This window comes from Allobosea sp. 2RAB26, assembly GCF_052115465.1.
Lineage (GTDB): Bacteria > Pseudomonadota > Alphaproteobacteria > Rhizobiales > Beijerinckiaceae > Allobosea.
This window is the reverse complement of record NZ_JBFRGS010000014.1, coordinates 1-57,671: the sequence shown is the minus strand read 5'-3', so window position 1 is coordinate 57,671 and position 57,671 is coordinate 1. Positions and strand designations below refer to the sequence as shown.

Sequence of the window (57,671 nt, the reverse complement as noted above, 5' to 3'; positions counted from 1 at the left end):
GCGAACGCTGCATCGAACTGCTCGATCAGGTCGGGATACCTGATGCGGCGCGGCGCCTGGACGATCATCCGCACCAGTTCTCAGGCGGGATGCGCCAGCGCGTCATGATCGCGATGGCCATCTCCTGCGAGCCGGACCTGCTGATCGCCGATGAGCCGACGACGGCGCTCGACGTCACCGTGCAAGCGCAGATCCTGCGCTTGCTCCTGCGGCTGAAGGAGGAGCGCGGCATGGCGTTGATGCTGATCACCCATGATTTCGGCGTCGTGGCCGGCATGGTCGACCGGGTCAATGTGATGTACCGCGGCGAGATCGTCGAAGCCGGAGCGATCGAGAGGGTCTTCGCCGCGCCGCAGCACGCCTATACGCGCGCCCTGCTCGATGCCGTGCCGCGTCTCCAGAGCACCGGGCCGACGCGATGACCGCTCATGATCCCGCCGCACTCGCCGAGGCGCTGCCGCGGCCACTGCTTCAGGTCCGCGATCTGTCGGTGCGCTTTCCCGGCAGGGGCGACGGCAAGGCGCTGAAGGCGGTCGATCGTGTCTCCTTCGATATCGGACCCGGCCAGACGCTCGGGCTCGTCGGCCAGTCCGGGTCGGGCAAGACCACGACCGGCCGGGCGATCCTGCAGCTGCAGAAGACATATTCGGGCTCGGTGAAACTGCTCGGCGAGGAATTGACTACGATGCCGGCCGCACGATTGCGGCAGATGCGGCGCCATATGCAGTTCGTGCTGCAGAATCCGTATTCGAGCTTGCACCCGCGCATGACGATCGGACAGATCCTGCGCGAGCCGCTCCAGGTGCATCGCTCGGTGCCTCCTGCCCGGCTGCAGGACCGTGTCGCTGAGCTTCTGGACCTGGTCAGCCTCGACCCGGGCATGATGCAGCGCTACCCGCACGAATTTTCCGGCGGGCAGCGCCAGCGCGTCGTCATCGCCCGGGCACTGGCGGTCAGCCCGGATTTCATCGTCTGCGACGAGCCGGTCTCGGCGCTCGACGTCCGCACCCAGGCGCAGATCGTGGACCTGTTGCAGTCGCTTCAGGTGAAGCTCGGCCTGTCCTATCTGTTCATCGCGCATGATCTCGCGATCGTTCGCGAAGTCGCCCATCGCGTAGCGGTCATGTATCGCGGCCGGGTCGTCGAAATGGGCAGCGCGGCTCAAGTCTATGACAGCCCCGCCCATCCCTATACGCGCGTATTGCTGGATGCGGTGCCGGTGCCCGATCCCGTCCGCCAGCGCGAACGGCTCCGGCGGCCGCCGCCGGATCTGCGCTTTCTCGAAGGCGATGGCGGCGGCTGTGTCCACGGCGACGATCACGCGAGCAGCAACACTGCGGAGTGGCACGAAGTCGCGGCAGGTCACGGCGTCTCGTGCCGCTATTGGCCGCTCCGAGAAGCGCTGTCTCGTGAGCCAGGCGAGGTCGGGAATACAGGTTTGCCGGTCCTGTGAAGATCGGAGCGGTTTCTTCTTGCGAAACAGGGAATCCTTGACCCGAAATAGCGCCGTCAGTACGGTTTTCCCATGTTTTCGCGCGTTGCGGCAGGTTCAACCGGCGTGAGCGCTCAATAACGAGGTGTGCGACCCATTGAGATCGCCTTGCCGTTGCGGCTGGCGAACCGTCGTTTTCCGGGAGGAATTCTGTGCGCCTGGCCTTGATTCACATTGTGCAGGAAACGAACGACTTCAATCCTGTACCGACCACGCTCGCGGATTTCGAGGCATTCGGCTTGTATGAGGGGGCCGAGATCGCGCGTCAGTTCGGCGAGATCGGGCAGATCGGCGGTCACTATGCAGCGGTGGCTGAATCCGGCCTTGCGGTCGAGACGATCCCGATCATCAGGGCCTGGAGCGTCGCCGGCGGCCGGATCACGCGCGCGGCGTTCGACTTCTTCCAGGACAAGATCCGGACCGGGCTCGCGGCTGTCGGCCCGATCGACGGACTCGTCCTGCAACTCCACGGCGCCGCTGCTGCCGAGGATATCGACGATGTCGAAGGCGAGCAGGCCGAGCTCTGCCGTTCGATCCTCGGATCCGAGGTCCCGATCCTGCTTGGCCTCGATCACCACGCCAACATCACCCGCAAGATCATGGCCAATTGCACGGCGATCGTCGGGCATCGTACGCAGCCGCATGACGTCTTCGATACCGGCAAGATCGGGACGGCTCTGTTGCTCAAGATTCTCGCGGAGAAGCGGCGGCCGGTGATGGCCTGGCGCAAGATTCCGCTGCTGTCGCATCAAGAGCAGTTCCTGACGTCGAAGGGGCCGATGAAGCGCTGGTTCGATCGGGCCCGCGAGCTGGAGGCCGATGAGCGCGTGCTGCAGGCATCGAACTATCCGATGCAGCCCTGGCTCGATGTCGCCGAGGGCGGCTGGTCGACGATCGTCGTCACGGATGGCGACCCGTCCCTGGCCGAGACTCTGGCGGATGAGCTCGCCGACCTCGCCTGGTCGATGCGCGATGATTTCCAGATCCGCGAGGCGGTCTCGGTCGACGAGGCCGTGCGCAAGGCCGACGCTGCCGAGCGCGGCATGGTCGTGCTCAGCGACACCGGCGATACCGTCTTCGGTGGCTCCGCCGGCGACAGCAACCTGATCCTGGAATCGATCCTCAGGCTCGGCATCGGCAGCCGCGCGCTGATCCCGCTGATTTCGCCGCAGGCCGTCGCGACGCTGGTCGCGGCCGGCGAGGGGGCACGGGTGACGCTGCCGCTGGGCGGCGATGCGGCGCCGGCCTTCTTTACGCCGCTCGAGGTCAGCGGCACGGTCCGGCGCATCGGGGGTGGGCCCGTGCCGCTGATCTACAACCACCAGAACGAGGTCGATATGGGCCGGGTCGTCGTTTTCGACGTTGGGCCCGTGACGCTCCTGATCAGCGAGTTGCGCGGTGTCGCTGGCAATGTGCCGGGCGTCTACGAAGCCTTCGGCGTCGATCTCGCGGACTACAAGATGGCTGTCCTCAAGACGGCGTCGAATTTCCAGTATTTCGCGCCAATCTCCTCGCAGGTCATTCGTGCCGACACGCGCGGGCCCGGGCAGTCGGACGTCTTCACCTTGCCCTGGGCGCGGATTCCGCGCCCCGTCTATCCACTTGAAACAATAAGCGACTGGCGGGCGCATTCGACCCAGCCAGGAGCGGGGACGAGCTGACACGAAGACCAACCAAAAAGGGGAGTGTGCCGGATGACCACCGTATCGCGACGTCAATTCTGCATGGGGGGCATCGCCCTGGCTGCAGCGGCTCCCCTGACGATGTCACTCCCAGCCATCGCTCAGCAACTGAAGGGCGGCCCCTTGCGTGTCGCCGTGCTGAGCGAACTCGCCAATTACGATCCGCAGCAGCTCTCGACCGTCAATTTCCATGTCATCAAGAACCTCTATGACAGCCTGATCGAGTATACGCCCGAGGGGAAGCCGGAGCCGAGCCTAGCGACTGAGTGGACGATCGCGCCCGACAAGTCCTCGGTCAGCGTGAAGCTGCGCGACGGCGTGACCTTTCACAGCGGCACGCCGTTCAAGGCCGATTCCGTGCTGGCGACGCTGCAAAAGGGAGCCGATCCCAAGCGCGGCAAGAACGTCTTTTCCACCATGTCGATCGTCAAGGACTGGTCGGCGCCCGACGACCGAACCGTGGTGATCAATTTCAAGGCCCCGGTTCCGGAACGGCAGATCCTAGACCTGCTGCAGTTCCTGATCCCGATCGAGGCCAAGGGCATCGATACGGTCGAGACGGTTCCCGCCGGCACCGGCCCCTTCACCCTGGTGAGCCGCGCAGTCGGGCAGGGCTTGCGCCTCAAGGCCAATCCGAACTACTGGCGCGAGAAGCAGCCGATCGTGCAGGACCTCGTCTTCACGGTCTTCAGCGAGGATGCGGCGGCGAGCGCGGCGCTCGAGTCGGGCGCCGTCGACATCATCTATAACGGCTCCTCGCGCAGCGCCGCGCGCCTCAAGAGCGCCGGCTATCAGGTCTTTTCCGGGCCCGGAAAGCTCGTGCAGGTCTTCCGCATCAACTCGACGCGTGGCCCGTTCCGCAACAAATCCTACCGCCAGGCCTTCAATCACCTGATGGATCGTGCCGGCATCCTGCGCGTCGGCTATGCCGGCATGGGCGAGATCGTCGCGCAGCCCTGGGCGCCGGCAAGCCCCGCCTTCGACGCCAGCTACGCGAAGGCCTACGCCTACGATCTCGACAAGGCGAAAGCCTTGCTCGCAGCCTCCGGTCTCTCGGCGGCCGAGATGAAAGACTGGAAGATGCTGGTCAATGGCAGCGACGAGGCCTCGGTCCAGATCAGCCAGATCGTACAGGCTTCGCTGGGCAAGGCCGGAATTCCGATCGAGCTCGATATCCGCCAGGGTGCCGAATTCGTCACTGCTTTGCTGGGCGGCGATTTCGCCGCGGTCTTCGGCGCGGTCGGCAATGTCCAGAAGTTCCCCTCGCGCGTGACGACGAACTCGATCTATCGGACCTCCCAGAATCCGATCCTCAAGGACCCGCACCCGCATCCGGCCTATGTCGCGGCGATTGCCAAGGTCGATGGCGCCTCGGGCGGAGCAGCCGAGGTCAAGGCATCCTATGACAACCTGAACAAGGTGCTGGTGGACGAGGCCTTCGCGATACCGACCAACTCCTACGAGGTCGGTCTGATCGTCGCTTCCGACAAGGTTGGCGGCGTGACGCTCGAGATCGACAACCTCTTCGTCGCGCGGACGATCGGGTTCAAGTAATGCGGAGCGGCGAGGCGGGACGTCATCGCCCGGCCGCAACCGCGGCGTCACGCAGCCCTCGGATGCGTGGCGCCATGCGATGAGCGCGGCGTTGGGATCGACCCTGCACGTGCTGCGCCGGCTTTCCGCCCGTCGTGGCACGTCGTTGAGTTTCGCCTTCCTGCTGCTGGTGGCGCTGGCGGCGGTGTTTGCCGATCTGCTCCCGCTGGACCCGCTGACGCAGAACCTGGCGGACTGGCTGATGCCGCCATCGGCTTCCGCCTGGTTTGGCACCGACGAGCTTGGGCGCGATATCCTGGCGCGCGTGGTCTATGGCGCGCGGACGTCGCTCGTCACCGCCTTCGGTGCCGTGGTTATCGCCGCGCTGATCGGGGTGCCGGTCGGGCTCGTCGCCGGCTTTTTCGGGGATTGGCGCGATTCTGTGCTGATGCGCTGCATCGATGTCTTGCTGGCGCTGCCGAACATCCTGTTCGCCATGGCGCTGATCGCCGTCCTCGGTCGCAGTCAGGCGGCGGCCCTGGTCGCTGTCGGCATTGCGGGGATACCGAATTTCGCTCGGATCGCGCGGGCGCAGGTCATGGCCTTGCGCCAGCTCGATTTCGTCACGGCGGTGCGCAGCTTCGGCGGCGGCTCGTCCTACATCATGTTCCGCACCATCCTGCCCAACGCGCTGAGCCCGCTCGTCGTGCAGGCGATCGTGCTCGCCTCGGTCGCGATCCTGCTGGAGGCGGCACTCGCCTTTCTCGGAGTCGGCGTGCCGCCGCCGACGCCGAGCTGGGGTGAAATGCTGCGAACGGGGAAATCCTATCTGCACGAGGCGCCGAGCTACGCGGTGCTGCCCGGTCTCGTGCTGACTTTGACGATCCTCTCTTTCGATACGATTGGCCGCGCCCTGACCGCCCTGCTCGACAGGCATGAACCCGGTATTCCGGAGCGCAGGGGCCGATGACGGGCTATTTGTTGCGCCGCCTTTTGCAGATGCTGCCGGTGCTCTTTCTCGCGTCCTTCGCCATATTCGCGATGATCTACGCGGTGCCGGGCGGCCCCGTGGCGGTGCTCGTTGGTGAGAACGCCTCGCCGGAGGAGATCGCGGCCACGATCGCGCGCTATGGCCTCGATCGGCCGATGCTGGTCCAGTATCTCGACTGGCTCGGCCACGCCGTGCGCGGCGATTTCGGCCTTTCGCTGCATAGCCGCCAGCCGGTTCTCGGGTTGATCGGGGAGAGGCTGCCGGCGACGCTGCAACTGGCGGTCGCTGCGATCCTGGTGGCGTTGGCCGTCGGCATACCCGTCGCAATTGCCAGCGCCGTGCGCCCCAATTCCTGGCTCGACCGCCTGCTGAGCGGGTGGAGCGCGCTGGCGCTGGGTGTTCCGACCTTCTGGCTCGGCATCCTGCTGATCCTGCTCTTCGCCGTCGAGCTCCGCTGGCTGCCGTCCGCCTCGCGCTACGTGCCGTTCTGGGAGGCGCCGGTGGATGCGTTACGCAGTCTCATGCTGCCGGCGCTGACACTGGGCATCTATGTCTCCGGCATCTTCGCGAGGTTCCTGCGCGCGTCGCTGATCGGCGAAGCGAAGCAGGATTATGTCCGCACGGCGCGGGCCAAAGGTTTGCCGGAAAGCCGCGTCGTCGGCCTCCACATCATGCGCAACGCGCTGCTGCCCTTCGTCACGATCGTCGGCTTGATGATGGCGAATTTCATCGGTGGTGCCGTGGTGACGGAAGCGGTCTTCACCTATCCGGGGCTCGGACGTCTGGTCATCCAGGCGATCAGCACCCGCGACTACCCGCTGATCCAGGGCTGCATCATGGTGATCCTGGTCGGCTATATGCTGGTCAACCTGATCATCGACCTGCTCTATGCGTGGATCGATCCACGCATCGAATATCATTGACACCGCTCCGCAGCGCGAGGTCCCGCACGGGCCTGCGTGTGCAGGGCTCGCGCCGGCCATGCCTGTCAGGCGGAAACGATGGGGTCCTGCGAGCCGAGATGGCTCGAGATATGCGCGGCGACCTCGCGCAGCCGCATTCCCGCCTTCGCGGCGAGTGGCCGCGGCATTCGCATCAACGGCGCCGAGATACTGAGGGCCGCCACCGGGTAATGATTGTCGTCGAAGATCGGCACGCCGACGCACATCGCCCCGTCTTCGTTCTCGCCGATTTCCGTTGCGTAACCGAGCTTTGCGACCTGTCGAAGCTGGCGCTCGATCTCTTCGCGCTCGAGCAGCGTGCGTCCGGTTCGCTCGGTCAAGGGCAGGTCGAGCTGGCGCAGCTTTTCCGCTTCGGGGAGAAAGGCCAGGATCGCCTTGCCCAGCGCGGTGGAATGCATCGGATGGCTGTCACCGATCCGCGCCTGCATGCGCAGCGAGCGGTTGGCCTCGATGAGGTCGATATAGACGATCGTGCCGTTGCCCTTCACCGCGAGATTCACGGTTTCATTGAACTCGTTCATCAGTTCGACCATCGCCGGGCGTGCGAGCTGCCGGATCTTGCTGAAGCTCGCATCGGCACGCGCGATCGAGCGCAGCAGCGGCCCGAGATTGTATTTGTCGGTCTCGCGGTTGTGGCTGACGAAGCCGGCTTCCGTCAGCGTTTGCAGGTAGCGGAAGGTCGTCGTCTTCGGAATCCGCAGCTCACGTCCGACGGTCGTGAGCGCGATCTCGTGACCATGGCGCGCGACGAATTCCAGCACCTTGAGCGCCTTCATCACGGGCTGCACGACGTAAGGGTTGCCCGATTTCTTCGGCATGGTCGCCCCGCATCCTCGCTGTCGCGAGACTTCGCATAGCGGGTCCCTCTGAATTCCGCAAGACGAAACCCGTGTTCCTTTACATGGGATGGGGGCTCTGGTCTGCTTAAAATACCGGCAGTGGAGAACAGGCACGTGCGAGCGAACGGAAGCGGACCAGCAGCAACACTGCGTTTTGAGGAATCGGCGCGGCAGATCGCTGCGAATGCGCGCTACATCGCTGGCGGCGTGAACAGCAACTTCAGGTTAGGCATGGCGCCGGGCCCGCTCGTCTTCGAGCGGGGCGAGGGCGCCTATCTCATCGATGTCGATGGCAACCGCATCATTGATTATTACTGTGGGATGGGGGCAACGGTGCTCGGCCACACCCCGGCTCGCGTCATCGAGGCGGTGCAGCGTCAGGCGGAGTGCGGTATCCTGTTTGCCGGCCAGGCACCGATCGAGCACGAGGCGGCGAAGCTGATCTGCGAGCGCGTTCCCAGTGCCGAGCGGCTTCGCTTCGGTTCCTCGGGCTCCGAGGTGGCGCAGGCCGCGATCCGCCTGGCCCGTGCGGCGACGGGGCGGCGCACCATCGTCAAGTTCGAAGGGCATTATCACGGCTGGTTCGACAACGTCCTGTGGTCAACGGCGCCGGGCCTCAATGCGGCTGGTCCGAGCGACGCGCCCACGCCCGTCGCCGGGAGCCGGGGGCAGGACCCCAGCGCGGGTGACGGTCTGTCGATCCTCGGCTGGAATGACCTCGCTGCTCTCGAGGCCCGCCTTGCCCGCGGCGACGTCGCGGCGGTGATGATGGAACCGGCCATGTGCAACCAGGGTGCCATCGCACCGCTGCCAGGCTATCTGCAGGGCGCGCTCGCCGCCTGCCGCGCTCATGGCGCTCTGCTGATCTTCGATGAGGTGATCACCGGCTTCCGCCTTGGCCGCGGTGGTGCCCAGGAGCGCTTCGGCGTCACGCCGGACCTGACGATCCTGGCGAAGGCGATTGCCAACGGCTTTCCCGTCGCAGCGATAGCGGGGCGGGGCGAGTTGATCGATATGTTCGCGGATGGTGTGCTCCATGGCGGCACCTTCAATGCGCAGCCGATCGCGATGGCGGCGATGGTCGCGACGCAGCAGGGGCTGACGCCGGAGCATTACGAGCGCAGCTCGGCTCACGGCCAGCGCCTTCAGGACGGTATCCGTGAGATCCTGGCTCAGGCGGGCATCAAGGCGCAGGTCGCGGGCTTTCCGCTGATGTTCCACATTGCCTTCGGGCTCGACGCGCCGGCACGCAACTACCGGGAGGTCGCGGCCTCCGACAAGGCGGCCTATAGCCGTTTCGCGCTCGCGCTGTTGAAGCGCGGCGTTCGCGTGCTGGAGCGTGGTGCCTGGTTCGTCTCGTCGGAGCACGATGCGGCAATCGTCGAGGCCACATTGGAAGCAGTGCGCGGCGCCGTGCGCGAGATCTGACAGGTCCGATCAGCGTCCGACATTCAGATCGACTTCGACCTTGCTTCATTCGGAGCGGGCGGTCGGTTCGCACCGGCCGCCCGCTTCCCCGCAAACTGCCGCCTCAATTCTTCTTGGGCGGGGTCGCCGGCCAGGACTTGATCAGCGTGTCGTAATCGATCGTCTCGCCTTTCGGCTTCTCATTGGCGAGCTTGGGCTGGGGCGCGATGTTACCGTCGGCCTTGGATTTGGCGAACCAGGCTTCCGCGGTCTGTTTCGGGTTCAATTTCGGCCCGCAATCGCCTTGCACAGCGGAGCGTTCCAGCCGTTCGAGGACCGAGTCCTGCGCTGCTGCCAGTGCATCCATCGCAGCCTGCGCAGTCTTGGCGCCAGAGGAGGCATCGCCGATATTCTGCCACCAGAGCTGGGCGAGGCGTGGATAGTCCGGCACATTATTGCCGGTCGGCGTCCACTGTACGCGCGCCGGTGAACGGTAGAACTCGATCAGCCCGCCGAGTTTCGGCGCCCGTTCGGTAAAGCTCTTGTCCCAGATATCGCTCTCGCGAATGAAGGTGAGTCCGACATGGCTCTTCTTCAGGCTGACCGACTTGGAGATGATGAACTGCAGGTAGAGCCAGGCGGCCTTGCGCTTCTCGATCGGCGTCGAATTGAGCAGCGTCGCAGAGCCGGCATCCTGGTAGCCGAGCTTCATGCCCTCCTTCCAGTAGGACCCTTTGGGTGATGGAGCCATGCGCCATTTCGGCGTGCCGTCGGCATTCACCACCGGCAATCCGGGCTTGACCATGTCGGCTGTGAAGGCCGTGTACCAGAAGATTTGCTGGGCGATATTGCCCTGCGCCGGCACCGGCCCGGACTCGGAGAAGGTCATACCACGCGCCTGCGGTGGCGCGTATTTGTTGAGCCAGTCGACATATTTCTGCACGGCATAGACGGAGGCAGGCCCATTGGTATCGCCGCCGCGCTCGACGGAGGAGCCGACCGGCCGGCAGCCCTCCATGCGGATGCCCCATTCATCGACCGGCAGGCCGTTCGGGATGCCCTTGTCGCCATTGCCGGCCATCGAAAGCCAGGCATCAGTGAAGCGCCAGCCGAGCGAGGGGTCCTTCTTGCCGTAATCCATATGGCCATAGACGCGGGCGCCGTCGATCTCCTTGACATCGGTGGTGAAGAACTCCGCGATGTCCTCATAGGCCGACCAGTTCACCGGCACGCCGAGCTCGTAGCCGTATTTGGCCTTGAACTTCTCCTTCAGATCGGGGCGGGTGAACCAATCGTAGCGGAACCAGTAAAGGTTCGCGAATTGCTGGTCCGGGAGTTGGTAGAGCTTGCCGTCGGGCGCGGTACCGAAGGACTTGCCGATGAAGTCGTCGACATCGAGCAGCGGATTGGTGACGTCCTTGCCCGGCCCTGCCATCCAGTCGGTCAGGTTCACCGTCTGCTTGTAGCGGAAATGGGTGCCGATCAGGTCTGAATCATTGATCCAGCCGTCATAGACATTGCGGCCGGACTGCATCTGCGTCTGAAGCTTCTCGACCACGTCGCCTTCCTGGATCAGGTCGTGCTTGAGCTTGATGCCGGTGATTTCGCTGAAGGCGCGCGCCAGGGTCCTCGCCTCGTATTCATGCGTCGTAATGGTCTCGGAGACGACGTTCACCTCCATCCCCGCGAATGGTTTCGCCGCATTGACGAACCATTCCATCTCCTTCAGCTGTTCGTCCTTGGACAAGGTCGAGGGCTGGAATTCGCTGTCGATCCAGCGTCGTGCTGCATCCATGTCTGCGAAGGCGGGGACGGCGCCGAGCACGAGGCTGAGCGCGGTGGCGGCTAGCATCTGCTTTCTCATCGTTTCCTCCACTGGATGGTTGTTATCGTTCGGGCGTTGGCGGCCTCTTGTTGCGAAGGCGGCTTTTTGTCGTCGGTCAGCCTCCGGGGTGGTCAGACGAAGCGGAAAACCGCTGCGGCATAGACAAAGGAGAGCAGCGAGGCCCACCACAGCTCGGCTCCGCTGAGTCCAAGCCAGGCAAGGTGGATGAAGGCCGCGCCGAGCAGGCTCAGAAACAGCCGGTCGCCGCGCGTCGTCGGGATCCCAAGCACGCCGATTCTCTCGATCTCCGGCCGCCAGATCGCGAGAGCGGTCATCGTCAGCAACAGCGCGAAGATCGCGGCGAAGAACAGGCCAGTTTGCGGGGTCCAGGCCATCCAGGCCAGGTCGATCGTGTCAAAGCCGGGCATCACACCCTCCCCAGGGCGAAGCCCTTGGCGATGTAGTTGCGGACAAACCAGATCACGAGCGCTCCGGGGATCAGCGTCAGCACGCCCGCAGCTGCGAGCAGCCCCCAGTCCATGCCGGCTGCCGAAACCGTGCGCGTCATGGTGGCGGCGATGGGCTTGGCGTTGACGGTGGTCAGGGTGCGGGCCAGCAGAAGCTCGACCCAGGAGAACATGAAGCAGAAGAAGGCGGTGACCCCGATGCCATTGGCGATGATCGGCGCGAAGATCTTCACGAAGAAGCGCGGGAAGGAGTAGCCGTCGAGATAGGCGGTTTCGTCGATCTCGCGTGGCACGCCCGACATGAAGCCTTCGAGGATCCAGACCGCGAGCGGCACGTTGAACAGACAATGCGCCAGCGCCACGGCAAGCGGCGTATCGAACAGACCGATCGCGGAATAGAGGTTGAAGAAGGGCAGGGCGAAGATCGCCGGCGGCGCCATCCGGTTCGACAACAGCCAGAAGAACAGGTGCTTGTCGCCGAGGAATCGGTAGCGCGAGAAGGCATAGGCCGCCGGCAGCGCCAAGGTGATCGAGATCACCGTATTCATGGCCACATATGTCAGCGAGTTGATATAGCCGGAGTACCAGGATGGGTCGGTGAAGATCGTCCGGTAGTTCTCGAATGTGATCTCGCGTGGCCAGAGTGTCATGCCGGAATTGATCTCGGCATTGGTCTTCAGGCTCATGACGACCAGCCAATAGATCGGCAGCAGCAGGAAGACGAGATAGAGGCCGAGCGTCACCGCGCCGCCATTGAAGCGAAAGGCCGAGCGCGCCTTCGGCATCGCCTGGGCCGCGGGAAGGGAGGAGGCGGAGGTGAGACTGTCCGTCGTCATCGGCCGCACCTCACGCATCCGCCGGCGGGCGCCGGCGCTCGACGTCGAGATTGGTCATCACCGTGTAGAAGACCCAGCACACGGCGAGGATGATCAGGTTGTAGACGATCGACATCGCTGCGGCCTTGCCCAGATCGAACTGTCCGAGCGCCAGCTTCACCAGCTCGATCGAGAGGAAGGTGGTCGAGTTGCCAGGTCCGCCGCCGGTGACGACGAAGGGCTCGGTATAGATCATGAACGAGTCCATGAAGCGCAGCAGCACGGCGATGATCAGCACGCGCCGCATCTTCGGCAGTTGGATGTAGCGGAACACCGCCCAGCGGCTGGCCCCGTCGATCCGCGCCGCCTGATAATAGGCGTCGGGTATCGATTTCAGCCCGGCATAGCAGAGCAACGCCACCAAAGAGGTCCAGTGCCAGACATCCATCGCGATGATAGTGATCCAGGCGGCCAGCGGGTCGGCGACATAGTTGTAGTCGATGCCGAGCCGGTTGATCGTGTAGCCGAGCAGCCCGATATCGCCACGCGCAAAGACCTGCCAGATCGTGCCGACGACGTTCCAGGGCACCAGAAGCGGCATCGCCATCAGGACCAGCGTCGCCGCCACCTTCCAGCCTTCGCGCGGCATGGCGAGCGCGACTGCTATGCCGAGCGGCACCTCGATCGCGAGGATGATCGCGGAGAAGGCGAGATTGCGCCCCAGCGAGTCGCGCACCCGTCCACCGAGATCGCTCGAGGGGTCGAGCAATTCCTTGAACCAGCCGGTTCCATTCCAGAAGAACTGGTTGTTGCCGAACGTGTCCTGCACCGAATAATTCACCACCGTCATCAGCGGGATCACGGCCGAAAAGGCGACGATGGCGAGAACCGGCAGGACCAGCAGCCAGGCGCGATTGTCATGGGGCTTGTCCATCAGGCCCTCCCGTCCAGGCGTTCGCCATCGGCATAGACATGGACATGGCGGGGCTGAAGTATGAGCCCGGCGGTCTTGCCGATGTCGCTCAGCGCATCCGGCACGCCGGCCGCGAAGGGGTGTCCGCCTAGGCGCAGGCGCGCCAGCCTTGTGCGACCGAGATCGTCGATGCGCTCGACCGTTACGGGCAGTCCTTCGTCGGCGCGCGCAAGACTGGCAAATTCCGGCCTGATGCCGATCTCGATGCGCTTGCCGGCAGGGATGTCGTAGCTGCGGTCGAGCCCGATCGCCGCGCCGTCGACATGGGCCCGGTTGCCGTCGATAGTGGCTGGCAGCACGTTCATGCCCGGCGAGCCAATGAAGTAGCCGACGAATGTATGCGCCGGCTTCTCGAAGAGCTCGTCCGGCCGCCCGGCCTGCACCACCCGTCCGTCATGCATGACCACGACCGTATCGGCGAAGGTCAGAGCCTCTGTCTGATCATGCGTCACGTAGATCATGGTGACGTCGAGCGCCCGGTGCAGCGCCTTGAGCTTCGAGCGCAGCTCCCATTTCAGCTGCGGATCGATGACTGTCAGGGGCTCGTCGAACAGGATCGCTGCGACATCCGGCCGGACCAGACCACGACCGAGCGAAATCTTCTGCTTGGCATCGGCGGTGAGCCCGCGCGCCTTGCGGCCGAGATCGCCGCTCAACTCCAGGAGGGCGGCTATCTCGCGCACGCGGGCATCGACCGCGTTGCCCGCCATGCCACGGTTGCGAAGCGGGAAGGCGAGGTTCTCATACACGCTCATCGTGTCGTAGACGACCGGGAACTGAAAGACCTGGGCGATGTTACGCCGCTCGGTCGGCAAGCCGGTGACGTCGCGCCCGTCGAACAGCACCTCGCCATGCGAGGGGGTCAGCAGGCCGGAGATGATGTTAAGCAAGGTGGTCTTGCCGCAGCCCGAGGGGCCGAGCAGCGCATAGGCGCCGCCCTGGCGCCATGTCAGGTTCATCGGTTTCACGGCGAAATCGGCCGGTGCCGTGGCGTCCCGCTTGTAGGAATGGGCGAGATCGGAGAGTTCGATGCGCGCCATCGCTCTGACCTCATGCCGCGGAGAGAAAGGCGGGGGCGTGGGCGAGCCGGCCATCGGGAACGAAGACGAAGACGCAGGCCGGATCGATATAGACTGTGACGACTGCACCCGGTTCGAGCTCCTGAACTCCGGGGACGAGCGCCACCCAGCGCGAACCCGCTACCTCGACATGGACGAAACTCTCGGAGCCCGTGATCTCGGCCACGGTGACAGTGCCATCGAACACAAGGCTGGGACTATCCGGTCGGTGCAGTGTTAGTTGATGCGCACGGAAACCGAGCTGATATTCCCCGTCCGTCAGCCCTGCGAGCGCTCCGGTCGCCCGGGCAGCTGCGCCGCCTGGCAGGAGGATGTCCCCGGCACGCTTCGTGACCGGCAGCAGATTGAGTGGCGGGTCGGAGAAGATGCGCGCCGTGGTCAGATCCAGCGGGCGGCGATAGACCTCCGCGCTGCGGCCATGCTGGGTCACCCGCCCCTGCCAGAGCGTTACAGTAAAATCGCCAAGCAGCAGGGCTTCCTCAGGCTCCGTGGTGGCATAGACCACCGTCGCCTTGGAGCCACGAACGATCTTCGGCAGCTCCTCGCGCAATTCCTCGCGCAGCTTGTAGTCGAGATTGGCGAGCGGCTCGTCGAGCAGCACGAGATCGGCGCCCTTGATCAGCGCGCGCGCCATGGCCGTGCGCTGCTGCTGGCCGCCTGAAAGGTTGAGTGGCATCCGCTCCAGAAAGGACTCAAGCTGCATCATCCGCGCCATTGCGCGAACCTTGCTCTCGATCTCCGTCCTAGGCAGGCCCCTTACCCTGAGTGGCGAAGCGATGTTCTCGAAGACGGTGAGGTTCGGGTAGTTGATGAACTGCTGGTAGACCATGGCGACCGAGCGCTTTCGCACCGCCAGACCGGTGACGTCGGTTTCGCTCGTACCGTCATCAACGAGGATGCGCCCCGAACTTGGCCGGTCGAGCCCCGCCATCAACCGCATCAGGGAGGTCTTGCCGGAGAGGGTCGCGCCCAGCAGCACGGTCATCGTGCCGGGCTTCAGGCGCAGGCTCGTCTCGTGGATATAGGTTTCCGCCCCAACCTCGCAACGCACCCTGTCGAGAACAAGACCCACTTCAGCCTCCTTCAAGCCGCCTGGATCACGGCGGGGTAATGACGTCGTGCGTGAAAGCGTTGAGCGTTGGCTGCAGCCTCTCAGCCGGCCGCTGACTTGGGCAGGCATCGCGTGCGCAGGCATAGCGCAGCGGCTCTTGAGTTCTGGAGAACATACCGGCACGCGCGTTGAGTTCAGTGCCGGGATACCGGCGCGGATTCACTCTGCCCTCGACACCAGCCAGCATCTCAAGAGCCTTCGTGCCATAGGCGCGCCCGGCCGGATGACGGTCGCGCACCGGTGGAGAATAGCGCTGAACAGTCTCGCCCACGAGGGCTTCGGCGCCTTCGTCGGAAGCATCCTGGCAGAAATTTGGAGATTGGGCCAAGGGGCTGCTCCTTGTGGATGCTCCAGAGTCGCTCCCTCCAGTGACGGCCGGCAAATCTGAACGAGTCAGACTGTGAAGGGGGCTCTGGCCCTGCTGCGGCTGGGGTCCGATCCGACGCTCCCGCTGGGATGGCTGGGTAGCGGACACGCGATGTGTCAAATATGGCTACTCGGGCACAGCGGCCCCGACTTTATCTATCTCACACTTTTTCCGGGCTTCGACGACGCGAGCGGCAATGCCGGCTACAAACCTCGTCGTCGGACTCCTGGGTGATGACCCGCTCTTTTGGCAACGTGGGTGACCGGGCTTCGTGAAAGCGATCAGTTCCGTGCGATCACGGGCGAATCTTGCCCACTCAGGTCAATCTGGCAAAGAGGATGAATGCCAGGGAGCTTAGCGCATCAAGGAACCATCGACTGTGGTAACGCAGGCACCGCCGACATGACCTTCCCGCTTTTGTCCAACGACACCACGATCCTGCCGTCACGCCCCACGCACTGCCCGTCGGATTGCTGACATTGCTTGCGAGTGCGCCAATGCCCGTTGCGCCTTTGCGCGGTTAATGACCGCACCAATCAGGTTGGCTTCGAGGCTCTCCAGGGACCGCACCGCGTCCTTGATCTCGTCGATTGTACTACGCCCTGCCGTCACGACGATGACGACAGCATCGGCTTGAATAGCCAGCGCCCTTGCGTCAGCCGAGTCGGACAGCGGCGGCAAATCGAGGAGCACATCGCCCCTGCTGCGTGCGAATTCCAGGATCGCCGCCACTTTCGGATCGTGTAAATCGACGAAATAGTTCGAATGTGTATCCAATGAACGGGCCGGAAGCACGGCGATGCCGTCGAGATCGAGGAACACGATTTGATCCATGGGATCGTTTTTCGTGAGCGCGTCGACCAGAGTGCTACCCACGAGAGAATCGTTACCGACCAGCCCTCTCTCGACGCCATGCAGATCCGCGTCGATGACGGTCACTTTCTTGCCGCCCCTTTGAATCAGGCGGGCAAGGTTCATACAGAGCAGACTGCATCCGGCATTCGGCGCCAAGGAGACGAACGCGATAACGTGATTCCCCCCGATCTGCTCCGGGGAGACGGCAAGCTTGATGGAGGTTCGCAGATCGCGAACGGCTGCGGCGAAGGCGCTCTCGGGATGAGAGACTGCGAGGACGTCCATTTCGGCGGCGGACCGCAGCGCCGATCCATTTCGGTCGCTCGCTTCCGGTACGGTCGCCAGACATGCGATGCCCGTCTCGCGCGTGAGCTGATTGGCTGTTCGCACCCTGCGATCGAGAATGCTGCCGAGTGCGGGGATGACAATGGCGCTGATGAAGCCAAGCATTCCTCCGAGCGCCATGATCAGTCCCGTTCGAGGCGCCGACGGCCGGAGCGGCTGCAACGCCGCGCCGATGACGCGGGCGTCAGCATCAGGCGTCGGGCTATTGGGGAGCGCACCACTTCTCATGGCCTCGGCGGCAGCCCTGACCTGAGCGGATAACGCGTCGACGCGCCCCTGCACATACTCCGCGCCGCTCCTCGCCGCATCGGCCTTGAAGGCGATCGATTGCAAGAGGTAGGCGGAAACCGCCGCATTCACCACGCGCGGTGCAAGGGCGGCATCTGATGTGGAGTATGATATCTCGACGACGTAGGACTGACCGACACGGCGGGCCGCGAGGCGCTCCACGAAGTTTGCGAAGGCGACCTGTCGCGCTTTGCCCGCTGTGGTCAGCCCCGTCGACGAACTGGATACGGATGAGGCTCGCGGGTCCAGCGCTGCTGCGGCTTCCTGCGTCACACCGGGCGGGTCGAGCGGTTCGGCAAGCAGACCGCGAGCCCTGGCCAGCAACGATCCGATGACGCCGGGGGGGCTTGGCTTGAGTTCAGGGTGGTTCTCCAGATCGAGACTGTCGAACACCTGGGTCAGCAGGCGCTCCGCGCGCAAGACCTGGAGTTCGCTGTCTGCGCGGTTCAGATCGAGCGTCGGAGCTGAGGCGCCCTCCCGCAACACGCCGGTTATCTGCCGGCGAGGCTCCAACAATAGGGTGGCCGTCGCCGTGTAGGTCGGCGACATCGAGAGCGCATAGACTGCCGCAAGAACGATGAAGAGCCCAACCCACAGGGCCAGCCTGAGTTTATGCTGCAGGCCGATTGCGAGCGCCGCTCGCAAAAGTGCGATCGGACCGTCCTCCACGTTGTCCGCCGGAGTACCGGTGATCGACCTCGAACTGGCCGAGCGGCTTCCGGGCGCTGCGCCTTTATGCATCGTCATCTCTCCCCTTTCGGCCGAAGGGTTGCCGCGCGTTCTGGTTCGAGACGCCCGCGGAGTACGTCGGCAAGGCCGAGGAGATTGCCCCTCAAGCGGCCCCGTCGATCGACGAACGGCTCAGGCCTGGCCGATCGCACCACATTGCTCGAAACATTTCGAAAGAGGTGATCGGCCACCTGCCTGATTGTCATCGTGCCCTTGCGAAACATGTAGAGCGGATTGACGATCTGAGAGTAGCCAATCCGGTCCCCGCTGGTGCGACCTCCCTTCACGCCCATATGAACGCCGCGAGCGTCCGCGCATTTCACGAGCCGGCCGCCACGCTTGGCAAGCGCCGCAGCGAAATCCCGGTCTTCAAGCCAGCCATAGAGGACCAGGCGCTCATCGAACTTCAGATCGCGAATGGCTGACGCACGGAACGCCATGTTGCAGCCATAGGGACTATATGGCTCGATCCACGACCACCGGCTTCGAGGGACCGCCGCTTCGACGATGCGGGTCGCTTCTTCGAATGCGAGGCCGGGTCCCTTCACGTCGTCAGCAAGAAGGGCGCCCGTGAAACCGACGATATCCGCTTCGTCACGGAAAGTACTCACCGCGACGCTAAGCCAATTTCTGTCTGCGACAAAATCATCGTCGAAGAACGCCACGATTTCGACCCCGGACGGCAGCGCAGCCAGAGCAGTATTCCTTTGCGCCGGCAATCCGGGCGGTCCGGTGACGATCGTCACGTCGTTCGCGTGCACCAGATCGCCCGCGTCCTCTTCTTCGACGCATGACACGATCAGCGTTGCGGGTTTCGTCGTCTGCGTTGCGAGCAGATAAGGGACTGTGGCGCTCGCTATGTCCGGGCGCCCGTGCGTCGCCACGATGACCGCAACCCGAGGCGAAGGCCGTTCGAACAGTGTATTGGCGGACCGGCGGCTCGATGGTTCGCGCAGGAGCTCCATATACCCTGCGGCCGTTTGGGCCCAGGAGAACAGCCGGACGCGCTCACGCCCCCGACCGACGAGTTCCTCCCTGAGGTGTCGCGAGCCGAGCAAGGCGCGCACCTGTCGTACCCAGGCAGCGGGGTCGGCGGGTGAGGCAAGCAGCGCGGCATCGCCGCAAACCTCGGGCATGCTGGCGCGATCGGACGAGATCACGGCACAGCCGCGTGCCATCGCTTCGACGATCGGCAGGCCAAATCCTTCTGTCCAGGACGGGAAAACCAGGCAAACGGCTCTCGCCATCAGGTAGGCGAGATCATGATCCGACACGCGGCCGATTACCCGGACGTTCGGAGCCCTTCTGAGGATTTCCGGAGCAAAAATCCCGGCATCCCCTCCTGCGATGAGGACATCGACGCCCATCTCCGCGAGTCCTGGAGCCGCATCGAGGAGCAGCGGCAGGTTCTTGTGGCGCGCATGTGAACCGAGCGCCAACACGAAGCGGCGTTCCGAAGCCTCGCTGACGGTGGCCAGAACAGACGGAGCGATACGGGCGAGCGCAGGGTCCCAGGCGAGCGCGTGCTCATGCCCGTTTGGCAGCACGGCGATGTCCGCTGCCCGAACCGGCAGGTGACGGGCGATCTGGCGCGCCGAAGCATTCGAGACCGTCGCAATCCGCGCCGCTTGGCGGGCAAGAAGCGGCTGCAACAGGCCGTACCACCACCGGACCATGGGGCTATAGCTTTCCGGGGCGGTGAAGACGTTCGCATCGTGAATGCAGAGGATCTGATCCGCCTTTACGACTGGGGCGGTATTGCACAGGTTGAGCAGGCGGCCGCGCCACTTGACGGGCAGGACCGCCTGTTCCCAGGCATGTCCGCTGAGCGGGCCTGCGCTGGTCAGCGGCATCGCTGCCAGGTGAGGATCCACCCCACCGGGAGGCGCGATGATCGGAGCCGTCGCATTCGCCTTTGCAAGCGCGACATCGATTTCGGCGACGACGTTTCGCGCATAGCGTTGCACGCCGGTCACGTTCTGGGTCAGGAAACGCCCGTTGACCGCGAAACCGGCTGCCGCGCTCATGCCCCCGCCTCCGCCGGCAAGACATCCTTGCTGCCTGCCTCGTCGCGCTCGGGCTGCGCCGAAGCGATTGCTGCGAGCACGTAGAAGAACAGACCCTGGTCGACGATGGTGCTGATGACCAGGTCGCCGATGAGAAGGCTGAAGCAGGCATTGCGCGCCGCGAGGCGCACGTCGGACGGGAAGCTGCGTGGCACTCCGCGGGCGGACAAGAGCGCCGTTCCTGCGAAAGCCGCGTAGAAGGCGGCGCCCGGCAGCCCGACATTGGCCAGAAGGGCGAGGATCAGGCTTGAGGTACGAACGGTGCCGAGGCCGACGCCAAAGCCCCAGCTATCGAGGAAATTCTGGAAAGCGACCGCGTTCCACCCGCTTCGCTCGATCCCTGAGTCGGAATTCGCCTTGTTGAGAACCACGAGATCCAGATAGTTGCGGACAACCGCGGATGTTTCCGCGTCGATCAGGACCAACAGGATTGCGACCACGAAAAGGGGTGGCACACAGAGGACGACCGCCGCGCTGTAGCGCGCGTTCGCTTGCAAACCACACCTCAAAAATGCCGTCACGTACAGGATGAGCAGCACGATCGGCGCCCCGGCAAGCCCCGTCGTAGACGTCGAAAGGATGAGCAGCACGAGCGAAGCGAGCGCGAGCGAGCCGGTCAGGGCCGGCCGATAGGCGCAGAGCCACAGCGTTCCAGTCAGTCCCAGTACGCCGAGCGTCGCGCGGGCGAAGGATGAGGCCTCCGTGCGGGAACCGACGATACGCTTCATTCCGCTTACGGTCGCCTCGGTGTGAAGCGTGTACTGCGCGTTGCGCATGAAGCCGAGGATGTCCTGCGTGCCCGTCGCGAAGGTGCCGATATCGACAAGGGCGAAGAGAACATTGCCGATGGAGTAGCCGATCAAGCCGCCGAGAATGGTCCTGAACCCATCACGGGTCGAGGCAATCGCGACCATCGTGGCGAAGCAAAAAAGATTGGCGACCAGATAGAGGCTTTGCGTGAGATTGGTCGAGATGGGAACTAGCGGGATGGTGGAGCGCGTGGCCTCGAATTGCGATGAGCCGAGCGGAATGATCTGCGTCGTGCCGGATAGAATGCGTGGCAACAGGACGGCGCTGGCGACGCCATAGAGCACCAGGCAAACGAGCCAGAAGCCCGGCTCGGGCGGGTGCAGGGCCCGCATGAACGCGACGGCCTCGCCCCGGCGCGGCAGCGTGGCAATGATCACGAAGGCCAGCAGGACATAGGCAGGCTGTATGTTGGCTGCGCCGACCGTGAAGGCGGCCGCCGATCCGAACAATTCCGCGACGATGAAGGTGCTCGCCACCGCGCGATAGCCGAGGAGCAGGCAGAACAGACCGACGACGATGGAGGCGATGCCGATCGGTTCGAGGTTCATGATGCGATCCCAAACCTTGCCAGAAGTGACAGAACGTCAAAGGCGGCTGGTATCAAATTCTTCGAAGCACTGTTCCGGCATTACACGCCCTTGCGCGTTGGCCATGGCTCATCCCGGGTTCGCTGCGCGAGTTCAGGCGTAGACGCGGAAGTAGTCGACCCGTAGATGTGCCAAGTAGTCTTCCGGGCGAAGCGGATTCGGAAACGGGACGTCGGAGCGCAGCGCAAGCGTCAGCAGGGGCCAGAACACATCCCGCTGCTCATCCATCTGTGCGGATCGTCCGATAGTCCAAACGACCGGGCGACCAGTCCCTGAATGACGCACGGGCTTGCCGTCAAAATACGGAGCGCATCGCGCGCCGTCCACCAGCATTCCATAACGGTGATATCCTTGCGTCACATCGACACCTGTCGGGACGCCAATCCCTTCGTGATGCTGACCGGGCTGTCCCCATTCGTGCAGATAGGTCCCGTAGAGGTCGAGCTCCCAGCCCTTCTGCTCGACAATGTCGAGTTCGATGCTCGTTTTCGGAAACAGGATGCTGCGGCCGTTCATCATCCAGAAACCCGGCCAGGTCAGCGGATGCCTGGGAAATTGCATCCTGGCTTCGAAGTATCCGTGACGCCAACCTTTGCTGATCGTCCCGTCTCGCTTCGCAGTCTGGATGTTGCCCGAGATCCACTGGAATTCCGGCGAGTTATTTCCGTAGTAACCGCGAACGCTCATCGGTCTACCGATATACTTCGCTGAGATTTGCAGCGCCTTGCCGTCGCTCGCCATCGGATCGTCGACGATCGCATAGGGATTGAAACCCTCCTCGCCGGAGATGCGGGCAAAGGCCGATCTGCCGTAGAAACCGGCATCGAACGTTGTCGCCTTCGGCCCGGCAGTCCAGATCGAACTGTCCAGAGCCGCAAAACCTTCATCGAACGCAAGCGTGCGCCCCGTCGTCGGATCGTCTGATATCTCTGCAAGGGCCGCTCCCTCCTGCAGGAGAATGGCCGGAGCCGGCACGAAAGCAGCAGCGCCTTTCAGCAGAACGCGTCGAGAGGGTTGAGCCATCACCGTTCTTCTCCTGTAGGTCGCGCCTCGGATGAGTTCAGAACGCTGGCAGAAACGGCCGATCCAGTGAGGATATCCAGCATGCAGCGCCCTGCGCAGCAGCATAAACGAGCTCGCCTTCGATCATTGCCGCAGTGACGAGATCGCGGCCTTATAGACCTTCATGGTCTCGCCGGCGACGCGCTCAATGGTCAGATAGTCGATCTTGGTCTGGCTCTTCCGTTTCCACTCCGCGATGGTTTCGGGGTTGTCGAGGAGTGAACACAGAACGCTCGCCAAGGCCGGCGGGTCGCGTGGTGGCACGAGAATCCCAGCCATCCCTTGCTCCAGAAGCTGCGGTATCCCGTCCACGTCCGTGGCGACGATCGCGCAGCCCGCCTCGCGTGCTTCCGACAACACCAGGGGCGCCGGGTCGGCAAGCGACGGCAAGACAAAGATGTCTGCCCCCAGCATCCATGCGAAGGGGTCGTCTTGTGCCCCGGCGAAGGTCACCGCGCCTGAGCACGGCATCTTGCCGACCATCTCCCTGTAGCTGGCGAGATGGGGCCCTTCACCCACGATGTATAATTTGGCGGCGGGGTGTCTTGCGTGAACCGAAGAAAACGCCTCGAACAGATCAGGAAGGCCCTTCCGCGGATGCTGGCCGCCGACGAACAGGATGGCGGGAAAGCCGAGGTCGACAGGCGTCCGGTCCCTGCCCTGAAACCTCGCCGCCCCGATGGTTCCGTTGAGCACGACGTGCAGTTTTGACAGGGGCACACCACGCTTCTGCATGGAGCGGCCGACGGCCGTGCTGACGGCAATGACACGCGTCCCAAGCCCCATCAGGATAGCGCTTCGCTGAAATTCGTTATGAACGGTCGTCACCAGCGGGATGCCGACAAGCTTGCAAACGGGCCACGCCAATACGGCACTCGTCATCATATGGGCGTGCACGACATCCGCGCGCCACGCCTGGATATAGTGCCGGAGCAGGAACAAGGATCTCGACAGGTCAAGAGGTCTGCGACGATGGCTGATCGTAAATTGTTCAACGTCGTGCCTGGTCAGAAGTGCGTCGAAATCACCCCCCCCGCTTGCGACAGCAATCGCGTGACCCAGCATCCTTTGGGCGCAAGCAAGGTCGACAGCCGCGTGGACGTGTCCGTTCAGTCGGTTCGTATGGTTGAGAAGATGAAGAATGCGCATGCAGATACCGGATCCGCGAAGCCTGAAGATTAGGAGGGCAGCTCCCCCCGGGCAAGCAATCCCTGGCTGGCAAGGTGGCTTCAGGATCCACCCTGCGCCTCGCACGCACGCTGCGCGCTCCTGCCCTCTCGGCCCGTGACGGCCCGCTCGATCGACGCGCCATAGGGACCCATTGCTCGGAACATAGAAGATCTTGTCGCTGCTTGATCGGTCGAAGGAGCGGTCGACTTTTCCGTCACTAGACTGGGGCGTTGTCATTACACCAACCCGTCGAAAAATGGCCGGATGAAGAGGCGATGATTTCTAACGCGAAGGCCCGTCGCTCTGGAGTTTCGTCAAAACGAATTCGCTCGACAATAGCGTGCATCGCCTGCAAAACGGGACCGAGACACAATGCCTTGCATCGTCACAATGGCCACCCCACGAGGGGTCTTGAATGGCATGGCGAGATCTTGAAGCCCTGATTGCGTCGCTCGACGGCATCAAGCTGATATCGACCGATGTCTTCGACACTTTGCTTCTGCGCCAGGGCAAATCGGAATGGTCTCGCATCGTGGAAGCCGAGCGCCGGTTCGCGAGCGCGCTTGCTGAACGCGGTTGCATCATTTCCTCCGATATATTGGTCCAGGCGCGCCTTCAGGCACAAAGGCTCGCCTTCCGCGCGTTGAAGGTGGGCGGTGGCGGGGGCGAAGTCCGCATCGCCGACATCATCGCACGCCAGTTGAGGATGCTCGGTCTTGCCCAAAGCCTGGCGAGCGAACGCCTCGATATCGAATTGCAGGTCGAGAAAGCCTGCCTTGCTCCGGCTGAAGCGCTGGGATCGATCCTGCGAAGGCAACGGCGCGCGGGTATGCGGATCGTCGCCATCAGCGACACGACCCTGCCAGCGAACACGATCGGCGAGCTCATTACCCACTTCCACGGCGCTGACCTCTTGCATCGGGTTTATTCCAGCGCCGACGAAGGCAAGACCAAGCGTCACGGGGAAATGTTCTCGATCGTAGCTGCGTCGGAGGCGGTGTCAGCCGCACAGATGCTGCATATCGGCAATGATGAGATGGCTGACCATCGCGTGCCTTCCGCGATGGGCATCCACACCTGTCATGTTCTGCGTCGTCGCCTCATCCGCTACAGGTCGTTCGCGGACGGTGGATTTGCAAAAATCAGGCGCCAGCCCCGACAGGGAAGGGCGGCTGCGGAGATGCGGGCTGCGCCCCAGGACGCGATGTCCTTCGGACGTGAGATATTTGGCCCCATCGTCACCCAGTTCTGCCTGTTGATCTGGCTGTATGCCCATCAGGCAAGCGTGGCCGACAAGACTGCACTGCTCTTTTGCGCAAGAGGTGGGATCGGTATCAGGGAAGCGTTCGAACGTGTCCTGGACAGGTTCGGCCTCCCGCTCAGCCTGGTCCGGGACAACATCCTGGTGTCGCGCCTCGTCGCCGCCCGCGCTGCCGTTATGGCTCAGAGCGGGGCAGCGCTGGAGGAGCTTGGGCGAGAGTTTCGCAACAGCTCCTTCGCCGATGTCGCCCAGGCACTCGGCGGTCGGGCGTATGATCTGCCCGAGCCGTGGTATCATCGTTTCGACGGAAGGGCGCTGTTTGCATTGCTGTCCACCGAGTCAGGGAGTGAAGTTCGCGCCGACATCCAGGAGCAGAATGCGTTGTTCACGCGCCATTTTCGTCAGCTCATCGGCAACGCGAACAGGATCGTGCTCTGCGACACCGGGCTCTACGGCAGCACCCAGCGCCTTCTCGCGGCCGGCTTTCCCGAGTTGCCCATCGAGACGGTGCAATTCGCGCGAGCCAACTACAAGAAGCACGGCGAGGAACACTTCCCGCGGGTTTCGGGACTGCTCGTCGAACAGGATACCTACAATCCGTTCAAGGTCGAAACCTGCGTCCTGCGATACTGGCAATTGATCGAAAGCCTGTTCGAACCCGCCATCCCGTCCGTGCGGCAGTTCCGCATCGGCGAAACCGGCAATATCGTTGCAAACAGTGGCAATATCGACCGCGGCGTGCTCGAGCCCTCCGTCGGAAATCCATTTCTTGCCGGGGCGCTGGACTATATCGACACTGTTCCCGGAGGCGCCATCGCCCTGCACGATGCGGACGTTGCATGGTGCCGCCTCAAGCGGGCCATCACACGTCCGACCGAAGCCGATGTGAATTGCCTCGAGGTGGGATTTCGCTCGGTTGACTTCGGGCGTTCCGGCGTCGTGCGAGCGCTCGGTGCGGATCAGAAAGCAGGCTTGTTGGTCGGATTGAAGTGGATCAGGGAACAGCGCTGGCGCGAAGGAGCCATTGTCCGCAAATTTACCCTCCTTCGCCCCGCGCTTCTGGGTACGCTGGAGGCTCTTCACGTGCTGCGCGGTATCTCGGCGCAGCTTTACCGCTGAGTACGCCAAGGGGCATCGAAGCTTGCGGCAAAGCATCTGAGACAGGACTGCCAGGGCTGAACAACTGAGCGGCAGTGGCCCTTTCCTCATTCGACCGGACAGGATCCACTGTCTCGCCCGTCACGAAACTGCTTGCGGAAGGGCTGGCCTAGGATCACATCACAAGGCACGACGGTACAGGTTTCGCATTGCGCAGCTTCTAGGCTTGGTCCCGTATCCGTCTCGGGGACGCGTTTCCAGACGGCTTCACTCATCACCTCCGCAACTTGCGACGCAGATCGGCCCAGGACTCATCAGTTTATGCGGGCGAAGAAGCTCCCAGCCTGGTCGGGACGATGCGTCAGCCATGATTTCTCAGCGTCATCGTAAACAGAGGCCCTGATTTCAGCATGCTGGCGATGAAAACCATCAGAGGGGCCGGCTGGTTAATCTTCTCGCGCTTGCTGGGTCGCCTGATTGACGTCTTCACGCTTCTGATCTTGGCCCGCATCCTCACGCCGGCTGATTTCGGCATCACGGCACTTGCCACGTCGCTGATCGTCATCGTGGACACGGTGCTGGAAATTCCGGTGACGCAGGCCCTGATACGGCTCAAGGGCCTCGACAGGTCTCACCTCGATACCGGTTTCACCTTGGGCATGCTGCGGAGTCTTCTGTCCGCGGCCGTCATCCTCATGGCGGCTTGGCCATTCGCGCTGCTGTACAACGACTATCGTCTTATTCCATTGGTTGCAGTTCTTGCCATCGGGCCGATAGCAAGGGGCCTGTATAGTCCCAGCATGGTTCACTTTGTTCGTGAGATGAACTTCCGGCAGGCGTTCATTGCGGAGCTTGCCGGGAAATCATGCGCGGTCATTGTCGCGATCGCGACGGTGATCTGGGGCGGGGGCTACTGGGCAATCGCTGCAAATTCGGTCGTGGCCGCCTTGGTTACGACAATTGCGTCCTATGTGCTCGCGCCCTATCGGCCGTCGCTTTCGCTATCGCGGCTGGCGGATTTCTCCAGCTTCATAGGATGGTTCGTCTCCGCGCAGGCCGTGGCGGCTCTGAACTGGCAGTTCGATCGGGTCCTGCTGGGACGGTTTGTCGACAGGGCGACGCTTGGTCAGTACACCGTCGCGCGCGATCTGGCTGTCTTCCCTACGCAAAGCTTGATCGGGCCCGCCATGCCGCCCGTCATGGCGGCGTTCTCGAAATTCGATTCAGATCACGGTAGACTGAAGCGGGCCTTCCTCAAGACGGCGCGTTTCGCGATGCTGCTTTCGGCGCCCGCTTGCATCGGCATTTCCTGTACGGCTGACCTCATCGTCGCCATTCTCTTGGGCCCGAAATGGCACGACGCTGCGCTATTCCTTCAGTTGCTGGCACTCACAGTTCTGACGGTACCGTATTTCCAGACTCTGTACTCGCTCAGCCTCGCGATTGATCGCCCCATTGTCCTGTTCAAATTGAACAGCATCGATCTGGGCTTGAGAATCCCGCTCATCACCATCGGCCTGTACTTGTTTTCGGCTGTCGGCGTCATTATCGCGCGGGGGCTGCTTGCTGCGATCATGTTCGTTTTCTATGTTCTTTATGCGCGTCAGCTTGCGGGAGCCAGCGTGTTCGCGCAGCTGAAGAACATCTGGAAGGTTGCGCTCGCTGCAGCCGTGATGGCGGCTTCGGTTCTTCTCCTGCGCCATGTCCTGGCGCCGCTGGAACTCAAGGCCATTATCGAGCTTGTCATCACAGCCGCAGTCGGGGCTGCATTCTACGTCGGCACCCTGCTTGGATGCGGCGTGCGGCTGCTCGTTGCTCCGGGGCGCCTCGAACTGCAGGATCGGTGGTGGTGACAAACAGCTGAGACCTGAGATCGGGTTCTGCGCTGGGACGCGACGGGTCCAGCGGAAAGTTCCGGGCTGCAGGATGTCAACGGGTCGCAGGAGCAGCCATTGATTGTGCTGGCGCCCCTATCGAGCGAGACGGACGGGGAAGCCCGACCTGCAGCACGTCACCGGGTTCAAGCAGGGCATCCTCGGACGTCACCCAGGAAACAGGTCCCGAAGGGGTCACCCGGGTGAGCTTATAAGTCGGCACGAGCTCATCCACCTCGCTTCTGGTGCCAGGCGAGCGCGTCTCGGCGTGCTGGAAGAGCTTCTCCGCCGTCTGCATTTTCTCCGCATTCTGGTCGAGCAAGGAACGGGTCAGCGCCGAGTCATCGAGCGTCTCCTTGCGATATCGGGCGCGGAGATCGACGATATCCCTATTGGCTCGCGTCAGACTTTGGTGCGCCCGCAGGGTCGCGACCTGGACATCCAGGCGATTGCTTTCAATGTTCACCTGCGTGTTCTCCGCCGCCAGCTGCCGAGGCGTCACGGTGAGCCCCCGAGATACGAGATCGCTGACGATGCGAAGTTCGCGCTTGTTCAATTCGAGCTGGCGATCGAGTGACTTGCCCTTGTCGTCGAGCGATTTCAGCTCCTGCTGGAGGAGCTGTTTTGATTGCTCGATCGCGTCGAGCTCCGCCTTGAGCGCGTCTCGGCGGGTGCTGAACCTGAGCGTCTCCTCTCGCCGTGCCAGCGCAACCCTCGGATCGTCGATGCGCGCGGCCAGATCGTCTCGATAGGAGATATCGTCAGCTCCGGCGATTTCGGCGGACAGGCGCGCTTGCTTGGCCTCGAGTGCGATGCGCTCGGCGGCAAGTGTCCGGAACCCTCCTCCGGCCTCGATCATGTCACGCTCTACGCCCGTCAGATCTGCAGCGCGAGCGAGGCCTTGAGCGATACTGAGCGCCTGCAGAACTGTCATGCCAGGTTGGAACTCATACTTGCCGGGCAGCTGCACCGCGCCCAGGACGAAGAACGGCCGGTGCTGGGCCACCTCGACCGATGCAGACGGAAGGTCTGCCAGATTGGCCGTCTCCTTTAAAATTCGGCTAATCTGATCGGCCAGTTCGGCCGTCGTGCCGCCCGCAGCTCTTACGTGGCCAACGACCGGCATTGACACGGTGCCGTCAGCGCCGACCGCGAACTCTCCATTGAGGGAAGCCCAAGCGTAGGCCTCCCCTATGTTCCGTCGCAACGAATGCACGCGAACCATGAGGCGATCTTGGGGACCGAGCAGGTATCGAGTTTGCGAGCCCTCGGGCGTTTCGGCCGCGCCAGGCGCGGCGGCGAATACGAGCGGGAGCACGATAAAGAGGAAAGCGACGTATCTCATGCGCCTGTCTCCTGCCTGAGCAGCCTAAGCCTCAGGGGGGTCGGAAGACCGATCACCATTCCCTCTGATCATCGTCTTCAAGAAACCGAGTGCCGAGCGACGTCCAACCCTGAACCGGTACGCCAGCAGAGGTTTGGCTCGGCTATCCGGCAGCACAAAAATAAGTAAAAAAAAGGCAGTCATCGCGGTTTTTGTCGTGGCGGAGTAATATTCCCGCCAGAGATGGGAGATCAATAACGGCATTTTGACGCGGCCATGCCGCCTCCCGCTTGCGATATAGAGGTAAAAGCTTCTCTCCATGTAGAAGAATGTATCTTGTGGTTTTACGAGAGCATGTCTTTGGCCAAAGCGATCCACGATCATGCGCAGATGATCCATGCGCTCAACAAACCGGCGAATATCTCGTTTGAGGATGCCTGGATCGAGTGCACGACCCAGTCCCGAGAAATTGCGCTCATGGATCCGGTACAATCCAAGTTCGTCGGACAGGCTGACGACGTCCCCCATGAATGGCGCGGCAGACAGCATGACCCCGTCGATCGCCTTGTCGCGAGCGGCTTCCCGAAGGATCTCGCAGACGTCCCGCCGAAACACGTTCCCGGAGGTTGGCGGTGTCGTATAGACGCCCGTCCGGAGGATGCGGTTCGCCAGATCATTTCGCGTGCGGAACGCTTCGAGGGACGGGCGAGCCTCGCCAATCACGTCGCCGTCGGCGTTGATACGGGTGAGTGCGAACTGCAGCTTGGCCACGTTGGGATCAAGCCGCGGGATGATCTGCTCGAGCGAACCGGGCTTAAGTTCATCATCCGCATCAAGAAACAGGATGAACGGCGCCTGTGTCCGATCGAGTGCGAACAGGGATGCCAGCCGTTGGCCGCTGTTGTTGATCCTGAAGGCGGTGACGCCCGCGCTGCTGATGACATCCCAGGAGGAATCCGTCGATCCGTCATCGACCACGACAAGCTCGCAGTCGTCGCGACACTGAGAAACCACGCTGCGAATGGCACGCCCGACATAGTGCTCGTAGTTAAAGCATAAGATGATGATGGCGAGCTTTGGGCAGCCAACCATGTCTGATCTCGCCCTGCCTCCAGCGGATTGCTCGCCATGACGGACTGCGCTCCGCTCCAGGAAGCCTGGTTCAAAGAACAGGGTGTTCCTTTGAACTTGGCCCGGGCTGCCAGGGAGTGTTCGTTCCATCCATGACTGCGAGTGGCGTCCCTCCCCGCCAGGGCGTTCCACCCGGGCTGCGCGCCAACCTGCAGCCCCTACTGTCCTGGGGGACTCGCGCATTGGCTAGTTTTCCAGGAGCCCGACCAATGCACTGCACAGCGGCTCGTCCACGCGCCCCTTGGGACGCAGATCGATGCTTGCCGGCGGCGAAGGCCATTCATCATGTGCATGTTTCTCAAGGTTCTGGGTGCTGATGCCTGCCAGCGCGAGTGACAGACGCAGGACGAGCTGGGGGTCGGGCTCGCCTTGAAGCGGCCACGACCAATCTCCGTAGGTCTCATCCATTCCCTTCAGGTAATGCGCGGCGGATTGGGGCAGAGGCGCGTGACATCCTTCGAGCTTCCAGCCAAGCCATGCGGCTGCAGAGAGTAGCTCCGCCTGGTATGCGTGCTGAGGAAGGAGATAGGCAGTGTTGAAGCCGCTGAATGCGGCACTCAACGCAGCCACCACCGGACGGTCGAGCAAGGCTTGGGCCCTTTGAAGCCCCCGAGCTGTGCGCCTTGTCGCAGGGTTCGACAGCCGGCGGCGTCTCCAATCGAGTTGGGCACGGAGAAGCTCCAGCACGTCGAGTGCCAGGGTATGGACAAGGAGTTCGCCTCGCAGGTTCCGGACCCGACGCTCCCGACCGAATGGAGCTCCCATCTTCGTGAAGAGCCGGTGCATCCAGGGCCATGCCTCCTGGCGTCGATTTCCTCCCGGCGCGACGCCATCAGACGAGAGTGAGGTCGGGCCGGGCCGGATCAGGGCCGAAGGGTCCAGTCCGGCGCGGACCAGCGTCGCGGCAACCTCGTCACGCGCAGCCGTCCGACGTCGATGGCGGGCTTCAACCATCGAACTCATCCGGTCGATTGCCACGGAGGCGCTGCGACTATTCATGGCCGCAACCAGGCGTGGATCGAGAAACGGCAGCTCCTCGTCCTCCATCAGTTCCCACGACGCCGGATAGAACAAGCCGGCGTCGGGGAACGCTTCGCCCGGGTCTGTGGCACTGCCGCTTTTGAACAGGGTGAATCGCTTGGCATCCATATTTTGCCTCCCGTCGCGCGATGACCTTGCCAGCACCACGTCAGCTCGGGCCATCCGCCGTATCGGCCTCAGCGGCAACACGCCACCGGAGGATCAGCATGTTCCACGCAGACGGAAAACTGCGGGAACTGTGCGGATGATGATCTCGATATCGCGGCTCATCGACCAGTTTTGAACGTAGTCGCGATCAAAATTGACCCGGGCTTCGTAGGTTGTTTCGCTCCGGCCGCTGACCTGCCACATGCCGGTCAAGCCCGGGCGCGCCGCGAGATACTCATTGATCGCGGCGCCGTATTTCTCCATCTCGCCAACGACGATGGGACGCGGTCCGACGAGGCTCATGTGCCCCTGCAGAATGTTGACGAGTTGCGGCAGCTCATCGATGCTGAGTTGGCGCAGAATGCGGCCGATCGGCGTAACTCTCGGGTCGCATTTCAATTTGTGCGTCCGTCGCCATTCGTCCATGGCGATCGGATGGGCAGCAAGGTGAGTGGTTAGTGCCTCGTCCGCGTTTGCGACCATGGTGCGGAACTTCAGGCACGGGAACAACCTGCCGCCAAATCCGACCCGGGTATGCTTGATTAGGATCGGGCGTCCATCGACCAGCCCGATCAATGCTGCGACGCAGAGGAATAGCGTCGCCAACGCAACAAGTGCAGCAACGGCAGCGAGGACATCAAACAACCGCTTGCCAGAGCCGCCAATGGGCGTGGGCAAGCTTTCGTCAGCATGCGCTGCAAAAGACTCTTTCAAGGACCACTGCATGGGTTAAATCCCCGCAGATACAACCAAACGCGCCCCCCTCTCGCGCGAGACCGCCGAGTAAACGAAATGATTTCAGATTAAACCAGAAATAGCCAATCGATACCGCCGTCAGGCGAAAAGATATCTTGCGGAATACCTACGAGTGGAGTTATCCCGACTGAGATGCATACGTGATTATTAAAGGCAATCCTGAATCGCCCAGTAACGCCTGGGGCCGGAGGCTATGCAGCCATCACATCTGCTATCTAGGCATGGCGGTGACGAACGAGTCCTATGCCTACATTTGTATGTCGTCAACCATAAGCGTGGCGCTTCTATGGTCTCTGAAAGAGCGGCCACGCACGGAAGCAGCGTTGAAGCGGATGTCCCTCTCCGGCGGCATCGCGGCGACCGTGCAGGCCGCGGAACTGACCGAGGTCAGCGACGCGAGCCGGGGCGACACCAGGCCGGCTACCGATGCGGACCGCAAACACATGAACGCTCGTCACAAGGTGAGATGCCCGCGGCTGTGGGTCAAGGGGCAATAGCGCCTTGATTTACCTCATGTTCGCCTCCATTTTAAGCAGTCGACATATAAGGTCGTTGTGTGCCTCCGGAGCCGCCGACATGATCGCTCTCGCGTTCATCGCCTTCGCCATCGGATTTGCCTGCGCCTACAAGATCAATCTGCTGGCGTTTTGTGCCATAGCGTTCGCCTTCACCGCCAGTTCGGCTTTGCTGGCCCCTTGGGTCGATCTCGGTGTCGGAGCGGGCCTCGCCGCCATTATCGTGGCCATCGTGATGCAAATTGGCTATGGCGCGGGGGTTGGGGTGAGGGCCCTTTTTTTGGCAATCCGCGGCGATAGACGCAAACGTGGGGTTGCAGAAGCCGCCATCCCCCGCCGCAATTAGATTTGCGCACCCTGTCGTTGTGAAGACCGGTTCTGGCGCTTTCATCCTCCTCAAACCCGCCAGCGCTCATAACGGATGCAGCCAGCCTGACAGTGCGGTCCACATGTTCTGGCGGAAGATTGGCTCGGAGAACCTGCGCGCGTGCGCCAGGATGGCGCCTTGATCCACCGCAAACCTGTCCATTCGCTCAACCCCGTCGATGATCGCCTCTACGGTTTGCTCATCGAAAAAGAGGCCCGACAGCCCTTCGACCACTGTCTCCAAGGCGCCGCCGCGCCGATAGGCAAGCACCGGGCGGCCGCTTGCCATGGCCTCGATAGGCACGATGCCGAAATCCTCCTCCCCGGGAAAGACAAGCGCTTTGCACCTCGCGTAATGGTACCGCAACGCGTCGAATGATTGCGGGCCCATCACGGTCACGGTGGGGCCGGCCATGCGCCGGATCTGGTTGAGCAGTTCACCCCCTCCGATGATCACCAAGGGGCGCTTCAGCCGGTTGAATGCCTCGACGGCCAGTTCTGGACGCTTATAGCTGACGAGCTCGCCAACCATTAAATAGTAATCGTCAGCCACGTCCGGTGCGACGGGCTGGAAATCCGCCACGTTGACCGGCGGATAAACCACTGCTGCGTCCCGGTGATAATACCGTTGGATGCGCGAGCGGACGTTCTCGGAGTTGGCGACGTACTGATCGACCCGCATCGATGAAATTGCATCCCAGTTGCGGACATAGTGACTCAATGGCCCCATGGCGAGGCGTTGAAGGAACCCGGTGCGCTCGCGGTAGTCATGGTACATGTTCCAGACGTAACGCATGGGTGAGTGGCAGTAGCAGACATGCAAGGCATTCGGCGGTGGAACGATGCCTTTGGCCGGGCCCGATTCGCTGCTGATGATCAGGTCGTAGCCACGCAGGTCGAGCTGCTCGAGCGCGAGCGGCATGAGTGGCAGATATGATTTGTAGAAGCGCGTCGGGCGCGGAAGGTGACCGATGAACGAGGTCCGCACCTGGTGCTTCCGGATCGTTTCAGAGACCGATAGCGGATCGTAGGCATGGGTGTAGATATCGGCTTCTGGAAACATGCGGCAAAGCGATTCCAGAACTTTTTCACCGCCACGCATGGCCACCAGCCAGTAGTGGATCAGCGCAACCCTCATCCCGCGGCCGCAATCCTCGGGAAGTTCCAGAGAAGGGGGCTCGTCCGAGGGGGTCGATGACCGAGCGATCAATGCCGTCCCCTTTTGTTTTCGGGTAATGGCTCAAATATTGCTCTCAATCTCGCTATCGCAAGTCGCGCGTCATGGCAAGTCATTATATCGATTTTCGACCTTATAAAATAACGATTTTCTCATATTCAATAATAATTTAATCGACAGATGCAGTTATTTTGTTTAAGTATATAATAATTAAAAAATTATATTACTATATAATTTGGGATAATACATATCAATTTATTGTTACTTCTATAAGATTGCTGTTTTCTGAAATACACAGAATTATTCTATAATCAGAATAGCGATAAATATGCAGATCATTCGTCGAGAAACGAGTTAGTTGCCGAAGCGACGCTCGCAGCGTTGCTATTGCCCCTGCAGACATCAGAAAAGTAGGTGGATCAATCGGGGTAAATGCGTCCGGGTTGGGATTTTGCTCGGCCTCGTGCGCCTGCGGGATGCGTACTGGCGTTGTCGTCCACTTGAGCCCAACTGTCCCTCGTCCCTCGCGACTTATCGTTGATGGTGCTGCCAGTGAAAATCCGTCTGGAACGATCGATCACTCAGCGTTTGAATTCGACGGCGGGTGAGGTCCTGCGGTCGCGGACGTGGCGGTCCGCCGCTATCTGCCAATGGTGCTGGCGCGCTCGCCTCAAGCGGCCCGCTTGAACTGACGCCCCAGAGCGAACAAGCCGAATGCCGCCAGCTGGCCAGCGACGAGCAGGAAAGGCCATTCAAAGCTTCCTGTGCGGCTGGCGACAATGGCAAACACCAACGGCCCGCATATCGAGCCGACGAAGCCGAACAGGCTTGCGCCCGACGTTACGTCGCCAATCAGAGTGGGCGGCGCAACCCGCGCAAGTTCGGCCATGTGGACACCGTTCCACCCCATCGAGGTGGCTCCGACCAGTGCCATGCAGCCATAGACCATCCAGGGACTGGCGGTTGTCGAAGAGACAAGCAGCATGATCGCGGAGCCTGCACCCAAGGCCAGAAGCGAGAGAAGCAGGAGCCCGCCGCCCATGCGATCCGCCAGCCATCCGAAGAAGATGCGTGCGACCGTGCTCGCTGCAAGCAAGACGGCGATGTAGTGCCCGGCCTGCGCCAGGGTCTTTCCGTGCTGCGTGACCATGTAGGTTGCTGTGAAGGCCGTGATGCTGGCCTGCGTTATGGAAAACGACACACCCAGCGCGGTGAGCATCGGCAAGGACGGGTGCGAGTTCAGAACCCGGGCCGATCGGCTGAGCGAAGACGGCGAGAGGAACAGCCGGGCCCAGGCCCGGTTCCGTGGGCCTTTCTCGGCATCGAGACTTCTTTGAAAGGGCTGAACCAGCACGATGCAGAGAAGGATGATCGCGACAATCGCCCAAACTGCACCGACGAAGCCGAGCCCCAGGACCAGAGGCGCGACAACGAGACCGGCTATCGTGCCGCCCAGAGGCACGCCCGCCTGCTTGATCGAAAACACAAGTGTGCGGTGCCTGGGCGGCGCCGTGCGCATCAGCAACTGGCTGCCAGCTGGCGTATTGGGCGCCAGGCCCAGGCCCACAAGGAGCGCACCGACAAGGCCGACGAGGCCGAAGGACTGCGACAGGAGCAGGAGACCCACCGCGACGAAGATCAGGCCGAGCTGCAAGGCTCGGATCGGGCCGTGATGATCGAGCATCGGGCCGCCGCACGCCAGAAACCAGCATATGCCGACCGAAACGACCGCCGAAACATAGCCGATGCTTTCTGGCGTCATGCCCCAGCGTTGCGTCAGAATCGGACCCAGGAGAGGAATCGCCGCGGCGGCAAATGAGCTGATGACTTGCACAAGGAGAGTCGCGCTCAAGGCGCTCGCCCATACCGGCAGCTTCAAGGCAGATCTCCCGTCGCGTCGCCGCTCGTCATTCCCCTCCAGCTCCAGCACGAGCATGCAGGGATTGCGGCGTTGAACTGGTCTTCCGGCAATGTCGGCGACCGGTCGAGGCCGTTTCCCGGCTATGGGGGCTGCAGCAGAAGCATGCGGTTCGCCGGGCCGCGGCCTTTCGTGGTTGTTCTCCAAATCCGGAGAACCGGACCAACAGTCGGCTTCTCCCCCTTCTGCCGTACGGCCGACATGGGTGATCCGGCGAAAATGGAGCCATTGCTTGGGAGGCTGTTGTCAGCGGTCACCGCTCCCGGCGATGCTGGAGCCGTGCCGGTCTTTCGATTCTGCCGATCTGAACTCGCCTCTGCCGGCGTAGGTCGACGAGTCTGATGCCGGTTCACTGCGCATGGTTGATGCGACCCTGAGGTCGTGCTGACGTCGATTGGACCGGGTTGGAGGATCTTGCGGGTGAGAGTCGACGTTCTGGGCCTGCAGGCCTTCGTCAGTATCGCCGAGCGGGGCAGTTTTCATGCCGCGGCCTCGCATCTCAATCTCTCCCAGACCGCGCTGAGCCATCGGATCCGGAAGCTCGAGGAATCCCTCGGAACGACGCTGCTCTTGCGCACCACGCGCCAGGTCTCGTTGACCCCGGCGGGGTCGGCGCTCCTGCCGCGCGCCCGCAGGATCTTTGAAGAGCTTGGTGCGGCCATCGATGAGGCGCGGGTCGATGCCGCGGATGCCGAGGAAGAGGTTGCGGTCGGCTGTCTGCCAACCATCGCGGTCCACTGCATGCCGTCGGTGATCGCACAATTCGCCAGAGGATACCCGGCAGTGCGCGTCCGGGTGCACGATAACTCGGCTTCGGAGATCGCCGACAAGGTGCAGTCGGGCCAGGCCGAGTTCGGCGTGACCATCGTCGCCGCCAATCGCTGGGACCTCGAGCTCAAACCGGTGGTCAAGGAGCCGTTCGTGCTCGTCAGTCACCGCAGCATGCCGCTCGCGCGATCGGAGTCGCTGACCTGGGCGCAGCTGCAGGGGCTGCCGCTCGTGCGGATCAGTGCCGAGACCGGAAACCGCGTCCTGATCGACGATGCGCTGGGCGCGCGGCGCGAGGCCCTGACCTGGCGCTACGAGGTCCAGCGGGTCATCACCGCAGTGAGCCTGGTCCGTTCCGCGATCGGGTACGCGATCGTGCCGCAGCTCGCGCTCGACTCTGTCGATGCCGGCGAATTGGTTGCGATCCCACTGCGTTCGCCGAGCATCAGCCGCACTCTCGGCATCGTCACCCGCAAGAATATGCTGCTGCGGCCGGCGGCGCGCGACCTCCTGGCGCTGGTCAGCGAGGCGCTGAGAAACAGTGTCTCGGATAAAGATGCATGAAAGTAATCAATCGCTGCATTCTTCTCATTTGATGGCAGAATAGCTTGGGGTCAGGGTCCTCGCGGGACAAGGAAACGCACAAGCAAGGGACGACCCATGCCTGGCTCCAAAGCAGCGACGATCGAGTTCATCGGATTTGGCGAGGCGGCCGGGTACGGCGCACGGCAAGGGCGTGGCGCGTGATGAACATCGACCGCCGATCACTCCTTGCCGGGCTGGGTCTGGCCGGCCTCGGGCACGCGGCGCGTGCGCAGGTCCAGCCGGCGTGGCCGACGCAGATCATTCGGCTCGTGGTGCCGTTCACCCCTGGCGGCAGCACCGACCTCCTCGCGCGTCTGATTGCCAACCGATTGGAACGCACGATCCCCGGCAAGGGCTTCGTCATCGAGAACCGCCCCGGCGCCGGCGGCATGATCGCGGCGAGCCAGGTCGCGAAGTCCGATCCGGATGGCCATACGTTGATGATGGGGCATATCGGCACGCTTGCCTTCAACCCGGCGCTCTATCCCAACGTACCCTATGATCCGGTCAAGGACTTCCAGCCGGTGGCCCTGGTCGCCATGGTGCCGAACATCCTCGTCATCAATCCCAGCCTGCCGGCGAACTCGTTTCAGGAGTTCGTGGCCTATGCCAAGGCCAATCCGGGCAAGCTGAACTACAGCTCCGGCGGACAAGGCAGCGCGGCGCATATTGCCGGTGCCTATCTCGCGCATCGGGCCGGTTTCGAGGCGATTCATGTGCCCTATCGCGGCACCGCACCGTCGGTGACGGATCTCGTCGCCGGTTCCGTGCAATTCACGCTGACTGGCGGTCCGGCGGTTCTGCCGCTCGCCGCAGCGGGCCAGTTGCGAGCGCTCGGCGTCGCCAGCTCCGAGCGCACCTCTTTTGCCCCTCAGCTCCCGACCATCGCCGAAAGCGGGCTGCCGGGTTTCGAAGCCGTGCAGTGGTATGGCATCGTTGCCCCCGCGCACACGCCGGCCGCAATTGTCGAGCGCCTCAACCGCGAGATCAACGCGCTGCTCGACCAGCCTGAATTTGTCGCGGCGCTCGATCGCGACGGCGCGATCGCACGCCGCGAGACGCCGGAAGGCTTCGGGCGGCTGATCGCCTCAGAGGGGACGCTGTGGCGCGATATCATCACACGTGCCAGCATCACGGGCGGAGGCTGAGCGATGTCGCAGATTGCCGTGCCATGCATGCTGATCCGGGGCGGTACGTCGAAGGGCGCCTATTTCCTCGCCGAGGATCTGCCGGTTGGCACGGGCGCGCGTGACGCGTTCCTGCTTGCGGTGATGGGCTCGCCCGACAAGCGTCAGGTCGACGGGCTTGGTGGGGCTCACCCGCTGACGAGCAAGGTCGCGATCGTTTCGCGCTCGAGCGAGCCGGGCTGCGACGTGGATTTCCTGTTTGCGCAGGTCGGCATCGAGACCGCGTCGGTCGACACCACGCCGAATTGCGGCAACATCCTTGCCGGTATCGGCCCCTTCGCGCTGGCGCGGGGCCTCGTTCGAGCAGAGGGCGCCAGCACCACGGTGCGGGTCCGGACGCTGAACACCGGCACCATCGCCGATCTCGCGATGCGGACCGACGCCGGTCAGGCAGGCGTCGAGGGCGATGCCCGCATCGATGGGGTGCCCGGAACCTCCGCACCGATCGACATCAGCTTCCTCGGCACGGAAGGCTCCGTCTGTGGCGCGCTGTTGCCGACGGGAAATCCGGTCGACATCATCGACGGTGTCGAATGTACCCTGATCGATAACGGCATGCCGGTCATCGTTCTCCGGGCGGTCGATGTTGGACGCACGGGCCACGAAACCCGCGAAGCGCTGCAAGAGGATACGGAGCTGAAACAGCGCATCGAGCGCATACGCCTCGCGGCCGGACCTCTGATGAATCTCGGCGATGTGGCAAGGATGGTGGTCCCGAAGATCGCCCTTGTCGCGCGGCCCGTTGCAGGATCGATCGCGACGCGCAGCTTCATCCCGCATGAGTGCCACGCTTCGATCGGTGTCTTTGCCGCGGTGACGGTGGCGACAGCCGCAGCCCTGCCGGGGTCGCCGGCAGCTTCGGTCGCCGCGATGCCTACCGGTCGCGAACGCGCGATTTCCGTCGAACATCCGACCGGGGAATTCACGGTGAAGCTCACCGTGGGTGGCACGCCGGAGCGCCCCGTCATCGAGCGCGCCGGCCTGCTGCGCACCGCGCGCATTCTGATGGATGGCCAGGCCTACGTGCCACCGCATGCGCTCGCGCGCAGCGGCGACGAAGCACGTCGCGCCCCCGAATAGGACCGAGAAGAGAGGATTACAGCTCAATGGCGAGCCTGCAGAAGACGGGTCTGGTGATTACCGCCCACCCCGGCGATTTTGTCTGGCGTGCGGGCGGTGCCATCGCCTTGCACGCCAGGCAGGGCATGCGGGTAAAGATCCTGTGTCTGGCCTATGGCGAGCGGGGCGAAAGCCAGTTCGCCTGGAAGCAGGCGGGTGTGCGGGTGGAGGACGTCAAGGCGCAGCGTCGCGACGAAGCCGAGCGCGCCGCCGCGGTCCTCGGGGCCGAGATCGAATTCATGGATGCCGGCGACTATCCGCTGCGCACGACAGGGCCGATGCTCGACCGGGCGATCGACCTCTTCCATGAGCTCACTCCCAGCTTCGTGCTGACCCATGCGCTTGAAGACCCCTACAATGTCGACCATCCCGAAGCGGCGCGTTTCGCGCAGGAAGCGCGGATCATCGCGCAGGCTGCAGGCCATAAGCCGGACCCCGCGCGCGCCTATGCCGCGCCGCCGGTCTTCCTGTTCGAGCCGCACCAGCCCGAGCAGTGCAACTTCAAGCCGAACCTGATCCTCAACATCGACGAGGTCTGGGAGACGAAGCGCAAGGCATTCGAAATCCTGGCCGCGCAGAAGCATCTCTGGGAATACTATACGCGGGTGGCGCTGAACCGCGGCATGCAGGGTGGGCGCAACTCCGGCAAGGCGATGACTTACGGTGAGGCCTACCAGCGCCTGTTCCCCGAAGCCCTGGAGTCCCTGGCATGACCGGCGTCGTCGTCCGCACGAAGAAACGGGCTGCAAGCGCCGATATGGCGGCATTCCAGGACCTTGGCGTCTCGACCACCCATGAGGCCATGGGCCGGACGGGACTGATGAAGCCCTATATGCGCCCGATCTATGCCGGCGCCTCGATCGCCGGTGGGGCCGTCACCGTCCTCGCCCAACCCGGCGACAACTGGATGATCCATGTCGCGATCGAGCAGGTCATGCCCGGCGACATACTTGTGGTCGCCTGCACGGCAGACAACACTGACGGCATGTTCGGCGACCTTCTCGCGACCTCTCTCAGGGCGCGCGGCGGCATCGGCCTCGTCATCGATGCCGGGGTGCGTGACGTGCGCATCCTGACGGAGATGGGGTTCCCGGTGTGGTCGCGCGCGATCTCGGCCAAGGGGACCGTCAAGGCGACGCTCGGATCGGTGAACGTGCCGGTGGTCTGTGCCGGTGCGATGATCAATCCTGGCGACGTGATCGTCGCCGACGATGATGGCGTGGTGGTGGTTCCACGGCTCGAAGCGGAGAGGGTTGCCGCCGCGGCGCGGGCGCGGGAGGCGAATGAAGATGAGAAGCGTCGCCGGCTCTCCGCCGGCGAGCTCGGGCTCGATATGTATGGAATGCGTGATGGGCTCGCGAAAGCTGGGCTCGTCTATCGCGACGACAACTAAAAGGCGGCTCGGAAACAAGAGCCAGACCCAGGGAGGGGTATCACGATGACATTCCGCAGGACGGTTCTGAAGGCCTTCATGGCAGGTGCGCTCGCGGCGACACTGGGCTCCACGGCGCAGGCCCAGGAGGTGGTCAAGGTCGGGCTGATCCTGCCGATGACGGGGCCCTTCGCGTCGACGGGGCGCCAGATCGAGGCTGCCGTGAAGCTCTTTCTGGCTCAGAGCGGCGCGACGCATGGCGGAAAGCGCCTTGAGGTCATTCTCAAGGACGATACCGGCAACGCCGACGCGACGCGCCGGATCGCGCAGGAGCTCGTGGTCAACGACAAGGTCGCGGTTCTGGCTGGCTTCGGCCTGACGCCGCTCGCCATGGCGACGGCCCCGATCGCGACCCAGGCCAAGATCCCGCAGATCGTGATGGCGGCTGCGACGGCGTCGATCACCGAGGCCTCGCCCTTCATCGTGCGCACCTCGTTCACCCTGCCGCAGGCGTCCGAGCCGATGGCAGACTGGGCCTGGTCGAACGGCATCAAGCGCGTCTTCACCGTCGTGACCGATTACGGCCCCGGGATCGACGCCGAGACCTCCTTCGCCAACAAGTTCAAGGCTGCCGGCGGCACGGTCGAAAGCGTGCGCGTGCCGTTGCGCAACCCGGATTTTGCGCCGTTTCTGCAGCGCGTCTCCGAGGCAAAGCCTGACGCTCTGTTCGTGTTCGTTCCGTCGGGCATCGGCGCGCAGTTCATGAAGCAGTTCGTCGAGCGCGGCCTCGACAAGGCCGGCGTCAAGCTGATCGGCCCGGGCGACGTGGTCGATGACGATATCCTCAACGGCATGGGGGACGTCGCGATCGGCGCCATCACCACGCATCATTATTCGGCGAAGCACGACAGCGCAGCCAACCAGGCCTTCGTGAAGGCGTTCGAGGCCGCCAATCCAGGCGTGCGTCCGAACTTCATGGCCGTCGGCGGATATGACGGCATGCGGTTGATCGCCGAGGCGCTCAAGGCGACAAATGGCGACGCCAGCGGCGAAAAGCTCATCGCGGCGATGAAGGGCGCGTCCTGGGAGAGCCCGCGCGGACCGATCACGATCGATCCGGCGACGCGCGACATCATCCAGAACATCTATGTCCGCCGCACCGAGAAGGTTGGTTCCGACCTGTTCAACGTCGAGTTTGCCACGATCCCGCAGGTCAAGGATCCGGTGAAGGCGCGCAAATAGGCGGTCTGACGCGGCCGGACCGACGACATGCTCACCATCCTGTTCGATGGCATCGCCTATGGGATGGTGCTGTTCGTCCTCGCTTGCGGGCTTTCCGTGACGATGGGGTTGATGAATTTCGTCAACCTCGCCCATGGCGCCTTCGCCATGCTCGGCGGCTATGTGACCGTGCTGCTGATGCAGCGGCTGGGCCTGCCGTTCCTGGCTTCGCTTCCGGCCGCCTTCCTTGCCGCTGCGCTGGCGGGGATCGTGCTCGAGCGGCTCGTCTACCGGCCGATGTATGCCAAGAGCCATCTCGATCAGGTGATGTTCTCGATCGGGCTCGTCTTCATGGCGGTTGCGGGCACGGACTGGCTGCTCGGCTCGAGCCAGCAGATCATCCAGCTGCCACCCTGGCTTCAGGGGCGGTTCTACGTGCTCGGCGTCGGCATCGGTTACTACCGTCTGTTCGTGATCGGGATTTGCGGACTGCTGGCGGTCGCCCTGCAATGGGGCTTTGCAAAAACACGTTTCGGCAGCCGACTGCGGGCCGCCGTGGACGATGCCCGCGTCGCGCGTGGCCTGGGCATTCCTGTGAACCGGTTGTTCGCCCTGACCTTTGCGCTCGGTTCCGGACTGGCGGGGCTCGGCGGCGCGCTCGGGATCGAGCTCATGGGGCTCGATCCGACCTTCCCGCTGAAATTCATGATCTACTTCCTGATCGTCGTCACGGTTGGCGGCACTTCGACGATCACCGGCCCCTTCCTCGCGGCCATGCTGCTCGGCGTTGCCGACGTGATGGGCAAATATCTGGTCCCGCAGGCTGGAGCCTTCATCATCTACGCGCTGATGGTCATCCTGCTGCTGCTTCGCCCCGAGGGCCTGTTCGCGAGGGCTCGCACATGAGCGGGACGGTTCTCGAACAGCGCGTCAGGCACTCGCTGCACCGCGCCCGGCGCTGGCACCCAGCCGAACTGGCATTCTGGCTCTTCGCCGCAGCGTCCTTCGTGCTGTTTCCAACGCGCTTTCTGATCCTCAACGAGATCGCGATCCTTGCCCTGTTCGCACTCTCGCTCGATCTGATCCTCGGCTATGCCGGGATCGTATCGCTGGGGCACGCCGCCTTCCTGGGGATGGGGGCTTATTCGGCCGGGCTGTTGGCCAAGTATGTCACGGCAGATCCCCTGGCCGGCCTGGCATTCGGGATGGCGACATCCGCGCTGCTCGGGCTGCTTACCAGTCCGCTCGTCCTGCGCGGCACGGATCTGACCCGCCTCATGATCACGCTCGGCGTGGCATTGATCCTCTACGAGGTTGCGAACTCGCTGGCATGGCTCACCGGCGGCGCCGACGGCCTGCAGGGCATCACGATGGCGCCGGTCTTCGGGACGTTCGACTTCGATATTTTCGGCCGCACGGCCTACCTCTATTCACTGTCGGTGCTGTTCATCCTGTTCCTGATCGCGCGGCGGATCGTGAATTCGCCATTCGGCTTGTCCCTTCGCGGCATTCGCGACAATCAACTGCGCGCTGCCGCATCCGGCGTGCCTGTCCCTTGGCGCCTTGCGGCCATCTATGCCTTGTCGGCGGCCTATGCGGGAGCTGCGGGCGCCTTGCTCGCCCAGACCACGCAATTCGTCTCCCTGGACGTGTTCGACTTCCACCGTTCAGCCGACCTGATGCTGGTGCTGATCATCGGCGGGGCCGGCTATCTCTATGGCGGCCTGATCGGTGCGATTGCGTTCAAGTTCCTGCAGGACGCCATCGCGACCTTCACCCCGCAATACTGGATGTTCTGGATCGGGCTTTTCCTCGTCCTCTTCGTCCTTGGTGGTCGTGAACTGATCCATGGCGCGATCAAGGCGCTGGTCGCGCGGTTTCCGAAACGTGGGGCCTCGTCGTGAGCGCCGTCCTGCAGACCTTCGATCTCGCCAAGACCTTCGGCGGCATCACTGCGACCGACGACGTGACGTTCTCGCTGGAAAAGGGCGCGCGCCACGCGCTGATCGGCCCGAACGGCGCGGGCAAGACGACCTTCGTCAATCTGCTCACAGGGGTTCTGCGGCCGACATCGGGGCGCGTCAGCCTGATGGGGCAGGACATTACCGGCCTGTCGCGAGAGGCGCGGGTCAAGCGCGGTGTCGCCCGCACCTTCCAGATCAATCAGCTCTTCCGCACAATGACGCCGCTCGAGATGATCTCGCTCGTCACCGCGGAACGGCTCGGCCGAGGCATGCGGCTTTTCCAAAGGCTCGACGCCGATGACGAGGCCATCGCCGAGACGACCGATATCCTCGCCCGCTTCAAGCTCGAGGACATCATGGATCAGCGCATCGCGACATTGCCCTATGGCAAGCAGCGTCAGATCGAGATCGCCGCGGCTTTTGCGGCCAGGCCGAGCGTGCTCCTGCTTGACGAGCCCGCCGCCGGCGTCCCCGAAGCCGAGAGGCGCGAATTGCTGGAGACCGTCGCAGCATTGCCGGACGATGTTTCGGTGCTGCTGATCGAACACGACATGGATATCATCTTCCGGTTCGCGACCCGGATCACCGTTCTCGTCAATGGTCGCGTGCTGACGGAAGGCGAACCTGCGGTGGTCGCGCGCGACCCCGCCGTCAAGCAGGCCTATCTCGGCGAGGCCGCCCATGTCTGAGCTCCTGCGGATCGAAGGCCTGAACGCCGGCTACGGCGACGCTCTCGTCCTGTTCGATGTCGCGCTCTCCCTCGACGAGGGGCGCTCGCTCGCCTTGCTGGGCCGCAATGGCGTCGGCAAGACGACGCTGGTCAACACGATCATCGGCGTGACGCGCCGGCGGGCCGGGCGCATCACTCTTGCCGATGTCGACATCTCCGCGGCGACACCCGAGCAGCGGGCCCATGCGGGCATCGGCTGGGTGCCGCAGGAGCGCAACATCTTCAAGTCGCTGACCGTCGTGGAGAACCTGACTGCGGTCGCGCGCCCCGGCCCATGGACGACGGAACGCGTCTTCCGGATGTTTCCGCGCCTCGCCGAACGCAAGAGCAATCTCGGCAACCAGCTCTCCGGCGGCGAACAGCAGATGCTGGCCATTGGCCGCGCCCTGATGCTCAATCCGAGGCTGCTGCTTCTGGACGAACCGACCGAGGGGCTGGCGCCGATCATCGTCGAGGAACTGCTCGCGGCATTGAAGACGCTGTTCCGGGAGGAAGGGCTGGCAGCCATCGTCATCGAACAGCATGCCAGGACGATCCTGGAACTGACGGACACCGCAATCGTGCTGGAGCGCGGTCGCGTCGTGCTCGCCGACGACAGTGCCGCGCTGCTGCGCGAACCGGCGCGGCTGGAGCGCCATCTCGGCCTCAGCGCCGCTGCCTAGAAGACCATGATCAGGGAAGGAAACCGCATGCCCCTCCGACACAAGCCGCCGTTCCGAGCCGATATGGTTGGAAGCCTGTTACGCAGCGCACGCGTCAAGGACGCGCGCGCCAAGCTGGTGACGGGCGAAATCTCCGCCGCCGATCTGACGGCGATCGAGGATGCCGAGATCAGGGCACTGGTGAAGAAGCAGGAGGAGGTCGGGCTCCAGGCGGTCACGGACGGCGAGTTCCGCCGCGCCTTCTGGCATTTCGATTTCCTGGAGAATCTCTCCGGCGTGCAGGGATACGACTCGGATTCAGGCATCCAGTTCAAGGGCGTCGCGACCAAGGCCCGCGGCCTTCGCGTGACCGGCAAGCTCGACTTTCCCGACGACCACCCGCATCTCGCGCATTTCAGGTTTCTCGCCTCCGTCACCGACCGCGTGCCGAAGATGACGATCCCGAGCCCGAGCATGCTGCACTATCGCGGCGGCCGGAAAGCCGTCGATATCTCTGCCTATTTCAGGATGGAGGATTACTACGCGGATCTCGGCAAGGCCTACGCCAAGGCGGTGAAGGCCTTTTACGACGCCGGCTGCCGCTATCTGCAGCTCGACGATACCAGCCTCTCCTATTTCTGCGATCCCGAGCAGCGCCAGATGCTGGTCGATCGTGGCGATGACCCCGACAAGCTGATCCACATCTATCGCGACGTCATCAACACAGCGACGGCGGCCAAGCCGGCGGACATGACGATTACCACCCATACCTGCCGCGGCAACTTCAAATCGACTTTCATCGCCTCGGGCGGCTATGAACCCGTCGCCGAGATGGTCTTCAACCAGATCAATGTCGACGGCTATTTCATGGAATGGGATGATGACCGCTCCGGCGGCTTCGAGCCGCTGCGCTTCCTGCCGAAGGGCAAGCAGGTCGTGCTGGGCCTCGTCACCTCGAAGTTCGGCAGCGTCGAGAGCAAGGACAACCTGAAGCGGCGGATCGAGCAGGCCTCGGCCTTCGCGCCCCTGGATCAGCTCTGCCTCTCGCCCCAATGCGGCTTCGCCTCCACCGAAGAGGGCAATGTGCTGGCCGAGGACGAGCAATGGGCCAAGCTGGCGCGCATCGTCGAGGTGGCGCAGGAGGTGTGGGGATGAGCCAGGAACCCTGTTTCGATATCGCTCATCTCGCCCATGTCGAGCTGTTCACGAACAAGCCGGAGGCCAGCCTCGACTTCTTCGTCAATATCCTCGGGCTGACCGAGAGCGGACGGGAGGGCGACAGCGTCTATCTGCGCGCCTGGGACGACTATGAGTTCCACACGCTGAAACTCACGGCCTCGACCACGACGGGTGTTGGCCATATCGGCTATCGGGCGACAAGCGAGGCTGGCCTGATGCGCCGGGTCAACGCGATCGAGGCCATGGGGGCCGGCATCGGCTGGAACGACGGCGATCTCGGCCATGGCAAGGCCTACCGGTTCCGCGATCCCGACAATCATGTGTTCGAGATCTATTTCGACACCCAAAAATACGCCGCGCCGCCGCATGAACGGCCGGCGCTGAAGAACCAGGCGCAGCGCAACCATGGCCGCGGCTGTGCTGTGCGCCGTCTCGACCATCTCAATCTGCTGGCGCAGGACGTTGCGGTGATCCGCGATTTCATGCCGAAGGCCCTGGGCAGCCGCATCACGGAACAGATCGTGCTCGATTCCGGCGAGGTCGGCGGCTGCTGGTTCACCGTCAACAACAAGAGCTACGACATCGCCTATACGCGCGACCACACCGCGGCTCTCGGGCGCTTCCACCACCTCACCTATGCGGCCGACCAGCGCGAACATATTCTCGAAGCCGCCGACATCTTTCTCGAGAACGGCATTCACATCGAGACCGGGCCCCATAAGCACGCGGTTCAGCAGACCTTTTTTCTCTATGTCTACGAGCCCGCCGGCAATCGCATCGAGATCGCCAATGCCGGCGCACGCCTCATTCTCGATCCGGATTGGCAGACGGTGACGTGGACCGAAACCGAGCGGAAGAAGGGGCAGGCGTGGGGGCTGAAGACGATCGAGAGCTTCCACACGCACGGTACCCCGCCGGCCGCCGGATGAGCGGAGAAGGCGGCCGCGAGAGTTCGATCACCCGCTGGCGGCCTCATCTCCGTCACGGCTGAAAATGGGATAGGGGGCGTAGACCCCTGATCGAAGAGGCCGGCAGGGCGTTGCACCGCAGCTTTAGTCGGCTTGCCGGTCCTCGCTGATCCCGCGGCGCCAATAGCTGACGATCAGATGATGATCGCGCTCGGGCCGCAGACGCTTGCGGGCGGCCATGCGAAGGGCTTTGAAGCCGGCATGTTCGAGCGCGGCCCAGAGATAGACGGTCGCCTCGTCCGAAGGCCACAGGACAGCGTCAAAGGCGTCCTGGAGCAGTGTCGTGGTGCCGGCCTCGGCGCCCTGGCGATGCAGCCAGCGAATCTCCACGCCGGCGGGGCAGACCAGGGCCTGCTCTTCACCGGCATCGGTGACTTCGATGAAAGCGAGGCCCCGTGCCGTTAGTGGCAGGTGGGCGAGCATGCGACCGATCGCAGGCAGCGCGGTCTCGTCGCCCATGAACAGATACCAGTCGGCCTCGCGCAAGCCACGTCCGCCGGGGCCTGCCATGCCGATACGATCGCCAGGCCGAGCCCGCGTCGCGAAGGCTGCGCCGGGGCCGGCATCCTCGTGCAGCACGAAATCGAGTGCGACCGTTCCCGCGACCGTATCGATCTCCCGGATCGTGTATTTGCGCACGGCCGGCGCCTTGTCTGCCTCCGGCAGACGCAAGATCCCATCCTCTCCGAATGTCGGCCATTCCGGCTCGGCCAGATCAGGCGGCGGCAGGAACAACCTGACATGCAGCGCCTCCAGGCTGTCGAACCTGGCAAGGTCCTCGCCCTGGAAGCTGATCCGGCGCATATGCGGCGAGATATCCCGAACGCCAGTCACAGTCAGGATGCGAAAACTCGATGGAATCGCGACGCCGCTCCCGGCTCCGGTCCAGGCGATCGAGGGGACGGTCTCGCCACGGGGCGCAAATTCGATGATATGGCTCGCGATCGCCTGTTTGGCACCCTGCAGGCTCGCCATATCGGGCGCCTCGGCGCGCACGACGAGATGCCCGTCGCTGGACTGCAGCCAGCCGCGATAGCTGCCGAGCGCAATGATGGTCGCGCCCTCCTCCCGCGTGACCTCTGCGCCATGCTCGGCGAGGTGTTCGCAAAGCGGAGCGATGATGGCGTCCGGATCGGCCAGAGCGATCCGCGCGTGGGCAACGAGAGCGGTCATGGCAGGGCAACCTCGCGGGCAGCGACGGGGGAGGAGGGATTTGCAGCGAAATTCATGGCTTTGCCGACGGGCTTGCCAAGTCTTGCGGCTTTCCGCCATGCGGTTCGAACCAGAACGTTCCGTGCAGCGGGATCGCTGAAAAGCGCCGGGAAATCTCGTCCAGCGTCACCTGCGGATCGATATCGGCAAACAGCTGCGGATGGAACCACTTCGCCATCGCCTCGATCGCCGCGATATGGGTGGGGGGGTCGTTGAACAGATGCCAGAGACCATAGGCCTGGCCCTTCCTCACCGCCGTCAGGGCCTTGAGACCGGGGCGGGCGAGCTGCGTTGCAAGGCTGCGCGACGCGACCTCGGCGGGAACGCCCAGACCCAGCACCAGCCCGCCGGTCCTTGCGAGATGGGTGCCGCCCGTCGCGATATAGATCGCCGGGTCCAGGGCGAGAACCTGCTCGAGGCTGATCTGGCCTGTCGCTCCCGGCAGCAACGCTGCCGCGATATTTCTTCCGCCCGCGGCCGTGATGTAGTCGTCGAAGGTACCCTTTCCCGGCGAGAAGCAGCATTCGGCGCTTCCGGCATGCGCATGCATGAAGACGGACGGTCGCTCGACCGGACCGAGCCGCCTCGCGATGCGCTGTCTCCGGTCTTGGTAGAAGGTGACGAACTCTTCGGCCGCAGCCTCCCTGTCGATCGCCTTGCCGAGGATGCGCAGGCTGGGCACCGTGTCGCGGAACGGCTGCAGGAAGAAATCCACCACGATCACCGGGATGCCCGCCGCCTCGAATTTCGCGACGAGATCGCCAGGGCCGCGGCGCGTGCCGGCGATCGACAGGCTCAGAACGACCAGGTCCGGGTCAAGTTCGACCGCCTTCTCGAAGGAAAACCCGTCTGCGGTGCTATCTCCGACAGTCGGCAGCGTCTCGATCGCGGGGAACCGCGCGCGGTACAGCGCATAGGCCTCGCCCATCTGGCGCTGGAAGTCATTGCCCCAGCCAACAAGCAGGCTGATCGGATCGGGATGAATGAGCCCCAGCGCATTGAGCTGGCGACCCTGCCCCAGCACGATGCGCTTGGCCGGGCCCGGCAAGGTCACCGTGCGACCGAGCACATCCGTCACCGTCACGGGAGCGGCCGGGGCCGGGCCGGCCGCCGTCAACGCAAACAGCGTCAGCACGAGGCCCAGAACCCACGCAAATGGCCGCAGCTCGCGCGACGAGATCCGTACCTGGCTCATGCCGTCGTCTCCCGGCCGGCGGTGCCGGCGATCGCGAACGAAACCGCCCTGGCGAGCATCGCGGGGATGACCGAGATGTGGTTCTCGTCATCGAAGATCACATGCTTCACCGTGACGCGGTGCGAAGAGGCCAGGCGCAGCGCCATTTCGGCAGCATTGTCGAGCATGCGCGCCATATGCAGGCGCTGCGCTCGTTCCGGAGAGGTGCGCGCGTCGCGTGTCTGCTCGCTACCCCCAGCTGTGATCAGCAGCCGCGGCAGGGCCGCATCGCGGCGGCGCGCGACAAAGCTGGCCTCGCTGACCTCGATCGCGCGAGCGTTCCACCAGATCGAAGGGCTGCCGGCTACATAGGACCTGAACTGCTCAGGCCGCGTGAACAGCGCATGCAGTGCAAACAAGCCACCAAAGGAATGCCCCACCAGGGCCTGGCGGCTGGGATCGATGGCGGCGAGCGCTGCGACCGCCGGCTTTACGCTCTCCTCGATGAAGTCGAGGAACCGGTCCGCGCCGCCCTCGTTCGGCAGGAGATCGCCTTGCCGGCGCGCACCATCGAACGGGGCCTCGATGGGATAACCGATGCCCACGATGATCGCCGGGTCGACGCCCGTCACATCCTGCCGCCGACCCTGCAGCTGTGCCGTCTCGACGGCCGTGGCAAAGAGAGCATTGCCGTCGACCAGATAGATCACCGGAAACCCCGCCGCCGGTGCCGGACCCGGCGGGATCGCGATCAGCAGCCGATAGATCTCGCCATGGCCCGCGACGATATCCAGCTGGCGCGCCGTCGCCAGAGTTGCGGGCTCCGCGGATGAGACCTCAGGGCTGGCGGCATCTCGAACGGCCGCTGCCTGCATGGCGTCGTGGCTCACCATCTGTAGGACAGGGTCGCAAGCGCCGTTCGGCGAAGGCCGAACGAGCACTGGGTCAGCGCGTAGCAACCCGCGACATAGTCCTTGTCGAGCAGGTTCTGGGCATTGACCTGAACCTTCCAGCCCTTCAGCGCCTGGCTCCGGACACCAAAATCATAGCTGATGGCCGCATCGACCAGGGTGTAGTCCGGCGTCTTGAAGGTGTTGCCGGGATCACCTGCGCCCTCGCCGACATAGCGCACGCCGGCGCCCAGCGCGAAGCCCGCGAACAGGCCCGTCTTGAAGGTGTAGTGGCCCCAGAGTGAAGCCATGTTGCGGGGAACGACCGTCGGCCTCTTGCCGAGGTCGACGCCGGTGCTCTTCGTCACCTCGGCGTCGGTATAGGCATAGGCCGCGATCAGCTCGAGACTGTCGAACAGCTTCGCCCGACCCTCGACCTCGAAACCACGCGCCCGGACCTCGCCCGTCTGGATCTGGAAGCCCGCATTGGCGGGGTCGGCCGTCGGCACATTGCTCCGGGTGAGTTGATACACGGCCGCCTGGATGAAGGCGTCGTAGCCGGGCGGCGCGTATTTCAGGCCGACCTCATACTGCTCGCCATCGGTCGGTTTGAAGGGCGAGCCGCCAAAGGTCGTGCCCGCAACCGGTTCGAACGAGGTCGAATAGCTCGCATAGGGCGCCAGGCCATTGTCGAAATTGTACATCAATGCGGCGCGGCCTGTCGTGGCGTCGTCGTCCTGCTTCGTCAGTGCGCCATTGGTGAGGGCGCGCGTGCGGCTTCTGGCGTTGTCGAAGCGCCCGCCGACGAGGAGCGAGAGCCGGTCGAGCTTGATCTGGTCCTGGAGATAGACGCCGAACTGCGTCGTTTCCTGCGTGGTGCCGGGCAGGGCCGGTGTTGCAAAGGGCGTGCGGCCATAGACCGGGTTGACCCAATCGAGGGTCTGGACGGTGCCACCCGCGCCGGTGAAGGCGGTGCCGTCCATCCAGTAGCCGTCGACGCCGAGCAGGACCTTGTGAGTCAGCGGACCGGTGCGGAAATCGGCCTGGAGCTGGTTGTCGATGCCGAAGGTCCGGGCCTTCTCGTTCGACGCCGTCACGCGGCGCATGAGCGTGCGCTGGTCGGCGGCCAGGCTTGCCACGGCGACAGTCCTGAAGCGCGACTCGAGGTCGGTGAACCGCAGATTCTGGCGGAAGCTGAAGACATCGTTGAAGCGGTGCTCGAGCGCGTAACCTGCTGCGATCTGGTTTCGGCTATAGCCCTCATAGGCGGGCTCGCCGGGGAAGAACTTGCTGGGGATCCGGCCGTAGCGGTTAGGCAATGCGCTGCCGACTGCCGGGATGAAGCCGTAGAAGCCGGTTTCCGGGTCGCGCTGGAAGGAGGTGAGGATGGTCAGGCTCGTCGCAGCGCTGGGCTGGAAGGTCAGCGATGGCGCGATAAAGACCCGCTCCTCCTTGGTGAAATCGACCTGCGTATCGGCGGCCCTGCCGAGCCCGACGATCCGGTAGAGGACCGTCTTGTCCGGGTTCACCGGCCCGCCGATGTCGAAGGCGAGCTGGCGGCGCTGATGCGAGCCGATCTGAGCCTGGATCTCGCCAAAGGCTTGATCCGTCGGGCGCTTGCTGACCAGATTCACCAGGCCGCCCGGCTTGACCTGCCCGAAGATCACGGAAGCTGGACCGCGCAGCACCTCGATCCGCTCCAGCCCGTAGGTTTCCATGGCGGGGACGAGGAAATTGACGCCGCGTTGGACACGCAGGCCGTCCTGGAAATTGATGAAGCCTGCATTCGAACCGCTACCGCCAAAGCCTCGGATGAAGGTGCTGTCGTAGCGACCCGAGGACAGGCGCGTCTCCGCCAGGACGCCGGCGGAATAGCGAAGCGCCTGGCCGACGCTCTGCGCGGCCTGATCGTCGATCTGGGCGCGCGGGATGACCGTAATCGATTGCGGCGTCTCGATCAGGGGAGTGTCGGTCTTGGTGCCGCTGGCGCTGCGCCGCGCGATATAGCCGTCGACCGGCCCATTCGCCTTCTCCGGCGCGCCTTGAACTTCGATCGTGTCGAGCGACACGGTGGGAGATGCGCTTTGAGCGAGGGCCGGACCAGCGAGCGCGACCGGAAGAACACTGAGAGCGACGCTGGCGAGCGCCACGGTCCTGGCACGACGCCAGAAGCATATAGGAGCGCCTGCTGCTCGGATCGACCAAGATCCATCCTTGTTCGAGTTGCATGTGTTCATGATCGAGATGCCCCGCCGTATTGCGGGTTTCTTCTCGACCAGCACAACAATCGGGGCAATCGGATCGACTTTGGCTGCCCGCAGTATTTCTTTCGAATGAGTTTCGAAGCCTTCCAATCGGTTGCCAGAACTTCAGCAGAGCGGCGTCAACGCAAGGTGCTGGGCAGAATGCCGAAGCGCTTCCGGAAAATCCCCGAGAAATGCGCAGGGTTGTATCCGACGTGGTAGGCCGCCTCGGCGACGCTCTTCTCGCCGCTGCGGATCAGGTCGTAGGCCTGTTGCAGGCGATGGGCCTGGAGATAGTCGAAAACGCTCGCTCCGTAGAGCTGACGAAATCCAGCTGTCAGCTTGGTGACATTGAGGCCGGTATTCCTGGCGAGTTCCCCCAGTGTTGGGGGATTGCGGGCCGATTGAAGAAGCAGAGCGTGCGCCGCACGCAGTTGCTCGATCGTTCGCGGCGACAGCCGCGCGGCCCGCTGCGGCCGCTCGTTGACGATCTGGTCCACAACTGTGGCCGCGAGTTCGAGCGCTTTCCCGGCCATGTAGAGATTGCGCATCGCGCCTTCGATCCGGCACTCCGCCATCTGCAGCGCGATCCCGCGCAGATCGGCGCCGGCAGCGCGCGCCCATAGTCCCGGGCCGATCCCGCTGCCCTGCATCTGTCCCATCAGATCTGAGAAGCTGGCGCCGAGTTCGTCCTGCGCGAAGTCGGCATCGAGCTGCACGATCGCGCAGCGCACGCCCTCGCCCGACAGGCAGGTCCGTTTCTGGACATGATCGCCGTCATTGGCGGCGACCAGCAGCATCGGGCTGTTGATGGTCAGAGGCGGCCTGTCGTCGAGCTCATAGGACTGATGTCCCTGCAGCATGACGACGACCTTGAGCCCCCGCTTCATCGGCCCGACGACCTGTTCGCCCCGCCCGTGCCGAAACGTTCCGGCGGACACCTTCAGCCGCTTCGAGAACAGCTGCATCGAAGCCGACGACCGATCCTGATCGAGCCTATCGTCCATTCCTGCCCCATGGCGTCCGTACCCTGGGATCCGTCATAGACGAGAAACATAAATCTCTGCAATATCAATAGTTTATAAGAATTCTAATGATCCGGGGCCCACATGCGGGCTGCCGTTCGAGCGGCGTGGCAGCGTAGATGTAGGGAACGTCGAGGCGCGCCGCTGACGTCCGGCGAAGGTCCGCTTGCCAGGACGCGTCCGGGCGCCCGATCCGATCTGCCCGCTGGTGTCGTCGGGAGCATGAACCCCTTTGCGACCGACGACGCTCAGCGCGGGCCCGCTCAATCCGGGTGGGTCACCTTGCGTGGGCCGTTTGGTTGCGCTGCCAAGGTGCAGATCATGCGCGCGACCTCCCATGATTTCTCGAAGGCGGGAAGAGGCAGGAACTCGAAGCGCGAGTGGAAGTTGTACGCGCCCGTAAAGAAGTTGGGGGTGGGCAATCCCTTGGCCGAGAGCGCTGCGCCGTCTGTTCCGCCGCGCATCGGGATCAGCTTCGGCTTGATCCGCAGCGCTTCCAGAGCCGCGAAGAGCAGATCGACCGAGCGGCGGTCATCGCCCAGGCTGTCATGGATGTTGCTGTAGGTATCGGTCACCTGGCAGTCGACACGGCCTTTGGGATATTGCGCGGCAATCAGGTCGGCAACCTCGCGGATGCGCCGTTTGCGCCGCTCGAACTGCTCCCTGTCGAAGTCGCGGATCAAGACGCGCAGGCGCGCCTCGCTCGCATTGGCGACGATGTCGTTGAACCAGAAATAGCCTTCGCGGCCCTCGGTGTGCTCGGGCGTTTCCGCACGGTCGAACTGGCCGATGAAGTCGAGCGCCATCAGCAGCGGGTTCACGAGGATGTCCTTCGCCGACATCGGGTGGGCGGTAACGCCAGTGAAGACGATCTCGCCTGCCGCGGCGTTGAAATTCTCGATCACGACCTCGCCAAGTTCGCAGCAATCGATCGTATAGGCGAAATCGCAGTCGAAGCGGGCGAGGTCGAGTGCCTTCGCGCCGCGCAGGCCAATCTCCTCGTCAGGAACGAAGGCGACCAGGATGTCGCCATGCTGGCTCCCGGCGCCGAGTTCCTCGAGCAGCGTCATGATTACGGCAATCGCGGCCTTGTTGTCGGCTCCGAGCACACTCGTTCCGTCACCGACGATGATGTCCTGCCCGACCCAGGAGCGGATCTCGGGATGCTCCGCCACGCGCAGCCAGATGTCCCTTTCCGGGTTCAGGCAAAGATCCTCGCCCTCGAAGCGCAGGATGCGCGGGCGGATCGTCGGCGAGAGGCCGGTGTCGATCGTGTCGAGATGCGCGATGAAGCCGATCCTCGGCGCGCCCGGCCTCGTGCCCGGCTTCATGGCGGTGACGGTGGCGTGGTCGTCAAGCACGACCCTTTCAAGTCCAAGTGCGCGTAGCTCCTCTGCAAGCAATGCGGCGAGCCGCTGCTGGCCCGGAGTGGTCGGCAGCGTCGTCGCTGTGGCGTCGCTCTGACTCTCAACCGCCAGATAGCGGAAGAATCGTTCGACCAGTTGCTCGCGAATGCTCATTCCTGCTCCATTGGACTCTTCGAGGCTCTGATGCCGTGTCAGGCGGTATGTCGGCGTTTCCGTTACCCGAAACAACCGGCGCGATCGCGGCCGGCCCATTGGCTGCTCCCGTTGCGACGAACCTAGCGCAATGGCGGCTGCCGGACAGTGGCGCCCCGGCTGGTCTCCCCTTCGTGTGCCGCAATCCGGGTGGTGTGGCGGGGCGTCGCGATTGCGCAACCGAACCGGGACGAACGGGCTCTGACCCGCCAGCAACGGTTCCCGCAACTGCCGCCCTCTTCAAGGCCTGACCAAAAGGCACAGGCAATCGTTGGTCTGCCATGGCCCGGTCTCGCCGCCCTCGGATTCAGGCGCCGTACCGGACCCCGGGAGGGGCTCTCCGATTTGGGCCTTCTGAATGGGGAGGCACCGCGACGGAAAGCACCGTGAGCGGCGCCGTGGGTTTGACGGTTTGCTGCGTTGCTGTATACAGGTAGATAGCTACAAGCTTCCAGAGGGAAGAGGGGGATTGATATGGCGTTTCACGTGCTCCGTATGGCCTTGTCCGCGGCCGTTCTGCTTGCCGCTGCGCCGGGCGCACAGGCCGGCCCGGTCCTCGACAAGATCAAGCAGGACGGAAAGATCGTCTGCCTGGTCAATCCGAATTCACCCGGCTTCTCCGTCCCCGACAGCCAGGGCGCATTCCGCGGCTTCAATGTCGATTTCTGCCGCATGGCGGCCGCTGCGATCTTCGGCGATGGGGCCAAGGCCGAGCTGCGCGGCATCGGGTTCTCCGACAGCCTGAAGGCGATCATCAGCGGCAGCGCACATATTGCCTCGCGCGGCATCACCGCGACCGGCACCCGCGACGCCGATCCCGGCGTGGCCTTCGTGACGACCACCTTCTATGACGGGCAGGGCTTCATGGTGCCGAAAAGCCTCGGCATGACGAAGCTTGCGGACCTGTCCGGCGCGACCGTCTGTGCCGAAGAAGGTTCAACGACACTGCTTTATCTCGCCGACTGGTTCGGCACCGCGAAGCTGCCCTACAAGGTCGAGAACATCGCGGACAAGACCGCACGCCTGCAGGCATTCTTCTCCGGAAAATGCGATGCGGTGGCGAGCTCGGTGTCGGCCCTGGCCGCCGATCGCCTGCTGGCACCGAAGCCGGACGATTACGTGATCGTTCCCCAACGTTCAGCCACCGAGCCGCTCGCCCTTGTGTCGCGCCCGGATACGGAGCTGGAGAAGACGCTGTTCTGGGGCGTCCAGATCATGATCGCCGCCGAGGAATTCGGTGTCACCTCGCAGAATATCGATGCCAAGCTCGCCTCGCTCAAAGATCTGCCAGTCGACGAGCAACGGTTGATCTCCCCGACCGGGCCAACTGCCGACATGGCGAGGAAGCTTGGCCTGCGTCCCGACTGGAGTGCGCAGATCATCAAGCAGGTCGGCAATTACGGCGAGGTTTTCGAAAAGCATATCGGCAAGGGCTCGCCCCTCGCCATGGACCGCTCAGCGTCTCCGAACCGCCTGGCCAGGGATGGCGGACTGATCTTCGCGTTCCCCGTCCGCTAGATCATCGGACCGGATATCGTATCCAGTCCGATGATCTAACCCTTTGTCTTTGCATAGGCTTTCCCGAAAACCGCAATCCACTTTTCGGGCCGATGCTCTAGCAGGCTGTTGAAGAAGTCGTCCTAGGGCGGGCGATGAAGGTGGAATCGTCACCGTTGTGGACGCGGATTTCGCCCTTGAGGGAGCCGTCCGTTTGAAGTTTGGCCCATCCGTCGCCCGAGACCTCGTCCATCTCATCATTGCCTTTTGCCTT

Annotated in this window: 48 protein-coding genes (1 of these 48 running past the window's edge); 23 read left to right on the top strand and 25 right to left on the bottom strand. The window is 63.4% G+C overall.

Annotated elements, in window-relative coordinates:
• The 6 genes from AB4118_RS24090 to AB4118_RS24065 all read left to right on the top strand — a co-directional run.
• Window positions 1–422, top strand: the 3' portion of a protein-coding gene (locus AB4118_RS24090) for an ABC transporter ATP-binding protein (RefSeq protein ID WP_441492108.1). Its footprint begins 397 nt before the window's first position; 422 of the gene's 819 nt are visible here — the last part of the coding sequence; its start codon lies off the left edge, out of view; it ends in the stop codon at window positions 420–422.
• A complete protein-coding gene (locus AB4118_RS24085) occupies window positions 419–1,453 on the top strand; it encodes an ABC transporter ATP-binding protein (protein WP_441492107.1) in 1,035 nt (344 codons plus the stop codon). Before AB4118_RS24090 ends, AB4118_RS24085 begins: the two co-directional genes overlap by 4 nt.
• Window positions 1,454–1,644: 191 nt before the next feature.
• The gene (locus AB4118_RS24080) at window positions 1,645–3,153 is read left to right on the top strand and encodes a M81 family metallopeptidase (RefSeq protein ID WP_441492106.1); all 1,509 of its coding nucleotides are present in this window, start codon (window positions 1,645–1,647) and stop codon (window positions 3,151–3,153) included.
• A 33-nt stretch (window positions 3,154–3,186) separates the two neighbouring features.
• The gene (locus AB4118_RS24075) at window positions 3,187–4,728 is read left to right on the top strand and encodes an ABC transporter substrate-binding protein (protein WP_441492105.1); all 1,542 of its coding nucleotides are present in this window, start codon (window positions 3,187–3,189) and stop codon (window positions 4,726–4,728) included.
• Between the two features lie 79 nt (window positions 4,729–4,807).
• Complete coding sequence (locus tag AB4118_RS24070; protein WP_441492104.1) at window positions 4,808–5,677, top strand: ABC transporter permease; 870 nt, start codon at window positions 4,808–4,810, stop codon at window positions 5,675–5,677.
• The gene (locus AB4118_RS24065) at window positions 5,674–6,621 is read left to right on the top strand and encodes an ABC transporter permease (RefSeq protein WP_441492103.1); all 948 of its coding nucleotides are present in this window, start codon (window positions 5,674–5,676) and stop codon (window positions 6,619–6,621) included. The genes AB4118_RS24070 and AB4118_RS24065 overlap by 4 nt, the downstream gene beginning before the upstream one ends.
• Window positions 6,622–6,686: 65 nt before the next feature.
• Here the strand turns inward: AB4118_RS24065 and AB4118_RS24060 are convergent, their stop codons facing one another.
• A complete protein-coding gene (locus tag AB4118_RS24060) occupies window positions 6,687–7,478 on the bottom strand; it encodes an IclR family transcriptional regulator (protein ID WP_441492102.1) in 792 nt (263 codons plus the stop codon).
• 135 nt (window positions 7,479–7,613) lie between these two features.
• On the opposite strand from AB4118_RS24060, the gene AB4118_RS24055 reads away from it, so the two are divergent.
• Entirely contained in the window at window positions 7,614–8,927 is a 1,314-nt protein-coding gene (locus AB4118_RS24055) for an aspartate aminotransferase family protein (protein ID WP_441492101.1), read from the top strand.
• A gap of 103 nt (window positions 8,928–9,030) precedes the next feature.
• On the opposite strand, the gene AB4118_RS24050 is transcribed toward AB4118_RS24055, so the two are convergent.
• The 12 genes from AB4118_RS24050 to AB4118_RS23995 all read right to left on the bottom strand — a co-directional run bounded on the left by AB4118_RS24050 (window position 9,031) and on the right by AB4118_RS23995 (window position 23,434).
• Complete coding sequence (locus tag AB4118_RS24050; RefSeq protein ID WP_441492100.1) at window positions 9,031–10,770, bottom strand: ABC transporter substrate-binding protein; 1,740 nt, start codon at window positions 10,768–10,770, stop codon at window positions 9,031–9,033.
• A 92-nt stretch (window positions 10,771–10,862) separates the two neighbouring features.
• A complete protein-coding gene (locus tag AB4118_RS24045; protein ID WP_441492099.1) occupies window positions 10,863–11,159 on the bottom strand; it encodes a DUF2160 domain-containing protein in 297 nt (98 codons plus the stop codon).
• Window positions 11,159–11,983 carry a carbohydrate ABC transporter permease gene (locus tag AB4118_RS24040; protein WP_441492211.1) on the bottom strand — a complete coding sequence of 275 codons (825 nt, stop codon included), beginning with the start codon at window positions 11,981–11,983 and terminating at the stop codon, window positions 11,159–11,161. The genes AB4118_RS24045 and AB4118_RS24040 overlap by 1 nt, the downstream gene beginning before the upstream one ends.
• A gap of 61 nt (window positions 11,984–12,044) precedes the next feature.
• A complete protein-coding gene (locus AB4118_RS24035) occupies window positions 12,045–12,947 on the bottom strand; it encodes a carbohydrate ABC transporter permease (RefSeq protein WP_441492098.1) in 903 nt (300 codons plus the stop codon).
• Window positions 12,947–14,026 (bottom strand): ABC transporter ATP-binding protein, encoded by a 1,080-nt coding sequence (locus AB4118_RS24030; RefSeq protein WP_441492097.1) that lies wholly within the window; start codon window positions 14,024–14,026, stop codon window positions 12,947–12,949. The genes AB4118_RS24035 and AB4118_RS24030 overlap by 1 nt, the downstream gene beginning before the upstream one ends.
• Before the next feature lie 10 nt (window positions 14,027–14,036).
• Window positions 14,037–15,137 (bottom strand): ABC transporter ATP-binding protein, encoded by a 1,101-nt coding sequence (locus AB4118_RS24025; RefSeq protein ID WP_441492096.1) that lies wholly within the window; start codon window positions 15,135–15,137, stop codon window positions 14,037–14,039.
• Between the two features lie 25 nt (window positions 15,138–15,162).
• On the bottom strand, window positions 15,163–15,504 hold the full coding sequence (locus tag AB4118_RS24020) for a hypothetical protein (protein WP_441492095.1): 342 nt from the start codon (window positions 15,502–15,504) through the stop codon (window positions 15,163–15,165).
• A gap of 483 nt (window positions 15,505–15,987) precedes the next feature.
• Entirely contained in the window at window positions 15,988–17,778 is a 1,791-nt protein-coding gene (locus AB4118_RS24015; RefSeq protein WP_441492094.1) for an exopolysaccharide biosynthesis protein, read from the bottom strand.
• A complete protein-coding gene (locus AB4118_RS24010) occupies window positions 17,775–19,787 on the bottom strand; it encodes a glycosyltransferase (RefSeq protein ID WP_441492093.1) in 2,013 nt (670 codons plus the stop codon). The genes AB4118_RS24015 and AB4118_RS24010 overlap by 4 nt, the downstream gene beginning before the upstream one ends.
• Window positions 19,784–21,184: a hypothetical protein gene (locus AB4118_RS24005; RefSeq protein WP_441492092.1), complete on the bottom strand. Its 1,401-nt coding sequence runs from the start codon at window positions 21,182–21,184 to the stop codon at window positions 19,784–19,786. The genes AB4118_RS24010 and AB4118_RS24005 overlap by 4 nt, the downstream gene beginning before the upstream one ends.
• A 132-nt stretch (window positions 21,185–21,316) precedes the next feature.
• On the bottom strand, window positions 21,317–22,246 hold the full coding sequence (locus AB4118_RS24000) for a glycoside hydrolase family 16 protein (RefSeq protein WP_441492210.1): 930 nt from the start codon (window positions 22,244–22,246) through the stop codon (window positions 21,317–21,319).
• A gap of 123 nt (window positions 22,247–22,369) precedes the next feature.
• Window positions 22,370–23,434, bottom strand: coding sequence for a glycosyltransferase family 4 protein (locus AB4118_RS23995; RefSeq protein ID WP_441492091.1), 1,065 nt, complete (start codon window positions 23,432–23,434; stop codon window positions 22,370–22,372).
• A gap of 553 nt (window positions 23,435–23,987) precedes the next feature.
• On the opposite strand from AB4118_RS23995, the gene AB4118_RS23990 reads away from it, so the two are divergent.
• Window positions 23,988–25,835 carry a hydrolase gene (locus tag AB4118_RS23990; protein WP_441492090.1) on the top strand — a complete coding sequence of 616 codons (1,848 nt, stop codon included), beginning with the start codon at window positions 23,988–23,990 and terminating at the stop codon, window positions 25,833–25,835.
• A 389-nt stretch (window positions 25,836–26,224) separates the two neighbouring features.
• Window positions 26,225–27,667, top strand: coding sequence for a lipopolysaccharide biosynthesis protein (locus tag AB4118_RS23985; RefSeq protein WP_441492089.1), 1,443 nt, complete (start codon window positions 26,225–26,227; stop codon window positions 27,665–27,667).
• 76 nt (window positions 27,668–27,743) lie between these two features.
• On the opposite strand, the gene AB4118_RS23980 is transcribed toward AB4118_RS23985, so the two are convergent.
• The 4 genes from AB4118_RS23980 to AB4118_RS23965 all read right to left on the bottom strand — a co-directional run bounded on the left by AB4118_RS23980 (window position 27,744) and on the right by AB4118_RS23965 (window position 32,057).
• Window positions 27,744–29,033 (bottom strand): polysaccharide biosynthesis/export family protein, encoded by a 1,290-nt coding sequence (locus AB4118_RS23980; RefSeq protein WP_441492088.1) that lies wholly within the window; start codon window positions 29,031–29,033, stop codon window positions 27,744–27,746.
• Window positions 29,034–29,057: 24 nt separating this feature from the next.
• A complete protein-coding gene (locus AB4118_RS23975) occupies window positions 29,058–30,104 on the bottom strand; it encodes a glycosyltransferase family 2 protein (RefSeq protein WP_441492087.1) in 1,047 nt (348 codons plus the stop codon).
• Window positions 30,105–30,329: 225 nt separating this feature from the next.
• Complete coding sequence (locus AB4118_RS23970; RefSeq protein ID WP_441492086.1) at window positions 30,330–31,292, bottom strand: hypothetical protein; 963 nt, start codon at window positions 31,290–31,292, stop codon at window positions 30,330–30,332.
• A 93-nt stretch (window positions 31,293–31,385) separates the two neighbouring features.
• Window positions 31,386–32,057 (bottom strand): sugar transferase, encoded by a 672-nt coding sequence (locus tag AB4118_RS23965; RefSeq protein ID WP_441492085.1) that lies wholly within the window; start codon window positions 32,055–32,057, stop codon window positions 31,386–31,388.
• A 606-nt stretch (window positions 32,058–32,663) separates the two neighbouring features.
• On the opposite strand from AB4118_RS23965, the gene AB4118_RS23960 reads away from it, so the two are divergent.
• The gene (locus AB4118_RS23960; RefSeq protein ID WP_441492084.1) at window positions 32,664–32,948 is read left to right on the top strand and encodes a hypothetical protein; all 285 of its coding nucleotides are present in this window, start codon (window positions 32,664–32,666) and stop codon (window positions 32,946–32,948) included.
• A 66-nt stretch (window positions 32,949–33,014) separates the two neighbouring features.
• Here the strand turns inward: AB4118_RS23960 and AB4118_RS23955 are convergent, their stop codons facing one another.
• Both AB4118_RS23955 and AB4118_RS23950 read right to left on the bottom strand, forming a co-directional pair.
• Window positions 33,015–34,106 carry a glycosyltransferase gene (locus AB4118_RS23955; RefSeq protein WP_441492083.1) on the bottom strand — a complete coding sequence of 364 codons (1,092 nt, stop codon included), beginning with the start codon at window positions 34,104–34,106 and terminating at the stop codon, window positions 33,015–33,017.
• 709 nt (window positions 34,107–34,815) lie between these two features.
• A complete protein-coding gene (locus tag AB4118_RS23950; RefSeq protein WP_441492082.1) occupies window positions 34,816–36,081 on the bottom strand; it encodes an MFS transporter in 1,266 nt (421 codons plus the stop codon).
• 402 nt (window positions 36,082–36,483) lie between these two features.
• Here AB4118_RS23950 and AB4118_RS23945 point away from each other — a divergent pair, with 402 nt between their 5' ends.
• From AB4118_RS23945 to AB4118_RS23890, 12 genes are all read left to right on the top strand, one after another.
• Window positions 36,484–37,395 (top strand): LysR family transcriptional regulator, encoded by a 912-nt coding sequence (locus tag AB4118_RS23945; protein ID WP_441492081.1) that lies wholly within the window; start codon window positions 36,484–36,486, stop codon window positions 37,393–37,395.
• A 182-nt stretch (window positions 37,396–37,577) separates the two neighbouring features.
• On the top strand, window positions 37,578–38,564 hold the full coding sequence (locus AB4118_RS23940; RefSeq protein ID WP_441492080.1) for a Bug family tripartite tricarboxylate transporter substrate binding protein: 987 nt from the start codon (window positions 37,578–37,580) through the stop codon (window positions 38,562–38,564).
• A gap of 3 nt (window positions 38,565–38,567) precedes the next feature.
• Window positions 38,568–39,683 carry a 4-oxalomesaconate tautomerase gene (locus AB4118_RS23935; RefSeq protein ID WP_441492079.1) on the top strand — a complete coding sequence of 372 codons (1,116 nt, stop codon included), beginning with the start codon at window positions 38,568–38,570 and terminating at the stop codon, window positions 39,681–39,683.
• Window positions 39,684–39,709: 26 nt separating this feature from the next.
• Window positions 39,710–40,435: a PIG-L deacetylase family protein gene (locus AB4118_RS23930; protein WP_441492078.1), complete on the top strand. Its 726-nt coding sequence runs from the start codon at window positions 39,710–39,712 to the stop codon at window positions 40,433–40,435.
• A complete protein-coding gene (locus tag AB4118_RS23925; RefSeq protein ID WP_441492077.1) occupies window positions 40,432–41,115 on the top strand; it encodes a 4-carboxy-4-hydroxy-2-oxoadipate aldolase/oxaloacetate decarboxylase in 684 nt (227 codons plus the stop codon). Before AB4118_RS23930 ends, AB4118_RS23925 begins: the two co-directional genes overlap by 4 nt.
• A 45-nt stretch (window positions 41,116–41,160) precedes the next feature.
• Window positions 41,161–42,336, top strand: coding sequence for an ABC transporter substrate-binding protein (locus AB4118_RS23920; protein ID WP_441492076.1), 1,176 nt, complete (start codon window positions 41,161–41,163; stop codon window positions 42,334–42,336).
• A 27-nt stretch (window positions 42,337–42,363) separates the two neighbouring features.
• Window positions 42,364–43,221: a branched-chain amino acid ABC transporter permease gene (locus AB4118_RS23915; protein ID WP_441492075.1), complete on the top strand. Its 858-nt coding sequence runs from the start codon at window positions 42,364–42,366 to the stop codon at window positions 43,219–43,221.
• A complete protein-coding gene (locus AB4118_RS23910; RefSeq protein ID WP_441492074.1) occupies window positions 43,218–44,219 on the top strand; it encodes a branched-chain amino acid ABC transporter permease in 1,002 nt (333 codons plus the stop codon). Before AB4118_RS23915 ends, AB4118_RS23910 begins: the two co-directional genes overlap by 4 nt.
• Window positions 44,216–44,968 carry an ABC transporter ATP-binding protein gene (locus AB4118_RS23905; protein ID WP_441492073.1) on the top strand — a complete coding sequence of 251 codons (753 nt, stop codon included), beginning with the start codon at window positions 44,216–44,218 and terminating at the stop codon, window positions 44,966–44,968. Before AB4118_RS23910 ends, AB4118_RS23905 begins: the two co-directional genes overlap by 4 nt.
• Window positions 44,961–45,671, top strand: a complete 711-nt coding sequence (locus AB4118_RS23900) for an ABC transporter ATP-binding protein (RefSeq protein WP_441492072.1) — start codon at window positions 44,961–44,963, stop codon at window positions 45,669–45,671. Before AB4118_RS23905 ends, AB4118_RS23900 begins: the two co-directional genes overlap by 8 nt.
• 27 nt (window positions 45,672–45,698) lie before the next feature.
• The gene (locus tag AB4118_RS23895) at window positions 45,699–46,805 is read left to right on the top strand and encodes a 5-methyltetrahydropteroyltriglutamate--homocysteine S-methyltransferase (protein WP_441492071.1); all 1,107 of its coding nucleotides are present in this window, start codon (window positions 45,699–45,701) and stop codon (window positions 46,803–46,805) included.
• Window positions 46,802–47,758, top strand: a complete 957-nt coding sequence (locus tag AB4118_RS23890; RefSeq protein ID WP_441492070.1) for a VOC family protein — start codon at window positions 46,802–46,804, stop codon at window positions 47,756–47,758. Before AB4118_RS23895 ends, AB4118_RS23890 begins: the two co-directional genes overlap by 4 nt.
• 123 nt (window positions 47,759–47,881) lie before the next feature.
• Here the strand turns inward: AB4118_RS23890 and AB4118_RS23885 are convergent, their stop codons facing one another.
• The 6 genes from AB4118_RS23885 to pepT all read right to left on the bottom strand — a co-directional run bounded on the left by AB4118_RS23885 (window position 47,882) and on the right by pepT (window position 55,861).
• Complete coding sequence (locus AB4118_RS23885; RefSeq protein ID WP_441492069.1) at window positions 47,882–48,970, bottom strand: DUF2218 domain-containing protein; 1,089 nt, start codon at window positions 48,968–48,970, stop codon at window positions 47,882–47,884.
• Between the two features lie 52 nt (window positions 48,971–49,022).
• Window positions 49,023–50,204 (bottom strand): ABC transporter substrate-binding protein, encoded by a 1,182-nt coding sequence (locus AB4118_RS23880; RefSeq protein ID WP_441492068.1) that lies wholly within the window; start codon window positions 50,202–50,204, stop codon window positions 49,023–49,025.
• The gene (locus AB4118_RS23875; RefSeq protein ID WP_441492067.1) at window positions 50,201–51,058 is read right to left on the bottom strand and encodes an alpha/beta hydrolase; all 858 of its coding nucleotides are present in this window, start codon (window positions 51,056–51,058) and stop codon (window positions 50,201–50,203) included. Before AB4118_RS23875 ends, AB4118_RS23880 begins: the two co-directional genes overlap by 4 nt.
• 11 nt (window positions 51,059–51,069) lie before the next feature.
• Window positions 51,070–53,142, bottom strand: a complete 2,073-nt coding sequence (locus AB4118_RS23870) for a TonB-dependent siderophore receptor (protein WP_441492066.1) — start codon at window positions 53,140–53,142, stop codon at window positions 51,070–51,072.
• Between the two features lie 314 nt (window positions 53,143–53,456).
• Entirely contained in the window at window positions 53,457–54,323 is an 867-nt protein-coding gene (locus AB4118_RS23865) for a helix-turn-helix transcriptional regulator (protein WP_441492065.1), read from the bottom strand.
• A gap of 281 nt (window positions 54,324–54,604) precedes the next feature.
• Complete coding sequence (gene pepT / locus AB4118_RS23860) at window positions 54,605–55,861, bottom strand: peptidase T (RefSeq protein WP_441492064.1); 1,257 nt, start codon at window positions 55,859–55,861, stop codon at window positions 54,605–54,607.
• A gap of 513 nt (window positions 55,862–56,374) precedes the next feature.
• Here pepT and AB4118_RS23855 point away from each other — a divergent pair.
• Window positions 56,375–57,418 carry a transporter substrate-binding domain-containing protein gene (locus AB4118_RS23855; RefSeq protein WP_441492063.1) on the top strand — a complete coding sequence of 348 codons (1,044 nt, stop codon included), beginning with the start codon at window positions 56,375–56,377 and terminating at the stop codon, window positions 57,416–57,418.
• Window positions 57,419–57,671: the final 253 nt, after the last annotated feature.

Bases quoted from the DNA above. Each gene is read 5' to 3' on its own strand.
- AB4118_RS24085 (WP_441492107.1), top strand. From the start codon at position 419: ATGACCGCTCATGATCCCGCCGCACTCGCCGAGGCGCTGCCGCGGCCA.
- AB4118_RS24075 (WP_441492105.1), top strand. From the start codon at position 3,187: ATGACCACCGTATCGCGACGTCAATTCTGCATGGGGGGCATCGCCCTG.
- AB4118_RS24070 (WP_441492104.1), top strand. From the start codon at position 4,808: ATGAGCGCGGCGTTGGGATCGACCCTGCACGTGCTGCGCCGGCTTTCC.
- AB4118_RS24065 (WP_441492103.1), top strand. From the start codon at position 5,674: ATGACGGGCTATTTGTTGCGCCGCCTTTTGCAGATGCTGCCGGTGCTC.
- AB4118_RS24060 (WP_441492102.1), bottom strand. From the start codon at position 7,478: ATGCCGAAGAAATCGGGCAACCCTTACGTCGTGCAGCCCGTGATGAAG.
- AB4118_RS24050 (WP_441492100.1), bottom strand. From the start codon at position 10,770: ATGAGAAAGCAGATGCTAGCCGCCACCGCGCTCAGCCTCGTGCTCGGC.
- AB4118_RS24045 (WP_441492099.1), bottom strand. From the start codon at position 11,159: ATGCCCGGCTTTGACACGATCGACCTGGCCTGGATGGCCTGGACCCCG.
- AB4118_RS24040 (WP_441492211.1), bottom strand. From the start codon at position 11,983: ATGCCGAAGGCGCGCTCGGCCTTTCGCTTCAATGGCGGCGCGGTGACG.
- AB4118_RS24035 (WP_441492098.1), bottom strand. From the start codon at position 12,947: ATGGACAAGCCCCATGACAATCGCGCCTGGCTGCTGGTCCTGCCGGTT.
- AB4118_RS24030 (WP_441492097.1), bottom strand. From the start codon at position 14,026: ATGGCGCGCATCGAACTCTCCGATCTCGCCCATTCCTACAAGCGGGAC.
- AB4118_RS24015 (WP_441492094.1), bottom strand. From the start codon at position 17,778: ATGACGATGCATAAAGGCGCAGCGCCCGGAAGCCGCTCGGCCAGTTCG.
- AB4118_RS24010 (WP_441492093.1), bottom strand. From the start codon at position 19,787: ATGAGCGCGGCAGCCGGTTTCGCGGTCAACGGGCGTTTCCTGACCCAG.
- AB4118_RS24005 (WP_441492092.1), bottom strand. From the start codon at position 21,184: ATGAACCTCGAACCGATCGGCATCGCCTCCATCGTCGTCGGTCTGTTC.
- AB4118_RS24000 (WP_441492210.1), bottom strand. From the start codon at position 22,246: ATGGCTCAACCCTCTCGACGCGTTCTGCTGAAAGGCGCTGCTGCTTTC.
- AB4118_RS23995 (WP_441492091.1), bottom strand. From the start codon at position 23,434: ATGCGCATTCTTCATCTTCTCAACCATACGAACCGACTGAACGGACAC.
- AB4118_RS23985 (WP_441492089.1), top strand. From the start codon at position 26,225: ATGCTGGCGATGAAAACCATCAGAGGGGCCGGCTGGTTAATCTTCTCG.
- AB4118_RS23980 (WP_441492088.1), bottom strand. From the start codon at position 29,033: ATGAGATACGTCGCTTTCCTCTTTATCGTGCTCCCGCTCGTATTCGCC.
- AB4118_RS23975 (WP_441492087.1), bottom strand. From the start codon at position 30,104: ATGGTTGGCTGCCCAAAGCTCGCCATCATCATCTTATGCTTTAACTAC.
- AB4118_RS23970 (WP_441492086.1), bottom strand. From the start codon at position 31,292: ATGGATGCCAAGCGATTCACCCTGTTCAAAAGCGGCAGTGCCACAGAC.
- AB4118_RS23965 (WP_441492085.1), bottom strand. From the start codon at position 32,057: ATGCAGTGGTCCTTGAAAGAGTCTTTTGCAGCGCATGCTGACGAAAGC.
- AB4118_RS23960 (WP_441492084.1), top strand. From the start codon at position 32,664: ATGATCGCTCTCGCGTTCATCGCCTTCGCCATCGGATTTGCCTGCGCC.
- AB4118_RS23955 (WP_441492083.1), bottom strand. From the start codon at position 34,106: ATGAGGGTTGCGCTGATCCACTACTGGCTGGTGGCCATGCGTGGCGGT.
- AB4118_RS23950 (WP_441492082.1), bottom strand. From the start codon at position 36,081: ATGCTCGTGCTGGAGCTGGAGGGGAATGACGAGCGGCGACGCGACGGG.
- AB4118_RS23940 (WP_441492080.1), top strand. From the start codon at position 37,578: ATGAACATCGACCGCCGATCACTCCTTGCCGGGCTGGGTCTGGCCGGC.
- AB4118_RS23935 (WP_441492079.1), top strand. From the start codon at position 38,568: ATGTCGCAGATTGCCGTGCCATGCATGCTGATCCGGGGCGGTACGTCG.
- AB4118_RS23930 (WP_441492078.1), top strand. From the start codon at position 39,710: ATGGCGAGCCTGCAGAAGACGGGTCTGGTGATTACCGCCCACCCCGGC.
- AB4118_RS23925 (WP_441492077.1), top strand. From the start codon at position 40,432: ATGACCGGCGTCGTCGTCCGCACGAAGAAACGGGCTGCAAGCGCCGAT.
- AB4118_RS23920 (WP_441492076.1), top strand. From the start codon at position 41,161: ATGACATTCCGCAGGACGGTTCTGAAGGCCTTCATGGCAGGTGCGCTC.
- AB4118_RS23915 (WP_441492075.1), top strand. From the start codon at position 42,364: ATGCTCACCATCCTGTTCGATGGCATCGCCTATGGGATGGTGCTGTTC.
- AB4118_RS23910 (WP_441492074.1), top strand. From the start codon at position 43,218: ATGAGCGGGACGGTTCTCGAACAGCGCGTCAGGCACTCGCTGCACCGC.
- AB4118_RS23900 (WP_441492072.1), top strand. From the start codon at position 44,961: ATGTCTGAGCTCCTGCGGATCGAAGGCCTGAACGCCGGCTACGGCGAC.
- AB4118_RS23895 (WP_441492071.1), top strand. From the start codon at position 45,699: ATGCCCCTCCGACACAAGCCGCCGTTCCGAGCCGATATGGTTGGAAGC.
- AB4118_RS23890 (WP_441492070.1), top strand. From the start codon at position 46,802: ATGAGCCAGGAACCCTGTTTCGATATCGCTCATCTCGCCCATGTCGAG.
- AB4118_RS23885 (WP_441492069.1), bottom strand. From the start codon at position 48,970: ATGACCGCTCTCGTTGCCCACGCGCGGATCGCTCTGGCCGATCCGGAC.
- AB4118_RS23880 (WP_441492068.1), bottom strand. From the start codon at position 50,204: ATGAGCCAGGTACGGATCTCGTCGCGCGAGCTGCGGCCATTTGCGTGG.
- AB4118_RS23875 (WP_441492067.1), bottom strand. From the start codon at position 51,058: ATGCAGGCAGCGGCCGTTCGAGATGCCGCCAGCCCTGAGGTCTCATCC.
- AB4118_RS23865 (WP_441492065.1), bottom strand. From the start codon at position 54,323: ATGGACGATAGGCTCGATCAGGATCGGTCGTCGGCTTCGATGCAGCTG.
- pepT (WP_441492064.1), bottom strand. From the start codon at position 55,861: ATGAGCATTCGCGAGCAACTGGTCGAACGATTCTTCCGCTATCTGGCG.
- AB4118_RS23855 (WP_441492063.1), top strand. From the start codon at position 56,375: ATGGCGTTTCACGTGCTCCGTATGGCCTTGTCCGCGGCCGTTCTGCTT.